Source organism: Staphylococcus sp. URHA0057 (assembly GCF_000620265.1).
In the GTDB taxonomy this organism is placed as follows: domain Bacteria; phylum Bacillota; class Bacilli; order Staphylococcales; family Staphylococcaceae; genus Staphylococcus; species Staphylococcus pasteuri.
In genome coordinates this window covers 119,310-176,980 of record NZ_KK211096.1, presented here as the reverse complement: position 1 = coordinate 176,980, position 57,671 = coordinate 119,310, and the positions used below count along the sequence as shown (strand labels likewise).

General features: G+C 30.5%; 58 protein-coding genes and 1 pseudogene. 14 read left to right on the top strand and 45 right to left on the bottom strand.

What is annotated here, in order from left to right:
- Positions 1-4: 4 nt before the first annotated feature.
- A complete protein-coding gene (locus N524_RS0110320; RefSeq protein WP_029056436.1) occupies positions 5-445 on the bottom strand; it encodes a GNAT family N-acetyltransferase in 441 nt (146 codons plus the stop codon).
- A gap of 128 nt (positions 446-573) precedes the next feature.
- On the opposite strand from N524_RS0110320, the gene N524_RS0110315 reads away from it, so the two are divergent.
- A complete protein-coding gene (locus N524_RS0110315; protein WP_017638411.1) occupies positions 574-1,263 on the top strand; it encodes a DUF1129 family protein in 690 nt (229 codons plus the stop codon).
- Between the two features lie 113 nt (positions 1,264-1,376).
- Here the strand turns inward: N524_RS0110315 and N524_RS0110310 are convergent, their stop codons facing one another.
- The 9 genes from N524_RS0110310 to N524_RS0110270 all read right to left on the bottom strand — a co-directional run bounded on the left by N524_RS0110310 (position 1,377) and on the right by N524_RS0110270 (position 9,937).
- A complete protein-coding gene (locus N524_RS0110310; RefSeq protein ID WP_029056435.1) occupies positions 1,377-1,865 on the bottom strand; it encodes a DUF456 domain-containing protein in 489 nt (162 codons plus the stop codon).
- Positions 1,866-1,871: 6 nt separating this feature from the next.
- Positions 1,872-3,080 carry a sugar efflux transporter gene (locus N524_RS0110305; RefSeq protein WP_017638413.1) on the bottom strand — a complete coding sequence of 403 codons (1,209 nt, stop codon included), beginning with the start codon at positions 3,078-3,080 and terminating at the stop codon, positions 1,872-1,874.
- 41 nt (positions 3,081-3,121) lie between these two features.
- On the bottom strand, positions 3,122-3,976 hold the full coding sequence (locus N524_RS0110300) for a LysR family transcriptional regulator (RefSeq protein ID WP_017638414.1): 855 nt from the start codon (positions 3,974-3,976) through the stop codon (positions 3,122-3,124).
- Between the two features lie 84 nt (positions 3,977-4,060).
- Entirely contained in the window at positions 4,061-4,666 is a 606-nt protein-coding gene (locus N524_RS0110295) for a DUF402 domain-containing protein (protein ID WP_017638415.1), read from the bottom strand.
- Positions 4,667-4,968: 302 nt separating this feature from the next.
- Positions 4,969-5,448, bottom strand: coding sequence for a cupin domain-containing protein (locus N524_RS0110290; protein WP_017638416.1), 480 nt, complete (start codon positions 5,446-5,448; stop codon positions 4,969-4,971).
- Positions 5,448-6,164 carry a YebC/PmpR family DNA-binding transcriptional regulator gene (locus N524_RS0110285; protein ID WP_026083539.1) on the bottom strand — a complete coding sequence of 239 codons (717 nt, stop codon included), beginning with the start codon at positions 6,162-6,164 and terminating at the stop codon, positions 5,448-5,450. The genes N524_RS0110290 and N524_RS0110285 overlap by 1 nt, the downstream gene beginning before the upstream one ends.
- Positions 6,165-6,355: 191 nt before the next feature.
- Positions 6,356-6,715, bottom strand: a complete 360-nt coding sequence (locus N524_RS0110280; RefSeq protein ID WP_029056434.1) for a transcriptional regulator, SarA/Rot family — start codon at positions 6,713-6,715, stop codon at positions 6,356-6,358.
- A 112-nt stretch (positions 6,716-6,827) separates the two neighbouring features.
- The gene (locus N524_RS0110275) at positions 6,828-9,011 is read right to left on the bottom strand and encodes a helix-turn-helix domain-containing protein (protein WP_029056433.1); all 2,184 of its coding nucleotides are present in this window, start codon (positions 9,009-9,011) and stop codon (positions 6,828-6,830) included.
- A 281-nt stretch (positions 9,012-9,292) separates the two neighbouring features.
- Positions 9,293-9,937: a Bax inhibitor-1/YccA family protein gene (locus tag N524_RS0110270; RefSeq protein ID WP_017637229.1), complete on the bottom strand. Its 645-nt coding sequence runs from the start codon at positions 9,935-9,937 to the stop codon at positions 9,293-9,295.
- Positions 9,938-10,314: 377 nt separating this feature from the next.
- Between N524_RS0110270 and N524_RS0110265 the strand changes: the two genes are divergently transcribed.
- Positions 10,315-11,139 carry a LysM peptidoglycan-binding domain-containing protein gene (locus N524_RS0110265; protein ID WP_029056432.1) on the top strand — a complete coding sequence of 275 codons (825 nt, stop codon included), beginning with the start codon at positions 10,315-10,317 and terminating at the stop codon, positions 11,137-11,139.
- 505 nt (positions 11,140-11,644) lie between these two features.
- Here N524_RS0110265 and N524_RS0110260 read toward each other — a convergent pair.
- Both N524_RS0110260 and N524_RS0110255 read right to left on the bottom strand, forming a co-directional pair.
- Positions 11,645-12,655 carry an inorganic phosphate transporter gene (locus tag N524_RS0110260; protein WP_017637227.1) on the bottom strand — a complete coding sequence of 337 codons (1,011 nt, stop codon included), beginning with the start codon at positions 12,653-12,655 and terminating at the stop codon, positions 11,645-11,647.
- 14 nt (positions 12,656-12,669) lie between these two features.
- On the bottom strand, positions 12,670-13,287 hold the full coding sequence (locus N524_RS0110255) for a DUF47 domain-containing protein (protein ID WP_017637226.1): 618 nt from the start codon (positions 13,285-13,287) through the stop codon (positions 12,670-12,672).
- A 430-nt stretch (positions 13,288-13,717) separates the two neighbouring features.
- Here N524_RS0110255 and N524_RS0110250 point away from each other — a divergent pair, with 430 nt between their 5' ends.
- Positions 13,718-14,107, top strand: a complete 390-nt coding sequence (locus N524_RS0110250; RefSeq protein WP_029056431.1) for a DUF1398 domain-containing protein — start codon at positions 13,718-13,720, stop codon at positions 14,105-14,107.
- 75 nt (positions 14,108-14,182) lie between these two features.
- On the opposite strand, the gene N524_RS0110245 is transcribed toward N524_RS0110250, so the two are convergent.
- From N524_RS0110245 to N524_RS0110225, 5 genes are all read right to left on the bottom strand, one after another.
- On the bottom strand, positions 14,183-16,072 hold the full coding sequence (locus N524_RS0110245; protein WP_029056430.1) for an FtsX-like permease family protein: 1,890 nt from the start codon (positions 16,070-16,072) through the stop codon (positions 14,183-14,185).
- Positions 16,062-16,823 (bottom strand): ABC transporter ATP-binding protein, encoded by a 762-nt coding sequence (locus N524_RS0110240; protein WP_017637223.1) that lies wholly within the window; start codon positions 16,821-16,823, stop codon positions 16,062-16,064. Before N524_RS0110240 ends, N524_RS0110245 begins: the two co-directional genes overlap by 11 nt.
- Positions 16,824-17,014: 191 nt before the next feature.
- Entirely contained in the window at positions 17,015-18,055 is a 1,041-nt protein-coding gene (locus N524_RS0110235; RefSeq protein WP_029056429.1) for a sensor histidine kinase, read from the bottom strand.
- Entirely contained in the window at positions 18,048-18,722 is a 675-nt protein-coding gene (gene graR, locus N524_RS0110230) for a response regulator transcription factor GraR/ApsR (RefSeq protein ID WP_017637221.1), read from the bottom strand. Before graR ends, N524_RS0110235 begins: the two co-directional genes overlap by 8 nt.
- 13 nt (positions 18,723-18,735) lie before the next feature.
- Entirely contained in the window at positions 18,736-19,659 is a 924-nt protein-coding gene (locus N524_RS0110225; RefSeq protein WP_017637220.1) for an NAD-dependent epimerase/dehydratase family protein, read from the bottom strand.
- A 124-nt stretch (positions 19,660-19,783) separates the two neighbouring features.
- Here N524_RS0110225 and N524_RS0110220 point away from each other — a divergent pair, with 124 nt between their 5' ends.
- Positions 19,784-20,290, top strand: coding sequence for a GNAT family N-acetyltransferase (locus N524_RS0110220; protein ID WP_017637219.1), 507 nt, complete (start codon positions 19,784-19,786; stop codon positions 20,288-20,290).
- A 130-nt stretch (positions 20,291-20,420) separates the two neighbouring features.
- On the opposite strand, the gene N524_RS0110215 is transcribed toward N524_RS0110220, so the two are convergent.
- From N524_RS0110215 to N524_RS0110160, 13 genes and pseudogenes are all read right to left on the bottom strand, one after another.
- On the bottom strand, positions 20,421-21,470 hold the full coding sequence (locus N524_RS0110215; RefSeq protein ID WP_029056428.1) for an alpha/beta hydrolase: 1,050 nt from the start codon (positions 21,468-21,470) through the stop codon (positions 20,421-20,423).
- Between the two features lie 154 nt (positions 21,471-21,624).
- Entirely contained in the window at positions 21,625-22,692 is a 1,068-nt protein-coding gene (locus tag N524_RS0110210) for a YkvI family membrane protein (protein ID WP_017637217.1), read from the bottom strand.
- A gap of 253 nt (positions 22,693-22,945) precedes the next feature.
- A complete protein-coding gene (locus N524_RS0110205) occupies positions 22,946-23,446 on the bottom strand; it encodes a hypothetical protein (protein ID WP_017637216.1) in 501 nt (166 codons plus the stop codon).
- 115 nt (positions 23,447-23,561) lie between these two features.
- Complete coding sequence (gene dhaM, locus N524_RS0110200; RefSeq protein ID WP_029056427.1) at positions 23,562-23,924, bottom strand: dihydroxyacetone kinase phosphoryl donor subunit DhaM; 363 nt, start codon at positions 23,922-23,924, stop codon at positions 23,562-23,564.
- Complete coding sequence (gene dhaL, locus N524_RS0110195; protein ID WP_029056426.1) at positions 23,924-24,502, bottom strand: dihydroxyacetone kinase subunit DhaL; 579 nt, start codon at positions 24,500-24,502, stop codon at positions 23,924-23,926. The genes dhaM and dhaL overlap by 1 nt, the downstream gene beginning before the upstream one ends.
- A gap of 29 nt (positions 24,503-24,531) precedes the next feature.
- Positions 24,532-25,500, bottom strand: a complete 969-nt coding sequence (gene dhaK / locus N524_RS0110190) for a dihydroxyacetone kinase subunit DhaK (protein ID WP_029056425.1) — start codon at positions 25,498-25,500, stop codon at positions 24,532-24,534.
- 116 nt (positions 25,501-25,616) lie between these two features.
- Positions 25,617-26,633: a FecCD family ABC transporter permease gene (locus N524_RS0110185; protein ID WP_029056424.1), complete on the bottom strand. Its 1,017-nt coding sequence runs from the start codon at positions 26,631-26,633 to the stop codon at positions 25,617-25,619.
- Positions 26,630-27,634, bottom strand: coding sequence for a FecCD family ABC transporter permease (locus tag N524_RS0110180; RefSeq protein ID WP_029056423.1), 1,005 nt, complete (start codon positions 27,632-27,634; stop codon positions 26,630-26,632). The genes N524_RS0110185 and N524_RS0110180 overlap by 4 nt, the downstream gene beginning before the upstream one ends.
- 45 nt (positions 27,635-27,679) lie before the next feature.
- Complete coding sequence (locus N524_RS0110175; RefSeq protein ID WP_029056422.1) at positions 27,680-28,480, bottom strand: ABC transporter ATP-binding protein; 801 nt, start codon at positions 28,478-28,480, stop codon at positions 27,680-27,682.
- 218 nt (positions 28,481-28,698) lie between these two features.
- Entirely contained in the window at positions 28,699-29,532 is an 834-nt protein-coding gene (locus N524_RS0110170) for a YitT family protein (protein WP_029056421.1), read from the bottom strand.
- 493 nt (positions 29,533-30,025) lie between these two features.
- Positions 30,026-31,255: a NupC/NupG family nucleoside CNT transporter gene (locus N524_RS0110165; RefSeq protein WP_029056420.1), complete on the bottom strand. Its 1,230-nt coding sequence runs from the start codon at positions 31,253-31,255 to the stop codon at positions 30,026-30,028.
- A 310-nt stretch (positions 31,256-31,565) separates the two neighbouring features.
- Positions 31,566-31,760: pseudogene (locus N524_RS13825) on the bottom strand (hypothetical protein).
- 44 nt (positions 31,761-31,804) lie between these two features.
- Positions 31,805-33,532 carry an ABC transporter ATP-binding protein gene (locus N524_RS0110160; RefSeq protein WP_017637207.1) on the bottom strand — a complete coding sequence of 576 codons (1,728 nt, stop codon included), beginning with the start codon at positions 33,530-33,532 and terminating at the stop codon, positions 31,805-31,807.
- A gap of 191 nt (positions 33,533-33,723) precedes the next feature.
- Here N524_RS0110160 and pbp4 point away from each other — a divergent pair, with 191 nt between their 5' ends.
- Positions 33,724-35,010: a penicillin-binding protein PBP4 gene (gene pbp4 / locus N524_RS0110155; RefSeq protein WP_017637206.1), complete on the top strand. Its 1,287-nt coding sequence runs from the start codon at positions 33,724-33,726 to the stop codon at positions 35,008-35,010.
- 60 nt (positions 35,011-35,070) lie between these two features.
- Here pbp4 and tagD read toward each other — a convergent pair whose 3' ends face one another.
- The 4 genes from tagD to N524_RS0110135 all read right to left on the bottom strand — a co-directional run bounded on the left by tagD (position 35,071) and on the right by N524_RS0110135 (position 38,722).
- Positions 35,071-35,469 carry a glycerol-3-phosphate cytidylyltransferase gene (gene tagD / locus N524_RS0110150; protein WP_002451030.1) on the bottom strand — a complete coding sequence of 133 codons (399 nt, stop codon included), beginning with the start codon at positions 35,467-35,469 and terminating at the stop codon, positions 35,071-35,073.
- Positions 35,470-35,595: 126 nt separating this feature from the next.
- Entirely contained in the window at positions 35,596-36,663 is a 1,068-nt protein-coding gene (locus N524_RS0110145) for a glycosyltransferase family 2 protein (protein WP_029056419.1), read from the bottom strand.
- Entirely contained in the window at positions 36,660-37,754 is a 1,095-nt protein-coding gene (gene tarB / locus N524_RS0110140; RefSeq protein ID WP_029056418.1) for a teichoic acid glycerol-phosphate primase TarB, read from the bottom strand. Before tarB ends, N524_RS0110145 begins: the two co-directional genes overlap by 4 nt.
- Positions 37,755-37,909: 155 nt before the next feature.
- On the bottom strand, positions 37,910-38,722 hold the full coding sequence (locus tag N524_RS0110135) for an ABC transporter permease (protein WP_029056417.1): 813 nt from the start codon (positions 38,720-38,722) through the stop codon (positions 37,910-37,912).
- Between the two features lie 482 nt (positions 38,723-39,204).
- Between N524_RS0110135 and tagH the strand changes: the two genes are divergently transcribed.
- The gene (gene tagH / locus N524_RS0110130; RefSeq protein ID WP_017637202.1) at positions 39,205-39,999 is read left to right on the top strand and encodes a teichoic acids export ABC transporter ATP-binding subunit TagH; all 795 of its coding nucleotides are present in this window, start codon (positions 39,205-39,207) and stop codon (positions 39,997-39,999) included.
- A 100-nt stretch (positions 40,000-40,099) separates the two neighbouring features.
- On the opposite strand, the gene tarA is transcribed toward tagH, so the two are convergent.
- Positions 40,100-40,852 (bottom strand): N-acetylglucosaminyldiphosphoundecaprenol N-acetyl-beta-D-mannosaminyltransferase TarA, encoded by a 753-nt coding sequence (tarA, locus tag N524_RS0110125; protein WP_017637201.1) that lies wholly within the window; start codon positions 40,850-40,852, stop codon positions 40,100-40,102.
- 277 nt (positions 40,853-41,129) lie between these two features.
- On the opposite strand from tarA, the gene N524_RS0110120 reads away from it, so the two are divergent.
- The gene (locus N524_RS0110120) at positions 41,130-41,876 is read left to right on the top strand and encodes a M50 family metallopeptidase (RefSeq protein WP_029056416.1); all 747 of its coding nucleotides are present in this window, start codon (positions 41,130-41,132) and stop codon (positions 41,874-41,876) included.
- A gap of 114 nt (positions 41,877-41,990) precedes the next feature.
- Here the strand turns inward: N524_RS0110120 and N524_RS0110115 are convergent, their stop codons facing one another.
- The gene (locus tag N524_RS0110115) at positions 41,991-42,635 is read right to left on the bottom strand and encodes a metal-dependent transcriptional regulator (RefSeq protein WP_029056415.1); all 645 of its coding nucleotides are present in this window, start codon (positions 42,633-42,635) and stop codon (positions 41,991-41,993) included.
- 121 nt (positions 42,636-42,756) lie between these two features.
- Here N524_RS0110115 and N524_RS0110110 point away from each other — a divergent pair, with 121 nt between their 5' ends.
- From N524_RS0110110 to mntC, 3 genes are read left to right on the top strand one after another with little or no spacing between them, the layout of a single operon-like run.
- Positions 42,757-43,503 carry a metal ABC transporter ATP-binding protein gene (locus N524_RS0110110; RefSeq protein WP_029056414.1) on the top strand — a complete coding sequence of 249 codons (747 nt, stop codon included), beginning with the start codon at positions 42,757-42,759 and terminating at the stop codon, positions 43,501-43,503.
- A complete protein-coding gene (locus N524_RS0110105) occupies positions 43,500-44,333 on the top strand; it encodes a metal ABC transporter permease (protein ID WP_029056413.1) in 834 nt (277 codons plus the stop codon). Before N524_RS0110110 ends, N524_RS0110105 begins: the two co-directional genes overlap by 4 nt.
- Entirely contained in the window at positions 44,334-45,263 is a 930-nt protein-coding gene (gene mntC, locus N524_RS0110100; protein ID WP_029056412.1) for a manganese ABC transporter substrate-binding lipoprotein MntC, read from the top strand. It abuts the gene before it with no gap.
- A gap of 443 nt (positions 45,264-45,706) precedes the next feature.
- Here mntC and N524_RS0110095 read toward each other — a convergent pair whose 3' ends face one another.
- From N524_RS0110095 to N524_RS0110055, 9 genes are all read right to left on the bottom strand, one after another.
- Positions 45,707-47,749: a cation:proton antiporter gene (locus N524_RS0110095; protein WP_029056411.1), complete on the bottom strand. Its 2,043-nt coding sequence runs from the start codon at positions 47,747-47,749 to the stop codon at positions 45,707-45,709.
- 533 nt (positions 47,750-48,282) lie between these two features.
- Complete coding sequence (gene mnhG2, locus N524_RS0110090; RefSeq protein ID WP_029056410.1) at positions 48,283-48,738, bottom strand: Na+/H+ antiporter Mnh2 subunit G; 456 nt, start codon at positions 48,736-48,738, stop codon at positions 48,283-48,285.
- Positions 48,713-49,015: a Na+/H+ antiporter Mnh2 subunit F gene (gene mnhF2 / locus N524_RS0110085; protein ID WP_029056409.1), complete on the bottom strand. Its 303-nt coding sequence runs from the start codon at positions 49,013-49,015 to the stop codon at positions 48,713-48,715. The genes mnhG2 and mnhF2 overlap by 26 nt, the downstream gene beginning before the upstream one ends.
- On the bottom strand, positions 49,012-49,494 hold the full coding sequence (gene mnhE2 / locus N524_RS0110080; RefSeq protein WP_029056408.1) for a Na+/H+ antiporter Mnh2 subunit E: 483 nt from the start codon (positions 49,492-49,494) through the stop codon (positions 49,012-49,014). Before mnhE2 ends, mnhF2 begins: the two co-directional genes overlap by 4 nt.
- Entirely contained in the window at positions 49,495-50,994 is a 1,500-nt protein-coding gene (gene mnhD2 / locus N524_RS0110075; RefSeq protein WP_119622665.1) for a Na+/H+ antiporter Mnh2 subunit D, read from the bottom strand.
- On the bottom strand, positions 50,984-51,328 hold the full coding sequence (gene mnhC2 / locus N524_RS0110070) for a Na+/H+ antiporter Mnh2 subunit C (protein ID WP_017637190.1): 345 nt from the start codon (positions 51,326-51,328) through the stop codon (positions 50,984-50,986). Before mnhC2 ends, mnhD2 begins: the two co-directional genes overlap by 11 nt.
- Entirely contained in the window at positions 51,325-51,750 is a 426-nt protein-coding gene (gene mnhB2 / locus N524_RS0110065; RefSeq protein WP_017637189.1) for a Na+/H+ antiporter Mnh2 subunit B, read from the bottom strand. Before mnhB2 ends, mnhC2 begins: the two co-directional genes overlap by 4 nt.
- The gene (mnhA2, locus tag N524_RS0110060; RefSeq protein WP_029056406.1) at positions 51,737-54,139 is read right to left on the bottom strand and encodes a Na+/H+ antiporter Mnh2 subunit A; all 2,403 of its coding nucleotides are present in this window, start codon (positions 54,137-54,139) and stop codon (positions 51,737-51,739) included. Before mnhA2 ends, mnhB2 begins: the two co-directional genes overlap by 14 nt.
- A gap of 19 nt (positions 54,140-54,158) precedes the next feature.
- Positions 54,159-54,716 (bottom strand): tyrosine-type recombinase/integrase, encoded by a 558-nt coding sequence (locus N524_RS0110055; protein ID WP_017637187.1) that lies wholly within the window; start codon positions 54,714-54,716, stop codon positions 54,159-54,161.
- A gap of 141 nt (positions 54,717-54,857) precedes the next feature.
- Here N524_RS0110055 and sroA point away from each other — a divergent pair, with 141 nt between their 5' ends.
- The 4 genes from sroA to N524_RS0110035 all read left to right on the top strand — a co-directional run bounded on the left by sroA (position 54,858) and on the right by N524_RS0110035 (position 57,517).
- Positions 54,858-55,064, top strand: coding sequence for a sigS mRNA-stabilizing protein SroA (gene sroA, locus N524_RS0110050; RefSeq protein ID WP_017637186.1), 207 nt, complete (start codon positions 54,858-54,860; stop codon positions 55,062-55,064).
- A 10-nt stretch (positions 55,065-55,074) separates the two neighbouring features.
- Positions 55,075-55,296, top strand: a complete 222-nt coding sequence (locus N524_RS0110045; RefSeq protein ID WP_017637185.1) for a DUF2922 domain-containing protein — start codon at positions 55,075-55,077, stop codon at positions 55,294-55,296.
- A gap of 188 nt (positions 55,297-55,484) precedes the next feature.
- Positions 55,485-56,414, top strand: a complete 930-nt coding sequence (locus tag N524_RS0110040; protein WP_029056405.1) for a DMT family transporter — start codon at positions 55,485-55,487, stop codon at positions 56,412-56,414.
- A gap of 149 nt (positions 56,415-56,563) precedes the next feature.
- Positions 56,564-57,517 carry an HlyD family efflux transporter periplasmic adaptor subunit gene (locus N524_RS0110035; RefSeq protein WP_029056404.1) on the top strand — a complete coding sequence of 318 codons (954 nt, stop codon included), beginning with the start codon at positions 56,564-56,566 and terminating at the stop codon, positions 57,515-57,517.
- The last annotated feature ends 154 nt before the right edge of the window (positions 57,518-57,671 follow it).

Genomic DNA, 57,671 nt, shown 5'->3' with positions numbered 1-57,671 from the left:
TCTACTATAAATCTTTCTTCATTTTAATATGTGTATCTTCATAGCCTATTTGGTGATTCAAGTTTAACATAGCTTGATTTTTCGTATTTATTGTACTTTGAATTGTTTGGGCCCCTTCTTTCATGGCCCAATCTTCTAGTGCTAACTTTAATTGTCGTGCAAAACCTTGACGCCGATATTTAGGATATACAAACAATAATTCAATTGTCACAACCTTAGTTTGTTTTTCAAAATGCCCCCAAATTAATGCTTGTAGTTCTTGATTATCTTCAATTATTAATATCATATCTTGGCAATGCCGTAATCTAGCATTAATCATTTCAATTCTTAATGCAATCGATGTACTTGTTGCTTTATAATTTGCTTCTTGAGATTCTAATAATTTTTCGTGTATCGTTGCTACCTCGTTAATTAACTTTTGATTACTCAAATTCAACTGTCTCATCATTTACTCCTGTATTTCATATTATAATCATTGTATTTCTATGGTATGATTAAGCATAATAAAATTATCAATTTAATGTATTGGTAAGTCTTACTTAAAATTATTTTTAAAGGAGCGCTTATGCACTCATGAAGTCTACAGCTCAATTAGCTAAAGAGAATAATGTGAAGTCTTTACGTTTAAATAATACGGATAGAGAAATTTTTGAAAACTACATGATATATATTCGTTCTGATTTAAGTGTAAACCCACATGATTCAGAAGTGATGTTGAATCGCATATTAAAACACTTAATCAGTGCAGAAGGTAAAGGTATGTTAGCTATGGAATTCTTTAACCATAATCCTAAAATGCATGCCAAAAAGCAATTAAAAGAACTTCCAAATGAAACAGTAAAGAATATCTTTAAATATATTTATCAACATTTCGTATTACTAATTGGTATTTTCTGTTTCTTAAAAGGGTTTATAGGTTTCTTTATTGGTGGAGATAGTAACTATCTTTATCTATATACATTTCCTATTACAGTGATAGTTGGCTTATTTATCATTTTCTTATTTATATGGATGATATTTAAAACGATTCAGTTACAATGCTTTAATAATTCAAATTGGGTATGGTTATTAACTTATGCCGTAATTGCGCTATTAATTGTCGCATTGTTTTATGTATTTTTTATACCTCAATCCTTTTTAGCATTTGGTCCTTATATCAATGTTAGTAATTGGTCATTTATTATTATTTCCGCCATTATCACACCTATTTCATTTTATATTGATCATCACTATTTTAATAAAAATTCAAATACGATTATGTAATGTTCACGAATTGATGGCCACATTTTCTAATTGAATTTAACATCTTTGAAATAAATAAGAAGGCAATTTCTACTAATAATTATAGAAATTGCCTTCTTATTTATTTATTCTCACTAATTTAATATAAAAACATCTACAATAAACCATATCACCATAATAAACATCACAATAGCTTGAGCAATTGTACTGGCTAAAAACGCAATAATCGATCCACAGCTTACTTTAATCGCTTTTTTCAAATCATACCCTTGTATTAACTCGATAATAAGTACAAGTACAAACGGTACAATGATAATACCAAATGGCGGAACTACAAAGCATCCAATGATCACGCCAATAATAGCCCCATATTCACCAAATTTAGATCCACCATATTTTCCAACAAAGTATTTATTCATTAGAAAATCAGCTAAGAATATCAAAATGGTAAAAATAACCATTGCGATATAGAACACCCAAGATAACCTTCCGTTGTGAAATCCAAATTGATAAATAAGAAAACCTACCCATAAGACTAAAACTGAAGGAATGACCGGTTTAACTAAACCGACAAAAGCTAAAATAAATGCAATTGTAATTAAACTCCATAATAATACCGTCATTATTAACTACTCCATATCTGATATAGTAATTTTTTGATCTTTCGTTAAAAAGATTAATATAATCCCTAAGAACAATGATCCTGCTGACACATAGAAAACATTTTCCAAGCCAACCCATCCACTCATCATACCACCTAATAAGTTACCACATAACTGCCCAATAACCATTGCGTTGGCAAATAATGTTGAAGCATAACCTGGGAAATCCGGTAAAATATCTTGGAAGTAGCTTATGCCAATTCCTAATAATATAGCTAAGAAAAAGGCTAAAAATAATTGACCAATCAACATCATATAGAAATTTTTAAATAAACTAATACTAAAATAGAAAGCCCCGCCGAATATACCACCATAAATAAGTAACGTACGTGTCGGGAGTTTTGTAGATAATACGCCTAAAACGACCATAAAAGGTACTTCTAAACCTGCACATAAACTTGCTAAATAACCGACGTAGCCTTCCTTTTCGTGAAGATAATCAGTTACGAATAAAGGCATGTTCATTGTATACATCCATTGTCCAATATGTAATAAAATAAAAGCTAAAAACGGGATCAATAGTGTCTTATCTTTGAACATATTAGGCGCTACCTTCTCAACGTGTTGTTGTTGAGTAATAGGTTGTTTGATGTTTAAATTTTTATAGAAGAACACTTGTAAAATTAATGTAAATAAAATAATAGAAACTGTTCCGCCAAATAAACCTGAGTAACCATTCAATTCAATTAGTTGCGCGCCAATAAATGGACCAAATAAGAAGCCTAGTGAGAACATTGAACGTAATACTGTATTAGCAAATTTAGCATTTTTACGCGAACTTGAAACGTTAATAGATTCTCTCGCAGATGCATAAAGTTGTGGCATTGCCGGAGCGAATAAACCTTGGAATAAAGCATAAAGGATTATAAATAATAAGATATCTTTTACAAAGAAATAAATGGAAAAGCTAATTGCTCCCATCATTAATGCTGTAATTATAAGATATTTTCTATTTATGTTATGAGTATCTGAAAATCTTGCAATAATCGAATTAACTGTAAATTGGCTTATAGCTGCTAATGCTAGTAACACACCATACTGTTTGGTGGTCATACCTAAATCCTTTGTCGCAAACAAAACAAGGTAGGGTACTGTTACAGCGATACCCATACCTAATAACAACATGTTCAAAACAAACAACTTATAATTCTTTATATATAGTAATTCTTTAAACATATGACTAACCTCTATTCATTATATGAATCAACTCATCTTATTTAACGTATAAAGTTCAACATTAAATTGACAAATGAATCTACTTGTGGTAACTGTAACATGCTTTGATCATAACTCATATAAGTCGAACGAATAAGTGGATCATTATCAATCGTCACTTTTTCAAATCCAAACATATTTTTATCAATATTTTTCATCATTATTTCAGGTAATATAGTTACACCCACACCACTAATTAGCATTTCTTTACAAGTGGCAACTTGGTCAACGGTAATGGTCGCATGATAGTCTTGTTCTAAATTATCGTTATACCATTGTTTAATTTGATTTATATAAATTGGGTCAGCTTGAAATTCTATAAAAGGCAACTTTCCAACCTCTTCACGTCTATCTTTAGGATAGATAAAATAATGATCGTCATTAAATAAGTGTGTGTTGGATAAATTCATGACTTTGTTTCCTCTAGTAATCATGACGTGATAGTCTCTATGATTTGCCTTAATTTGTTCAGTAGACCCAACTTGTACCTGAATTTCAACATTAGGAAATTGAGTATTATATAAGCTTAATACTTCTGGTAATAGTGTTTGACCTATTAAAGAAGAACAACCAATAGAGATCGTTCCGTTAACTTCCCCAATATGCGCCTGCATTTTATCAAAGAATAAACGCTCTCTCTTTAACATATCGCGTGCATGTTCAATAATCATTGCACCTTCAGTTGTTGTTATGAGTTGCTTTTTCGTTCTAATAAAAACGTCTACACCAAATGAACTTTCAATTGCTTTTAACCGTTGTGTGACAGCTGGCTGTGAAATATATAATATTTCTGCTGCTTTACGTAATGTTTTTGTTTCGTCTAATGTTATTAATAAACGATAATCATCAATTTTCATAGTGTCCCCCTAAAATATACCGTTTCCGTAAAATCCTATAATCAATGATGTTTGTTATATTTATTTTGTTTGAGAAAATCATTCTTATTTTTTATCGTGTTGTTTAACTCGCTGTGGCTTTTTATTTTTAAATGGATGATTGTGTTTATTTTTCTTATATTTTTGATTTATTTTGTGATAACATTTCATAACTTTACTTTGAACATCATCAAAGTTTTCAACTATTTCAATCATTAATTGATGTGCAATAATATATGCTTCATGATATTGTTTTTGGCTAATTTGCCCATTTTGTAATGCAAATAATAAATCATCTTCATCAACTAACTCGTATGAACCATCAGGTAATACCAATACATCTAAGCATAAATCTAGAGTACGTGCATTTCCTTTTTGAGTAATATTTTTAATATTGATATCAAAATAGTATTCTAATGGATTCCCCTTATCATCAAACATAACGGTTAAACTATATCTCTTTTTTTCCGGTAATATTTGTAACCATTTATAATTATCATCTGCGACTATTATATTTTGACCAACTACCGTCACCTCTAAAGGTTCACGTACTTTCTTCATCGTGACCAAGCCTATAATACCTTTAAATCTATTATTATTAACTTTAACCTCTGTATATTCTCTCTCGATCAGGCGACGCCAGTGACGTTTGTCTATATATTTTACTTTCACAGTCACCAACTCCTTGTTTTCATTATATAAAAATGGTTCTATTATGTCATCATATGCTAAATTAGGTCATATTTTCGTGAATTCATTTAACTATATTCTACTACATATCGAGAAAATTTACTTTAAAACGACTAAATTACTATGATTTAATTTAATATGAATCCTAATATATATAATGATTACACATAAATATCAATTTTACATTATTCATATTTACAATATTTTGTTAATTAAAAGTATAAAAAAAGATACCTATGTGAACTAATCTATTTCACATAGGTATGCTGAATGCAATTATTTAATTATTTATGTTTTAATGCATATTTATCTATTACAGTTTGATGTTCAGGATACATTTGATTTAATTCATTTCTTTCAAACAACTCAAATTGTTCATATTCAAATGCCGGCTGACACATACAACCTACTAAACAAAATCCTTCATCATGTTCAAGTGAAGATGCGAATATTGTTCTTTTTGGAACTGTATATTGCATTACCTCACCATCTTCTATATTAGGTCCTAACTGCACAGATTCATATTTACCATCAGGTGTAATCATATGAATCGTTAATGATTGACCATCATGATAATACCAAACCTCATCTGCATCTATACGATGGAAATGTGAAATATCATTGGGTGTTAACAAAAAGTATATACTGCTAAATGCAGCTCTATTTGTCTCTGTTGATGGTTGACGTATACTTTCTTTGAAATAACCACCTTCTGGATGAGGGGTTAAATTCAACGAATCAATCCAATACTGTGCGTTTTTCATTATTTTAAATCCACATTATGGAATACATTTTGAACATCTTCCAAGTCTTCCAATGCATCTACAAGTTTTTCAAAAGTTTCTTGGTCTTCTGGTGATAATTCAATATCTGTTTGAGGTAACATTTCAAACTCAGCAACTTTGAAATCTTCAACACCAGATTGACGTAATGCATCTTGAACTTGAGCAAATTGATCTGGTTCCGCATAAACAATTGTTAAACCATCATCATCAATGACATCTCTAACATCAACATCTTGTTCCATTAATTCTTCTAATACTTCGTCTGCTGATTTACCTTCAATACCGAAAGTAGCAGTATGGTCAAACATATATGCTACTGATCCAGATACACCCATATTACCGCCATTTTTACCAAAAGCAGCTCGTACGTCTGAAGCAGTTCTATTCACATTATTTGTAAGCGCATCAACAATAATCATTGAACCACTAGGACCAAAACCTTCATATCTTAACTGATCATAGTTTTCTTCTCCAGCACCTTTAGCTTTATCTATTGCTTTATCAATGATGTGATTAGGTACTGAATATGTTTTAGCACGTTCTAATACTAAACGTAAGGCTTGGTTAGATTCAGGATTGGGTTCACCTGATTTAGCTGCCACATATATTTCTTTACCGAATTTGGCATATATTCTACTTGTATTTTTATCTTTTTGAGCCTTTTTTTCTTTAATATTATTCCACTTACGTCCCATTATGGTCATCTCGCTTTCATTCTCTATAATTAACATTCTATATTATACATGATTTTTAGTCGTTAATATACCTCTTACATTGTATCAATATATCATTAAGAATAAACCTCACCGTTCATAAAGTACAAAGTAAAATAAAGCATAAAAAAAATTAGCTCCTATCAATTAGGAACTAACTTATATGTAGAATTCTAAATATTTAAATATTCTTCAACATCATCGAATAAAGCATTAAATTCTTTCATGTTGTCTTGGTTCATATATAAATATATTTTTCTTTCATCTTCTGTCGATCTGACTTTATTTAACTTACCTTTTTCAATCAGTTTACGAATTGATACTAATAATTTAGTTCTACTCAATTCTAATTCTGAAATAGCAATTTTTAAAAATGTTTGCATTAACATTTGATCTGTTTGACAATTTTTTTCTGCCAAGTCTAGTACTGCTAAATCATTAAGAGTCAATTTATATTTTTGATCTATATATTCAGACAATGCTTTATATTGTTTATAAAATTCAAATAACTTTTCTAACTTTTCTTTATTCAAAAGACTTGCACCCCCAAATATAAACAGACAACATATAACAACATTATCCTAAATATCTAAAAATCTGTCTTTCCTATTTGTTTTTAATCTGTTGTCAAAATTACCGATAAATTTAAATTGAGTTGTGCAATGTCTTTTTCACTTTATATTCTTCCTTGAAAATTGTAATCATATAAAATGAATTATAGCCTAAGTTAATTTCTAGTGAACATTGGGTAAAATCATGTTCAATAATTTCAATTTTAGCTTTAAAGTAGTAATCAACTGTATCTAAAAATTGACTCGTCCATTCATACTTATTTCTTAAATCTTTTGAAATTAAATGATTAAGATTGCAGCTATAACTATTTATCTTTCCTATGAAAATTAAATGGTTTTTATATGTTGGCATTTCATTGAAACTGATATATACATTGCTATCTCCGTACTCTTCGTCAGCAGATTCATTTTCGATGACTCTCCAATCGTATAAATACAATACATATCGATCTTCTAACTCTACTTTCTTATAGTAGCTCGCATCTACAAAATCTCGATTAAACAAAATAGATATTTCATTAAATATTAATCCAAATGTCGTCTTAAAACCTTTTGCATCAAATAAATGCAATGCATTAAAATGATTGGGATTATGAAATAGATTGAAACCTAAACCTGTAAAAGATTCTGTTAAGGACGATATTGTTTCAATGATTAAAGGAGCACTATTACTTAAATCATTATGCTTATCATTAATTAACTGATGATTTTCTACATTTAATAAAAACATCTTCTCTTTCACAAAATCAACTTCATTTATTATTGCCTTTAGATTTTTTATTTGAATTTCATTTTTTAATAATAATCTTTCATTTCCCTCTGTTAAGTAAGAGGTAGTTAGTTTCGCATTATCAATAAATAGATATTCAAATTTTAGTCTTTTAATTTGAGATTCTATTGCTTTAAGCATCACTGGATCATCTATTAAACATGATATATCTAAACCGATGACATGATTAATATTTAAATTCTGTAACTTAATAATATCTTTATAGATTTCACGAATTTCTTTATCATTCAAATTAAAGACTGAAATAACTTCGTATGGGTAAGGTACGTCTTGCTTACTATTCTTAAGTTTGAGTTGCGCATCACTAAAACAAACACCTATACTATCGATAACTTTATAACTATCAATATTAAAAGCAACTCTCAGTCCTTTTTTGATAATAATTTCTACAATATTTCGTTTGTCTTCATATGTCATTTCATTATAAATCTCTGTAAGAGTAGGCACGATATAAAAAATAACTTCTGTTCTTGAAAATTCAAATTTATCTAACTTGTTATAAAGGAATGTATATTTTAATTCTTCTATCGTTTGAATTTGAATCACGCTTTGAAACGATTTAGCTTTCTTTATCTTTCCTTCATCTAATTGTATATCTTCATATTTTTCGATCTTATGTTGTTCTACTAATTTTTCAATATAAGGTTTTAAAGATTCTGAATCTTCATCAGTATCTATATTTATCTTAAACATAATATTCTTATCATATTTTGAAAGTTTTCGATAATCGTTAGGTGTCACACCTAAGTACCCTTTGAACATTTTTGAAAATGTTGACATACTACTAAATCCTAAAATGTCACTAATATGACTAATCGTTTTATTAGTTGTTAGTAATAACTCAATTGATTTGTTAATTTTCAGAGTATCAACATATCTTTTGAAGCCCATACCTATTAATTGATGAAACTGGGAAGAAATATTTGATTTTGATGTGAAAAGTTCAGTAGAAATATCTTTTAATGTCAGTCTTTGTTCAATATGGTTATCTATATATTCTAATTCTTCTTTCAAATCATTATAATACGTATAATTATATTGATCGATTGCTATACTCTTATCAACTTTTGCTTCTGTACCTATAATCTGAACTATTTTAGTCGTTAATTCGTCAAGTACCTCTCGATAGTCTTCATTAATATTTCTAAGTACTAACTGTAAAACTAAGTCTTTAAGTTTATTAGAAGATTTAATCAAATTGGCTGTATATTGAAAATCAAAAAATGAAAAATTTTGTTCAGCGAACCAATCACTGGTTAAATAAAGCATAATCACTTTGCCATTAGTATTTAAACTAAATACATCAGCATTGTTAATAATATAGATCTCGTTATTAATCGTCTTTTGTTTACGAAATTTTTGAATATGCATATCACCTTCTATTGGCCAAAATAAAATAATACCATCCTGGCACCTTGTCGTTGGATATTCGACATTAGAAAGTATACGCAAGTAAGAATTTGGCATAACTCTCCCTCTCTTTTCTAGTAAAACCAATACATCTTCTAAACTTAATTATTATTCTAAATTCTTAATCTAAACAATTTAACGCAATTATAACATGCAGACAAAAAATATACTTGTTTATATATCTATAAATGATTAAGTAATAAAGCAATATAAATATATTTAATAAAAAAAGATGTGACGTTTATTTCCTTATAACTCTTATTAAAGAATAAAAAGGAATAATTTTGAATCAAAACAATGAATATCACGTCAACATCTTTGTCTTAAATGGTATTTTTTTATCGAAATCGATTTGCCAATCTTAATATATCTTTAATGATATTTAATAAGTTAATAAACAAATTGAAACCCATTTCCCTTGGAGAGAATTGTCCTCGTTTCATTCTATTAAAATCATAAAGTGTATATAGTAGAAATAATAATAAGCTTACTACTGTAATAACTGTGTGAAAAATTGGATTATGAATGAATATTCCGATAATACTTGCAATAATAAGCGCTAATAATGTGACAAATAAATAACGTCCCATACTAGAAGCATCATTAATTAGAAAGAAACCAACAATACCAAAGGCAATAAATGCACCAATTGCTAATATAATATTCTTATAAAATACGTCTGGACCAAGGTTTTGTAAATAACTTGTGAACATGGCATATGATAAAAGACCTAATATAACAGCATATATATGAGAAATGACAATGCCATACTTACGTGCACGTTGGAATACTAAAGTGATTAACACTAAGACCATTAAGGCTAAAGATAAAGGTCTTCTCCATTCCATTGGTAAGTATTGTCCGAAATAACATCCTATTCCGAAGATAATCCAATAATACATAAAGAATAGCCATACTTTTGCATATGCATGTGACCGTTGTTTATCTTTTGTTTTACTTGTGTGCTGTGTAGTTTGTGACATATGGTTTTGCTCCTTCATGTAATGTTTACATTAATGCGTTGATTTTACATTTATAAATTATCTTTAAAACGCGACAATAACTAAATCGATAGAATTAGTCAACATTCTATACTAATTATACACTTTGTTACAATTTATCAAACTTCTATATTAAAATTTTCATTTAAAAATCGTCTTCAAAACTGTCGTATCAGCATTTATTGTTTAAAAATAATTCAATTTCTAATTGTTAATAATATTACAAGATAATAACAAACCACACAAAGCCCTATATTTTTGTTAGTATGGGTAGCGTAGTGAAAAACGAAAAAGCAATTATACATAGTAATCATTCATTTCTATGCTAATAATTAAAGCAAATTTAAGGAGGAGTCACTTTGAAAAAGTTAGCCTTTGCAGTAACAGCCGCTTCAGGCGCAGCAGCAGCACTTTCTCATCACGATGCCGAAGCTTCTACTCAACATAAAGTTCAGTCAGGAGAATCATTATGGACTATTGCTCAGAAATATAATACTTCTGTTGATAGCATAAAACAAAATAACAATTTAGATAATAATATGGTATTCCCTGGACAAGTCATATCAGTAGGTGGAAGTGCTTCTCAAAGCTCTAATTCAAACACTTCTTCACAATCTGGTTCACCTTCAACATATACAGTAAAATCTGGCGAATCATTAAACATTATTGCTAATAAATATGGCGTATCAGTAAATGAATTAATGTCAGCGAATAACTTAAATGGTTATTTAATTACACCAAACCAAACGTTAAAAATTCCTAATGGTGGTTCAGGTGCAGGTGGCGCTGGTGCTGGATCTGGTGGTGCTACTGCTACTACAGGCAATACAAGCACACAATCACCTTCTTTCAATCACCAAAACTTATATACTGAAGGACAATGTACTTGGTACGTCTTCGATCGTCGTTCTCAAGCCGGTAAACCTATCAGCACATACTGGTCAGATGCTAAAAACTGGGCTACTAATGCAGCTAATGATGGTTATCAGGTAGACCATTCACCTGAAGTAGGCGCTATTATGCAAAGTGTTCCTGGCGTTTATGGTCATGTTGCGTATGTTGAACGTGTTAATGGTGACGGTAGTATCTTAATTTCAGAAATGAATTATACTAATGGACCATACAATACAGATTACCGTACAATTCCAGCTTCAGAAGTATCAAGCTATTCATTTATTCATTAATTAAATACTTAAATATTGATATATATTTATAAAACTACCAACAAAGTTTAATTTTTGCTGGTAGTTTTTTTGTCTTATCTTAATAGATATACAATTATTATGAAGTTGATACATAAAGTTCTAATGCTTTGGAAATCAAATTAACGTTTTCCAAAAGCAGTAGTTTCCTTAGAAGAGACCTAACATAGAGTATTCTAAAGAGAAATGCTGCAAGCAACGCAAGTTGAGCATACTTCTCAATTCGACAATATTTAAGAAACATCACAAATATCCACGTTGAATAAATCATTTTGTAAGAACTACTACCCCATAGTATAAATATTAGTTCTTAATCATCATTCATTTCTTCTCTAAATCTAATACCATTTGTCCTAACCTCTTAAAAATTATAAGTATCTATTCAACTATTTTAATTCAATAGGTAGTTTTCAAGTATACAAAAAAGAAGGTTGGAAATATTTTAATGATTATCCCAACCTTCTGATTAATATCGCTATGTTATATATTATTTTAAGAAGAAATGCATAATAAAGTATACAATCGCAGCTAATATAGCTGAAATTGGTAATGTTATTACCCAAGTAATTATCATACGTTGCGCTGTGCTCCATCTAACACCTTTTGCACGGTTTGAAGCACCAACACCTAAGATTGATGAAGAAACAACGTGTGTTGTTGAAAGTGGGAAATGTAATGATGATGCTACGAAAATAGTTAAGGCAGATGATAAGTCAGCTGCTGCACCATTAGCTGGTCTAATTTTCATAATGTTACCACCAACAGTTTTGATGATTTTCCAACCACCTATTGCAGTACCAAGACCCATTGCTGTAGCACATGCCATTTTAACCCATAATGCTGGTTCAACATTAGAACCATTTTGGATATTAGCAACGATTAAAGCTAACGTAATAATACCCATTGATTTCTGAGCGTCATTTGTACCATGTGAAAATGATTGTAACGCTGCTGTAAATATTTGAAGAAATCTAAAGTTACGATTAGTACGTGTTAAGTTAGCGTTTTTAAATACTACTTTAACAATTGAGTACATAATAAAACCAACACAAAATGCAATAACTGGAGACACAATTAATACAATAATAATTTTAGTAAATCCTTGATAATGTAATACTCCAAATGATCCTTCAGATGCAATCGCTGCACCTGCAATTGAACCGATTAATGCGTGTGATGATGAACTTGGAATACCATATAACCAAGTAATTAAGTTCCATGCAATTGCTGCGATAATAGCTGCTAAAACAACGACTAACCCATGTTGTAATTTAAATGGGTCAACGATATCTTTAGTGATTGTACCAGCAACCCCAGTAAATGTTAACGCACCAATAAAGTTCATGACTGCCGCTAATAAAATGGCTGTTCTTGGAGTTAATGCTCTGGTAGATACGGCAGTAGCTACAGCATTGGCTGTATCATGGAAACCATTGATAAAGTCAAATATTAATGAAAATATAACTATAGCTATCGTGACGATTAAAATATATTCCATAAGTGAGGACTCCCTTAGCTATTTTTCATGATTATAGTTTCAAAATTATTCGCGACTGTTTGGCATTTATCTGCAATTTCTTCCATGCTTTGATAAATATCTTTTATTTTAATTAATGTGATTGGATCTGTCTCACTATTGAAGATATGTTTTATAGACTGTCTTAAGATACCGTCACAGTTCGTTTCAAACTCTTTAATATTAATTGAGTGAATACGCATGTGAGATAATTTTTTATCTACTAATAAACCTACAGCAAGTTTCATTTCTGCTACTGCTTTTTGAATATTATCAACAAATTCAGCCATGAATTCATCTGTATATTCAATTGAATACATTTCAAACATTCCTGAAGTTTCTTCCATAGCATCTAATACATCATCAATTGCGTTACATAAAGATAAAATATCTTCACGTTCAATTGGCGTGATAAAAGTCTGGTTTAAATCAGTAATCACTTGATGCATTAATTCGTCACCATGAGATTCGTAAGTTTTGATATTGTCAGAATATGCTTTTAAATCTAAGTGTGTGTTGAAATCCATTTTTCCAAACTCGATTGCAGCACGGTCAAGATTGAAAACCATTTCTTCTAACTGAACCATGAACTTATCTTTTTTCTTACTAAACATTCAAAATCCTCCATTTGAGCGATTGTTACCAATCACATTCATAAATTTTTACTCCATAAGATATGTGGAACACATTTACAATTTTCAGAAAAAAGGAGATTCACTTTTTCATTATGTAAATATTTTGTAAATCATAGTTATAAGCAATGATGTTTGCGTTCAAATAAATTGCGTTTTGTTCCTACTTGAAAAATATCACAAAATTTACATAACTACAATTCAATTTACAAATTCTTAACAAATACGCAATTAAAATTTTACATACCTTCTTCATTATGCCCAAAACGGGTATAATGACAATTCCACTTTATAATTTAACGTTTTATATAATGACTTTCAATTATTTTCCATGAACTAATTATGGATCATAAATTTTGCTATTATATCCCTACCATTTTATAATAACAATACTTAACCAAAGGAGACTACAATGGAATTTATATTAAAAGCGATTCAAGATGCACATAGTAAATATACTGGACCAGATTTTCCAAAGCTATTTAAAGCTTTTAAAGATATGGGGATGACAACAAACATCGTTAACATTCAACAAGGTACATCAACATATGTTAATACCGAGAAACAAACGATTACTACAAATGGTGTTAAAGCGACACATGATGTGGCAACGTCTTCTCATTCTAGTAGCGTCAAAGATATACTTAAACGTCATCAAAATGGGGATACAGATTTCCCTACTTTTTGTGAAGAAATGGCACAAGCTGGTATATATAAATGGGATATTGATATTAATGCAGGTACTTGTTCATACATTGATTTAAATGAACAAACGATTGTAAGTGAACAAATACCTCAATAGCAATATTAATTATTATATAAAAAGGATTTCATACAGCGTCTTATAAACGGTGTTAATGAAATCCTTTTTTATATTCTATATTGAATGCCTGATTGTTCTTTTTGAATGGTTATATGCTGCCAATGCAAATATAGCATAAATAGCTGTATATACTGCCATGACAATAAAAATTGGTGTTTGGTTTGTAGAACCTAATAATGTCATAAATGCTAGAGAAGCAAAGTAAGCATGTAATAATGCAATCACTAAAGGTAAAGCAAAGTTGAAGAATACTTTAAGTTTTAAACCTTTTGCCATATCTTGATAAGTAAAACCTAATTTCCGTAATATCGAATAATTTTCTATTTCATCTTCAGTTTCATCTATTTGTTTAATATAGATAATACATCCGGCAGCAATTAAAAAAGTAACCCCTAAAAATGATGTAACAAATAATAATACTCCTGTTAAGCTTGAAATTTCACTTGCAGCTTCACTTCTAGTTTCAATATTCTTATCCACATTTTTAACAGCATTTTGTAATTCCGGCATATCTTTTTTATGCTTAATATCAAAACCGTATTGGGATACAATATCTTTTGCTTCAGTATGATTTCTTAAATACTGGTAGTCTTTATCATTCAAAACTAAAGTTGGTCCACCTAAGTCTACATCACTCATGAAATATATTTGATTAATTTCTTTGTATAATTTAACTTTTATCGAGTGTTGTTTTGTACCTAACTTGGTTACACCATGTTTTTTGTATTTCATCATATCGCTGACTTTACCTTCAGGTGCAATAATATCAGTATATCCTTTAGATACTTCAACATTAGGTATATATTTATCACTCGTTACTGCTACTTCATAAGGTTTAGCAATCCCTTTTTCGAACAATTTGTCTTTAAATAATTTGCTGTATACAACTTCCTTATAGTTGTAAAAATGTTTAATATTTTTATTATTTAACTCATAAGCTAACTCATTAGCCTTATCTTTATCTTTTAACGTAACATCATGTGGAGAATTTAGTAATACTTCATTCGTTAACGTACCTCTACTGATAGCTGCAAAACACAATACAGATACTGTTATTGCAGAAATAATAGTCATAACTGTAAGAGAAAATGCATTTTTCTTAATACGATACATAATTGGAGCAGTAAACATAACATCATGAATACTTACAGTATCTTGTCTTATCTTTTTAATTGCTTTAAAAATTAACGAAACTGTACTTCTATAGAAGAAATATGCACCAATGACGGTACAAATTAGAATAACAAATGGTTGAATTAAGCCATTAAAATGTTCTACAACTCTGGTAGATAGATAATAACCAAACAGAATCATAATGATACCTAGTATCCCTAAAATCAAATCACCAATAGTAAACTGATTGTGATTAATTTCTCGCTTTGTCATATTTGAAGCTAATTCAGTAATGGAACGTCTTCTTATATAAAGATAACTTTGACTAACAGTCAATATGTACGCAACTAAAATTAATAGAAGTGCTTGTATTATAGCCGATACACTAAAGATAATTGAAACGGTGATATTAATTCCAAGTAATCTTAATACAATCATTAACAATATTTTTGATCCAAAGATTCCTATAATAATACCTAAAATAGAAGTAGTTATAAATATAAGCAACTGTTCTATCATAATCATTTGCATAATATTAAATCTAGAAAGACCAATCGTTTGAAACAACGCAAATTCACGTCCACGTCGCTTTAAAAACAATAGATTCGCATATAAAATAAATACGATAATCAGTACAAAAAGAAAATAACTACCTATTTGCGATCCTTCTTTAATAATTGGATAATTTTGTTTTCCATATAAATGATGTGCATATTTTAAAGTGATAAAACTAAAATAAAGGACTACGCTAATTACTAATGAAAATAAATAAATCGCATAATGTGAAAATTTTTGTTGGAAATTTTTAAAAACAATTTCTTTAAAGGTCATAATTCACTCCACCAAGCACACTTTGTGTTCTAATAATCTCATTATAAAATGTCTGTTTATTATCTTCACCTTGGAATATTTCTGTGAATATCCTTCCATCTTTTAACATCACTACACGATTCGAATAACTTGCGGCTACAGGATCATGTGTAACCATAATAATTGTTGTATTAAATAATTCATTCATCTTAGTTAATCTTTTTAATAAGTCTTGCGTACTTTTTGAATCTAACGCTCCTGTTGGCTCATCAGCAAATATAATGGAAGGATTTGTAATAAACGCTCTTGCTGCAGAAGTTCTTTGGATTTGACCGCCTGAAAGTTCAGAAGGATATTTATCACTAACATCCTTTATATTTAAAGCTTCTACAACTTTTTCATAACGTTCCTTCATTTCTTGTTTGGGTATTTTCTTAACAGATAGCGGTAACATAATATTCTCTTTTACTGTTAATGTATGTAAGATATTATAATCTTGGAAAATAAAACCTATTTCCTTTTTACGTATATTAGATAAATCTTTATTAGATAATTTATCCAACGCTTGACCATTTAATTTTATTGATCCTTGCGTAGCATAATCTATAGAGCTAAGTACATTCAATAGCGTTGTCTTACCAGAGCCTGAAGGACCCATAATCGATATAAATTCGCCCTTATCAACTGACAAATTAATATCATGTAGTATTTCTTGAGAAGAATGTTGATTTCCATATATTTTAGTTAATTGATTTACTTCTAATATTGTCACGTTAACACTCCTAATAATCACTGATCAATCACATTGCAATGAGGTAGAAACATAAAGTTCTAATGCTCTGGGAAACTGATTAACGACGACCCAAAAGCAGGATTTTGCCCTGACCTCTTTTATATTTTCACTTTTATATTATAACGATTCCTTATTACAAATGTACTAATAATGAATAACAAAACGCATGCTTAAAATGACAATGTTGTCACTTCAGACATGCGTTCAATGACTTCATTTTGTTGTGGGAATATGAGACTAAATGTAGTTCCTTTACCTACAACAGAATCTACTTTAATTTCTATACCTAATTGTGATTTAACACTATCCACTAAATATAGCCCCATGCCTGATGACGTCGTCTCATTTCTATTAGCCGTGGACGTATAACCTCTATCAAAGATACGAGGCAAATCTTTTTGGCTAATGCCACGTCCATGATCTTTAATTTCTAGTGTAATATGGTTATCAGTTAATTTTCCGCTTATTTCAATCATATTATTTTCACTATATTTCAGTGAATTAGATAAGATTTGTCTTATCATGATTCGGCACCATTTCAAATCTGTATAAACGTTAAAATCATCAGTAAAATTCAATTCAAAACCTATACCTTTTATCTGGCTAATATGTCGTGTTAGTTGAATTTCGTCAATAACCATTCTTTTTAAAGAAACGTAGTCAAAATACATATCTTTATTTTGTGTTTCTAAACGTGTTAAATATAATTGTTTATCTAACATTTCATTGATACGCGACCATTCATATAATAATGCTTGTTTACGTTGAGCATCTTGTTCTTGGTCGATGATTAATTTCAATGCTGTAACAGGTGTTTTAATATCATGAACAAATTCAGTTATACTTTGTTCGTGATTATTGATTTGTACTTGTTGTTCTAAAACCTTATCCTTTTGAGTAGTAATATTACGATATAAATAATCTACTATTTGTTGTTGGAATGGTGTTTCAGCCAAGTCTTTATGTTTAATTTCTTCAATTTCTTTGTTCTTTTCAAAATGCTTCGTCAATCTCGATTCTTTAAAGAAAGTAATGATAATAAATATGATACTCATACCTAAATTAAGCACCACAATATACCATACACTATCAGCAGAAATATCATAATCGATATATGAAATGCCTAGCATAACAAGATTGATAAATACAATCCATATAATCCAATTTATACGTGATTTAAAAAACAACCAAAACCATTTAAAGTTATTCATGAGCCATATACCCTTTACCTACTTTGGTTTCAATAGCACTATCCATCCCTATTTCTGATAGCTTCTTTCTTAATCTATTTACATTAACAGTTAATGTGTTATCACTAACAAAGGCTTCATCGTCCCATAAAGCAGTAATCAATGTATCTCGTGAGACAATTTGATTTCTTTTGTTAACTAACATTTCTAAGATAATCATTTCAGTTTTAGATAAGAAAATGACTTTATCCCCTTTTTGAATACTATCCTTCGATAAATCAACGGTAGCATCTTGCCAGTTTAAAGTACGTTTTTCTTCAACCCCAAATTCATACACTCTGCGATAAACAGCTTGTAATTTAGCAATCAGCACATTAGTATAAAATGGTTTTTGGATATAATCATCTGCACCTAATTCCATACTCATGACTTGATCCATTGGATTATCACGAGATGATAAAAATAAAATGGGTACATTAGATACTTGTCTCATTTTTCTACACCAATAAAAACCATCATATTTCGGTAATTGTACGTCTAATATTACTATCTCAGGATTAAATGCTTCAAAAGTATCCATAACATTGCTGAAATCATCTATCCCTACAACATTAAAATCCCATTGTTCTAATTCTTTTTTCAATTCTTGAAACAGTGTGTTATCATCTTCAACTAATAAAATTTGCATACGAATCACCTAATTATTTTGTATATTTGATTTTTTCTCCTGATTGAATACGTCCTTGGAAATGTTTGATACGACAATCTACTTCAAATCCACGCATCATCATTCCTTGTAATGGTGCTTGTACAAAATAATACACAGGCCAAAACATTTTCGGAATGTAATCAAATAGATGTACTAAAACAATTGCATTGCCTTTTAATAGACGGAACTCTAATTTCCCTTGTTTCTTCGCATTCGATTTAACTAATCTTCCACCAACTAATTGCAATGTAATTAAATCTTTTTCAGTAATCATTCTTTTTAATATAGCTAAAGGCTTATTTTTATTTTTAACATAAATATAATAATAATCATTACTTTTATAAGTCTTTACAATTGTACCTCTCGTTTTATCAAGCCAATTAAAAAAGTATTCTACAACTTGATTGAGCGTCCATTTTTTAGGAAGCACTATTTTCGTCGCAGTTCTGACATCATCATACTTTGAAACTTGTAACTCAACATTAATATGTGGACGTTTTATTTCTAATTGTGTACGTTCAACAGGCACACCATATGCACCCAAACGTTCAATCGTTTGATTATCATTACGACTTCCTGGTATATATACTAGCTTTTTAACTTGATTTACTGCAGCTGCCCTTCCAAAATTGTCAGCAGCAATTAAATTCAAATCTCGCGCCGTCGCTTGTGTCAATTTTGCAGAGTTTTTAGTTGGATCTAAATAAAAAATAGCTATATCAATATTTTTCATAGATTCAACCACATCTTGATAATTAAAAATATCACTTTGTAGCCAAGTCATATTTGTCGTAGCTTCATGTTCTGGTTTAGGATACTTGGACAATACATATAATTCAGCATCTTCTTCAATAACTGAACTTAAATGTTTCCCAATATATCCTGTTCCGCCTGCTAAAAGTACTTTTGGTTTCATATTTTAACTCCCTTGTGTATAATCTACACTCCAACTGTATTATTGCACGATTTAAAGCAATCTTAACTTATTTATATTATAATATAGAAGTAATCGAAACTTAAATGAATATAGGAGTGTTTTCATGCCTCACGCTATTCGTGAAATTAGTATAAAAGACGTAGACAATTTTATTGAATTACTTACCAAAATTTATGATGAATCTGAATTTACTTTCTACAACCCTGGTGAATACGCACCTACTACTTCTGAAGTTATTAAAAGATTAGAAGATTATATTACTTCTTCATCTAAAGCCATTTATGTTGCTGAGAGTGATGAACAACTTGTTGGCTATGCATTTGTAGGAACAGAAACATATGAAAGAACACGCCATGAAGCTATCATCTATTTAGGTGTTAAAAACCTTTATCAACAACATGGTGTTGGACAAGCTTTAATTAATGCAATTGAAGCTTGGTCACTCAACCACAATATCCGCCGTATCGAAGCTACTGTTGTGACAGAAAACGATAGTGCAGTCAATTTGTTTAAAAGTACTGGGTTCCAAATTGAAGGCGAATTAAAGGATAAGTTATTTATTAATAATAAATATTACAATGAATATGTGATGGCCAAAATTTTAAATTAATGCTAATCTCTGTATATTAAATATTATCATAAAATGTATTTAAACAACGTAAAGTAAAATTCCATCATGTATAGAAAATACCGTTAAAACACATATTTCAAGTGTTTTAACGGTATTTTCATTATAATAACTATTCACTAAATGGATCTAATTGAACATCTTGGTTTATATTATTGTTTCCATTTGTGTTTGATTCATTGTTAAGTTCAACACCTGAAGAAGAAGTATTTCTACTTAAAAATAATAAGACGCGCTTAATATTTTCTTTTGACTCAGGTTTTTCTAAATGAAATTGGTATTGATGATGTAAATGGTGAGACCCATTATAAAATAATGTATCTACTGGTACATCTTTTTCTTTAAGTTTTTTATAAAAATCAATATTTTGACTATAAAAAGGATCTGCATCTCCTACAGATAAGAAAGTTGGTGGATATTTATTAGTCACTTGATTTATTGTGGACATTTGAGATAAATTTTTAAAATTACTTTCCCAATTTGTCATACCAGTATAACTTCTCATAAATAATTGTATTCTCGGAAATTCTGTCGCTTTTACAGTTTTCATATCATAGAAACCACCAAAGAATATCGCTGCTTTAATTTGTGAAGGTTTGAATTCTGGTTCAAATTTCATTTCATCTCTTAATGATTTGTTTGTTTGCATTGCAACATATTGACTAGTTAATTGTGCACCAGCTGAATCACCGCCAATAATCACTTGATCAAAATCAATTGGTAAATCATGTTCATTAGTTTTGATAAATTTAACAGCCTTATTCATTTGTTCAATTGGTGTTGGATATTTATATTGTGGTGCTAAAGCGTAATTGACGTTGACAACAATATAACCTTGTTCAGCAATTTTAGATAATAAAGGATTTTTATATTGTTTATCTCCTGCAATAAAGCCACCACCGTGCATCCAAAAAATAACAGGTAATTTACTATCTTTACTCATGTCTGATGGCATAATAATATCCAATTTACTATTTGGAACACCTTGGCCGTATGAAATATTTTGCAATAATTTAACATTTTTATTATTTATTTGGACTTTTTCTTTATTTTGGTGATTATGTTCTTGATCATAATGTTTTTTTAATAGTAGTCCTATACAAACACTAACGATTAAAATAACACATATCGTAATAAACAACCATTTATGTTTTGCCTTCATGATTGATTGTCCCCTCATAAAACTTTACTTATATTATAAATTAAAATCTTAACTTTATTTAAAAAAAGCAATTCATCTTTAATTGAATAAGATGAATTGCTTTTAAGGTTAAATCAATCATATTCAATTGTAAAGTGCATTTACTTTTTTATAATTAAGCAATATGATCTTTATCATCACTTTTACGTTTATAATATTTTACAAGCACTGCAACAACTATAAATAAACCAACAATTCCCATGATGTTGTATAAATAATTAATTAAGTCTGCAAATCCTACGAAACTTAAAATATAAGCAGCAATCATCATGATAATAATAAATAGATGATATTTCTTACTATATGGTTCTGTGAATCGTGCAGCAAATGAATAACATAAACCTAAGATTGTATTGTACATTACAGCTAGCATAATAATAGTTAATACTAAACCAATCCAAGGATTAATTGCATTCGCTAAGTTTAATGTAGGTATCGCAGCATCTTTAATTTTTGGATATTCTGCTTGTAATGCAAAATTAATCAATGCAAGTAAGATTGTGTATACAATACCACCGAATAATGCTCCAGCACCTGATACTTTTCGTTTAGATGCATCACCGCCAATAGCAACAACTGTACTAAATCCTACCGCGAAGGCGAGTCCTCCATATTGGATACCTTTTAAAATACCAAATATAACACTTGGTTTATCTACTGTTTGATTAACATCACTTAATGGCACTGAACCATTAAATAAATAATACACTGCTACTAATACTACTATTATAATTAAAAATGGAGTAACAATTCCTAGAGCTCTTACAATTTTATCGAAATCAAGTAATAGTGTGCCGTAAATGACAACTGTCATTATCAAAGCACCTAGCCAAACAGGAATATGAAAGCTTTCCTGAAATGTTGAACCTGAACCAGCAATCATTGTAACGGCAATTCCAAATAAAAAGAACACAAGAATGTAATCAAATATTTTACTGAATTTTTCACCGAATACATATTGTAGCGTTGATTCATGGTTTGTAGCTTCAAAAGCCGTACCTATTTTAGCTACTTGTCTACCTATAAAACCTAAAATTAAACCTGATAATAATACACCAATATATGACCATAAGCCATACGGTGTGAAGAATTGCATTACTTCTTGACCGGTTGAAAATCCTGCGCCGACTACTATGCCGACATAGGCGAAACCAATTTTGACAGCTTCTTTATTCAGCCCCATGAAAAAATAACCTCCTTCATTTTACACACGTTGAATTATAACGTACTGCTTTTTAATTGCAACCCAATCCATGTAGCTAAAAATAGCTTAAATTCCCAATTTAGACTTTGATATCAAGCATTTTCGGATATTCCCTAAATTCAAATTTTAAATTTTCTAAACATTCAAACAATTTATTTACTATTAAAAAACCACTGAATTGATTTTACACAATTCAATGGTATTTACAAAAATAAGTCTAAATATTAGATTTTTAACGAGCATCGCGGTGTTGATTTAACTCATTAATATCAACTACTACGTTGTCCATGCGTTTCGCTGTATCTTTTAATACATTACGAGCCACATTATTGTTTGGATCTAATTTAAGAATTCGTTTAGCTATATCAAAAGCCTTTTTATCAGAAATAACAGGCTCTGGAATTGCATGTAGTAACAGCATTTGTAATAAGCTTTTAACTTCATTTCCGTCAGTAAGTTTTATGGATGAATCTGCATGATAATAAGCAGAGTGTAAAGCACCTTCATAGTCACTAAGTGGATAAACAAGAAGTAAAAATGCTAAATCGTGCATTTCAGGTGTTTCTTCCACTTTCATCATATCTAAAATACAAGTATAGAACATCATACTTTCTACTTCATGTGCACTTGAAATATATGCTTCTTCAAATTCCATAAAATCTGTTTCGGACATTAATTGTCTTACTAAATCAAACTCGCCATTCAATACATGTTTTTTTATAAGATGTTGCATGGCAATGTCCTCCTATTAGCCAGATTTTATCGTACATTTAATATTAATCATATCACATATAATCTTAACTTTCATTTCAAAAAATAAAATTCAACTTAATAAATGATAATTTCATTTAAAATGATGCTTGTTTTACTTCATCAAGAGCATCAGACATACTTCCACCTATTGATAATTTAACTGTCGCTGTAAAACTTCCTTCTACTATTGGCGCGTCTACTTTAACAATTTTATATGGCCCATCATACATATCTATAGCCATATCAATATTCATTTCTGATGATCCAATATCATAAAAGCATAATGCATCTTCTTCTAGTCCATTAATTAATTGCTGTACTGTATCAAAAGATGTACCAATATCTCCATTTACACCACCATTAGCTACTACATTAACATCTGATGCCATTTGTTGTAATAATGCTTTAGTGCCATTAGCTATAGCTTCACTATGACTAATGATTACAATTGTCGTCATTATCTTTCATCTCCTATTAATGCATTTAAAACATAAACTATACTTTGTGCGCCCGGATCCATATATCCTTTAGAAGACTCTTTATAATATGAAGCACGTCCCTTTGTTGCAACCATATCAATAGTCTCGTCTGCAAAACTTTGTAGTCGCTCTAAATTAACTTTTTCGTCTGCTTTAACCGCTTCGAATGTTCGTGCTACAACATCATACATTGTCTTTTCGTTTAGTTCAACCTTGCCACGTTTAGCGATAGCTTTGGTAAATGTTTCAAGTAAAGTTACTAAGTTATCGTGGTCAATATCATCACTAACGACTTCTGCCATTTTAACAAAACTAAACCCGTATAAGGGCCCTGAGGCACCGCCAATATTGGACATTAGTGTCATGCCAGTAGATTTAAATAAATTTTTCATTGAACTGTCGTCTACTTTATCTTTTAAATTTTCGAATCCTCTTAACATATTTACACCATGGTCTCCATCACCAATAGCTCTATCAAGTTCTGTTAATGTATCTTCTTGTTCTTTAAACGTATTTTCTAATTCTAATAAGTGTTGTTTCGTTGTATTAATATCCATTATTAGCCCTCCTTGTCATTTTTTATTGATTAAGCGTTAAAATATCGACTAGTCGTTGGTGCAAGTAATGCTTCTAGGAGTTTTTCAGAATAAGGTACGATTGTGATTGAAAATCCTTGCATATCTAATGATGTCATATAATCTCCCACATACCAATGTTTCACATTTACATTTTGAGCATCAAAGTATTTTTTGATATATGACGTTGTAATATTCAGTTCAGACAATGGTGTGCCACCCATACCATTGACCATTACGATAACATTCTCAGTCTCAACTTCTTTTAACAATGCATCACCTAAATGCTTCACAATGTCATCAATAGACTCCATTTTTTGACGATGTAGTCCTTTTTCACCATGAATACCAATACCAATTTCAATATCATTTTCATTTATATCGAATCCATATTTACCAGTTGTTGGTACCATTGGTGGTGTTAATGCCATTCCAATACTTTTAATAGTAGGTAAAATATTTTCAACTTTAGATTTAATATCCGCTAACGACTCGCCATTCTCTGATAAATAACCCGCATACTTATGAATGAAGACTGTACCAGCAACTCCACGACGCTGTTCTACATCAGATACAGCAATATCATCCTTAACAACAACCATATCTACATTAATATCTTCCATTTCGGCCATTTCTTGAGCCATTTCAAAATTCATTACATCTCCAGCATAATTTTTAACAATTAATAATACGCCATCACCAGTATCAACATATTTAATAGCTTCTAAAATTTTATCTGGCGTTGGAGAAGTAAATACCTCACCACATACCGCAGCATCAAGCATACCTTGTGCAACATATCCAGCATGAGCAGGTTCGTGACCACTTCCTCCACCTGAAACGAGTGCTACACCTGATGTCTTTTTATCCTTTTTAACAATGATTGTATCTTCAATAATATCTAGCTCAGGATGTGAAATTAAAAATCCATCAAGCATATCACTTAAAAAGTCTTGTTTATCTTTAATTAGTTTCTTCATTGTTAGCCCTCCTTTGTCATTCATATCTATTATAAATCAACTCTTTTAGAAAACGTTAACAATATACATAACAAAAGAGCGAAGCCTCCTAAAGACTTCACTCTTTTTCACACAATTTATACACTTTTAGTTTTATACATAAGATATAAGAAATAAGGTGCTCCAATAATAGCGACTATAATACCCGCTGGTACGCCAGTTGGTTCTAAAATAACTTTACCAAAAGTATCTGAGAATACTAATAGGAATGCGCCAACTAGTACTGCTATTGGTAAAAATAATTGATGACGTGGACCAACGATTCGTTTAGCTATGTGTGGTCCCATTAATCCAATAAATGATATAGAACCAGCCACTGCAACAGCTACTGAGGAAAGTACGACTGCAACAAAGAATAACACCATACGTTCTTTGCCCACTTTAACGCCTAATCCTTTAGCTACATGTTCGTGTGTATTAATAATATTAAGTTCATTAGATTTATAAAATAAATAAGGTAATATCACAATAATCCATGGTAAAAAGGCAGCGACGAATATCCATTCATCTCCCCATATATTACCTGCAAACCATGTAGCAATAAATTCAGATTGATCTTCATAAAATTTTGACATTAAAGTGATTGAACCACCATATAATGCGGTTTGCATACCTACACCAATTAATACCATACTTGAAGGTGTGACACCATTTCGCTGATTAATACTAAACATAAATATAACTAACGCAGTTGCTACACCACCTATGACACTAATAAGGGGTAATACATAGACAAAATTGTCAGGTTTTATTTGTCCTATCGTAATAAATAAGGCAATAGCAAAACCACCACCAGCATTAATACCTAAGATACCTGGTTCAGCTATTGGATTTTTCGTGACACTTTGAACAATTGCGCCACTCATACTTAAAGCAGCTCCTGCTAAAATAGTAATCAACATTCGGGGCAGTCTAAAATCTACCAAAATGAGTGTATCTGTATAGTCGCCCTGACCAGCCAATATTTTAAAGAATTTACTTACTGGTATATTATATTCACCGGAGGCTACGCTCCACGTACAAGCTAAAAAAACTAATATTACAAACGTAATAAACGTGATGATTTGTTTGCGTCTTAACTTACTGTCTATCATATAGAACGTCCCCCTCTTTTAACTAAATATAAGAAGTAAGGAACGCCAATAAATGAAATAATTGCACCTACAGGCGCGCCACCTAAATATCTTGCTAACATATCAGCTACTAACATTAAAATACCACCTAATAAAGCAGTCAGAGGTAACACTTTAGCATAATCAGTTCCAATTAAAAATCTAACAATATGTGGCACCATTAAACCTACAAATGCAATTTGTCCTACCATTGAAACAGCGACACCAGAAAGTATCATTGATAAAACTAATATCACAACACGAATCACTGTTACATTTTGTCCTAAGCCTTTAGCTAAAGATTCTCCCAAGTTTAATATCGTTAATTGTTTACTCATCGTAAGAATAATAAGTAATGCAATTATAATGATAGGCGCAGTCCATATAATTTGAGACCATGTTGTACCTGATACACCACCGGCACTCCAAAATGTAAGAGATTGGTTTAATCTAAATATGAGTGCTACACCTTGACTTAATGCTGTTAACATAGCACTTACAGCTGCACCAGCTAAAATAATACGCATAGGATTAAATCCGTCTTTTCTTGAGCGGCCAATCATTAATACAATTGTTCCACCTAATAATGCACCAAGAAATCCTGCAATCATTAGTAATGTAAAAGGCGCTTCTGGATAAAAGGCATATGTCAGTGCTAATCCGAATGAAGCGCCAGAGTTTAATCCAATTAAACTTGGATCTGCCAAACTATTTTTCGTTACGCCTTGAATAACTGCACCTGCAACGGATAAAGCCATACCTACTAATATAGCACCTAAATCTCTAGGTATTCTAATTTCACTTATTACATTGTGTTGTTGGTTTTTTGGATTATAGTTGAAAATTGCATCTATTATAGTTGGAATATTAATTTTGGCATCACCATATAAAATAGATAAAAATAGCGCTATTGCTAGCACTATTATTCCACCTATTAAATAAGAGATAAATTTAACATTGCCCTTTTTGCTTGGATTTGACATTATATTCATACCTTTTCTATATGATTTATATTTATCTATTACTTTTTATGATGAGTATGATTTATTACATAAGTCATAAGTAACTAATAGTGGTTTACCTGTTCTAGGATCTTCACTTAATACAACATCAATGTTAAACACTTGCTCTAAAATGTCTTTAGTTAGTATTTCATTAGTTTCCCCATTAGCTATAATTTCTCCTTTTTTCATAGCAATAAGATGGTCTGAGAAACGGATAGCTTGGTTAATATCATGTAACACCATAATAATGGTACAACCTTGTTCTTCATTTAATTTTTGAACCAATTCTAATATTTCTAATTGATGAGAGATATCTAAATAAGTTGTTGGCTCATCTAAGAAGATAATATCAGTACGTTGTGCTAAAGCCATTGCAATCCACACACGCTGTCTTTGACCACCACTTAAGTCATTGATTGAACGATGTCTAAATTCTGATGTTCCAGTAACATCCAATGCCCAATTAATTTCTTTTTTATCTTCTTCAGATAAACGACCAAAGCCTTTTTGATGTGGAAATCGGCCATATGAAACCAATTCGCCTACTGTTAAACCATCAGCAACTTCTGGTGATTGTGGTAAAATCGCTATTTTTTTAGCGATTTCTTTCGTAGATTGGGAATGAATACTTTCTCCATCTAAATTAATTGATCCATCTTTTACGGATAGTAAACGAGAGAGTGCTTTTAATAAAGTAGACTTTCCACAACCATTTGGTCCTATAATTGATGTCACTTTACCATCAGGAATCTCAACATCTAGATTATTTATAATAGACGTGTCGCCATAACCAATTGTTACTTGTTCACCATTTAAACGACTCATAATTCCCCTACTTTCTAAAAAATTACTTTATATTCAGAAAAGATAACTGTACTTTTATATTTTTAATACCAATGTAATTGATAATCATTATCATAATGGTTATTATAACATTTCCACTATTTTTTGACTAATAAATTCATGATTTATTATAAATTGTCAATTAAAAAAACCACTTTAAGTTAACTAGAATGACTTAAAGCGGTCTTATAAATACTTTTTTATTCGTCTATCAAGAATCCATTTCCATACACATCTCTCACATCATGAATAACAAGGAATGCTTGATGATCAATATTTCTAATGATTTTTTTAGCACGTGATACTTGTGTCTTAGTAATAACTACATAAAGTACATCTTTCTCTTCTCGAGTATAATATCCATGTCCATTTAAAATAGTTAATCCACGACCAACTTGTTCGTCAATCGCTTTAGCCACTTCTTCTGGTTTACTTGAAATAATCGTCATCGCTTTCTTAGTATTTAAACCTTCTATTACATATTCCATGACCTTAGTACCTATATAAAGTGAAATAACTGTAACTAGTGCACGATCTATTGAAATAACAGTTAAAGAAATCACTACTACAATTAAATCGAAAAATAATAAAGCATAAGGTGTACTCACATCTAAATATTTATGTGCAATTCTAGCTAAAATTGTTGTTCCAGCCGTAGTTCCTCCAGCTAAAACAATTACTCCAATACCTAAACCAACACATGAGCCACCAAAAACTGCATTGACAATGACATTGCCTGTTTCAATATGCCAAGAATCAGTTAAACTTAGGAATACAGAAATTAGGACAGTTGCTACAATGGTCAAATACATACTACGTTTACTTAAAAACTTATATCCTACAACAATTAAAACTGCATTAACTACAAAGTTAACTATGGCTGGAGATAAATGGAAAGCATAATATAAAACAATAGCTAAACCAGTAACGCCACCTTCACCTAAATTACCAGAAATGATAAATGCATTGACGCCTGCTGAAAAAATAAATGATCCAATTATAACTAAGATTAAATCTCTTACTAATCTCTTCAAGCAACCACATCCCTATTATTATTTTTTTATATGATTAACAAAATGTTAGCACACACACATATCCTCCTACAACACCGCTTCTTTAAATAATTCGTATTTTGAGTATTTTATGTTTAAAACCATAATTTTTAAAAGTAAGAAACTTCATTTTAATTACTGAGATGAGTGTGTTAACTAAATTTTAAATTTTCAGAATTTTTAATTTACTTTTCACTATTTCTTTGTTATACTTACATTAACTTCTTTAGTAAAGAAGTTATCTCCTTTGTGTTGTTTATAGTAACAAAACAAATTTTGCTCGAAGTACTGTAACAGTACCTAGTCCTTACCGTTACAAGTACATTAATATTCATTTCCCATAAAAGCCAAGTATAAGAAGTGTGTCCTCACTTACTATACTTGGCTTTTATCATGATTCCTTATTTTATTTGATATAAAATACACCTCCCATTTTGGAAAGTCATCCCAAAATAGGAGGTGTTATCAATTTATCTTACCAAGCAAATAAACCTACGAATGCAGCTGTTAATAATGAAACTAAAATACCTGCTAATAGCATCATAGGAACATATTTTGATACAAAATCTGATGTTTTCTTGTCTACGATACCTTTTAACGTACCGATAATCATACCAATTGTGGAGAAGTTAGCAAATGAAACTAAAAATGTTGAAATGACTGCTTTATGATGTGGTGAAAGTGTGTTAATCGTTTTAGACACTTCACCCATAACTACAAATTCGTTTGTAACGATTTTTTTCGCCATTTGTTGTGCAACTAACCAAGCTTCATCAAAAGGAAGTCCAAGTAATAATGCAAATGGATACATAAATACGCCTAGAATTTGGTTTAAACCAAAGCTACCTTTTAATCCCATTAAATGACCGATGCCACCAGTAATTAAATTAATAAGACGATCGGCTAAATCAGCTAATGCTACGAAACTAATGACAAAAGCAATGATAATTAATACTAACTTTCCTGCTGCTAATACAGAATCACCTAGGAAAGAAAAGAATGGTTGTTTTTCAATTTCATCATTTTTAATACTGTAAATAATATCTTCTTTTTCATCCACAGTAACTGGATTAAGAATTGATGCAACGATAATTGCATTCACAATGTTTAAAGGAATAGCAGTCAATACTAATTCACCAGGAATCATTTGAACATATGCACCAACAATCGCACCTGAGACTGAACTCATTGACATCATAGCTACAGTTAAGACACGCACTTCATTCATACGTTTCAATTGTTCATTAGACACAGCTAATGCTTCAGTATTACCTAAAAACATCATCTCAATTCCAAAGAATGATTCGAATTTAGGTTGACGTGTAATTTTAGCGAGTAACCAACCAATTGCACCGATTAATTTTGGAAGGATATTAAAATACATTAATATGTCGAACAGCGGTACAATTAAAAGAATCGGGAATAAAGCACTTACTGCCATATCCATTTGTTTATTAGAAACAAAACTATTAAATGCAAATCCTGTGCCTTCATTTGCTGATTGTATAACCCAGGAAATTCCATTTGCTGCTGCTTTAATTCCAGTTTTCCCCCATGGGAAGTATATAAAGAACCAAGCTAGGAATAAGTTCAATACGACTAAAATAATAATTGATTTCCATTGTATATTTTTTCGTGATCTTGAAAATAATACTGCTATACCAAGGAAAACAATTAACCCAATGATATTAATCAATAAAAACATCTGACACCCACCTATTTATTTAATTTTCCAAAAAACGTTTTTTGCTAAAGTAACAACTTATTAAATATGTATAACTCTATGACAAAGTGAATTGTCACTCCCAAAACAGAGTATAGATTATTGAATTTATTATACCATTTGTAAAATTGACTTAAAATAAGTATTTTCATTATCAACTTGAATTTTATTAACACATCGTGACATATTATTTGTAGGAATAAGAACTGAAGTTTCCAATAGTAGTGTAAGTTGAGTCATATAAAAATTTTTATACATACGGAATTTCTTTAATTTAGTTTAATGATGTTTATTAAATTACACGAAAGGTCCTTATTTTTTCAAGGTGTTTTCCAATGTATAAATACGTAGTATATATGGCGAGACTCTTGAGGGAACAGGACAAGCTGAAGACTACAGGCTGAAGCTGTCCCCTATGAAAGCGAGCCGATAATACGAAGTATTATAAATAAAGAAGCCAGTAAATGAGTTTTTTGGATAAACTCATTTACTGGCTATTTTTCTAGGATTTATGTCCCAGCCTCATTAATCTTAATCAGCAAGCTTCTGAGATGTGACAAAGTGTTTATATTTTTCATGTGATGTCATTAATTCACTATGTGTACCTTTACCTGTCACTTGACCTTTATCAATAAAGATAATTTGGCCCGCTTTTTTAATTGTAGAAAGTCTATGTGCAATAACAATTGTTGTACGACCTTCCATCAATGTTTCTAAAGCTTCTTGAATTTTCAACTCGCTCTCACTATCTAAATTAGCTGTAGCCTCATCAAGCAAGAGAATATCTGGATTTTTAACAAAACTACGTGCAATATCAATACGTTGTCTTTGACCACCAGATAGCTTAAGTCCTCGTTCACCAACCAACGTATCATATCCTTCATCAAACTGCATAATAAATTCATGACAGTTCGCTAATTTGGCGTATTTTGTAAGTTCCTCATCAGTTACAGTGCGATTCACACCATATAAAATATTGTCTCTTATAGTACCACTCATCATAGAATTAGATTGCATAACATAACCAATTTTTGTACGCCATTTAGATAATGGAATATCAAAAATACTAGTTCCATTATAAGTAATGTCACCACTTTCTATGTCATACATGCGTTCAATTAAATTAAAAATGGTACTCTTACCAGAACCTGAAGGCCCTACAAATGCACTTACCTGCCCTTGAGGAATATTAAATGAAACGTTGTCTAAGATAGGTTTTACATCATATTTGAAATTGACATTATCAAACGAAATTTCGCCATCATGGATTTCAATATCTTTTGATTCTTCTAGAGCTTCAGTTGGTTCGATAGGTTCTTGCATAATTTCATAAATACGATGACTTGCTCCGACAGCTTTTTTATAATCTGTAATTAATGTTGATAGATTGATTAGAGGCATAGATAATTGTATTACGTAAAAAATCATCGCAATTAAAGTTCCGGCAGTAATAGCGCCTGTCGCGATTTCTAATGCACCAAAGCCAAGAATAATAGCGATTGTTAACAACATCACTACACCAGAAATAGGTTGTACAACAGCAGAAATTTTAGCTTGTTTTAAACCTAATCGATAAATTTCATTTAAATTAGTATGAGCGTTGTCTAATTCGAGCCTTTCCGTATTAGACACTTTAACTAATCTCATTTCAGTTAATACACGACCAAGTAAACCACTAAAGTTAGCAATTTCAGTTTGTGTATTAGTTGAAATTCTCTGCATTACTTTACCTAAAGGAATCATAATAAGTACAAAAATCGGAATTGTAATAAATGTTAATAACGTCATTTTCCAATCCATGATAAATAACATAACTAATGATCCTAATAAAGTTAATACAGAAGGTAATAAATTAGGTAGCTTTTGAGATATAAATTCATTTATCACCTTTGTGTCGTCTGTTAAACGACTCATCAGTTGACCACTTTCGTTCTTATCAAAAAATGGCATTTTTAATTGAATGATATGTTCCCATAATAATGAACGGATATCATAAATCATCTTTTCACCAATTTTACTTAGTAAATATAATCCTACACCACTTAAAATAGCGTTAAGTAAGAAAATACCACCAAAAATGGCTACGAGATTCCAGTTCATAGTGCTTACTGAGAATTTATCTACTAATCTCCCAGTAAATAGAGGAACTAATAATCCGCTCAAACTTCCTAATGAAGTAATAATAACTGCCGCTATGATTAACCCAATTGGCCAAGTGAGCCGTTTAAATAAAAAGAATAAAGGGTTAGTTTGTTTCATAATAATACCTCTTCTATTAAAATTCATATTTCAAATTTTGCTCAATCTTACTAAAACATTCTGACATCCCAAATAATCAGTCTTTATCAATTATAATCAAATATCAAAAATTTTAAATCATACATATACCTCTTAAATAATGTGTATGATAAAATATGTTAGTCGAAAATAACAGATAAAGGAAAGAAATCATGAAAAAAATCTTTATACTCATTATAACTATGTTCTTCGCAATACACATTATAACACCTTTTGCTAATGCAGAGAATAATGATATTACTCCAGTTCAAGCTGCAAACGAAGGTGGATACAATGTAACCGAAGTATATCAACCTGAAAGTGCTATTAATGTTAGTCAAAATGGACAAATTTTATATGAATATAATAAAGACAAAAAATGGTATCCCGCTTCTATGACTAAATTGATGACGATGTATCTCACTTTAGAAGCGGTAAAAGATAAAAAACTATCACTAAATGATGAAGTAAAAATGACTAATCGCGAATATCAAATGTCTACACTTCCAGAATTAAGTAATACCAAACTTTATCCAGGTCAGAAATGGACTATTGCAGATTTACTTCAAATTACTGTATCCAATTCAAGTAATGCGGCTGCTTTAATTTTAGGTGAACAAGTATCAGGAAATGTAAATGATTTTACTGATTTAATGAATAAAAAAGCCAAAGAACTTGGAATGAATGACACCCATTATGTTAATCCAACAGGAGCTGAGAATTCACGTTTAAAAAGTTTTGCACCTTCCAAATATAAAGATACTGAGAATAATACAACAACTGCTCGTGATTATGCTATTTTAGATCAACATGTTATTAAAGATACACCTAAAATATTACATTTCACAAAACAACTATCACCAACGACACACGGTGTGACGTACTATACATTTAATCATTCATTAGATGGTGCTGATATGAGCTTACCAGGAACAGATGGTTTAAAAACGGGTTCAAGTGATACAGCAGATTACAACCATACAATTACTACCAATCGCCATGGTTTTAGAATTAATCAAGTCATTTTAGGTGCTGGGGACTATAAACATGTAGGCGGAGAAAAACAACGAAATATGATGGGTAACGCACTTATGGAGCGTTCATATAATCAATACAAATATGAAAAAATATTATCAAAAGGAAAACAAAAAATTAACGGTAAAACATATTATGTAGAAAAAGATCTTTATGATGTATTACCAAAAGACTTTTCTAAAAAAGATTATAAATTAGTAATCAAAAATGGAAAAGTACATGCTGACTATGACCGTCAATTCATAACAAAACAAGATGGTCCACCTTCAGTATCAGTGCATAAACCGATTGTACACGAAGCGACAACAGTTGCTAAAAGTACATGGAAGACACACCCTATCATTGCAATACTTTTTGGTTTAGGTATAGTTATTGTCCTAGCCATCGTAATTCACCTTATTCTTCAAGCTATTCGTAAAAAATAAAAAGAAGGACGACGTCTTGGCTAAATGCCATGACAATCGTCCTTTTTATTATATAGGAAATTATTTAGCGTCTTTTCCATATAATTCTTGTTTGATTTTTGTTGTAGAAATACCTTCTGTACGGTTAAGATAAATCACTTCACATTTATCTTTTAAGAAATCAAATTCACCTTCCCAGTCGTGTCCCATAACGAAAACATCGACATCGAAACGTTCAACATCAATTTCTTTTTGACCCCAACCATCTTCTGGTATAACTAGGTCTACATAACGGATTGATTCTAACATCATTTTACGTTGGTTATAGTCATAATATGATTTTTTATTTTTCACTTGGTTGAATTCATCAGTAGATAAAGCCACGATAAGATAATCTCCCATTTCACGTGCTCTTCTTAATAATTCAATGTGTCCATAATGTAATAAATCATATGTACCATAAGTAATTACTCGTTTCATGATACGTGATTCTCCTTAACTAAATATTTAATGAAAATTTATATTCTTAATGTAGCATAAATTATTAACGCTTACCATTAATTAAACAAAAAGTAATTCTTTATTTAAAAATTAAATAATCTTTTCTTATGATTTATTTAGTATTTGTTTTAATTTTTGTTTACTTGAAAATGCTGATTTTTTTGGAAATATTTGAGCCAAAAATCGAATATATCCGGGTCTACCAATTCCCACCTCTAATAGAGCACGTCTCCATTGATGATATAGAGGCTTAGTCCAATGTGTCGCACCTTGTTCTACCGCTTCTACTATTCTAAACATGGCATCTCCAGAATAATGTGTCTCTTGCATCAATTTAATATACTGCGTCACACTTTCGATAAATGATGATGTAATAGCGCTATTTTTTAATAAATGCGCTTGAATTAAATAACTTACGATTAAATTATCCATTCGATAACTATAGTATGTTTTCTCATTCATTAGTAATAACAATTCCATTACACGTTGACGTACTTTCATTGCATCTTCCATATAAGGTAAAAATGTATCTGCACGACGATCTGTAACTGAACCTTCTCGCTCATTATAACCATATGCAATAATAGACATGAGATTAATATCACGTGCTTTTGAATATGCTCTCACCATAAAAGTATGTTCTTCGCAAAATACAACATCTTCATCAAATCTTAGTGAAGCAAAGCGAGCACTGAATAGTTTCCCGCCTGGTCCAATCGATTGTAGAATTTCAGGATTACGTTCTAATGTAACCACTTCATCTCTTTTAATTTCCTCATGTGTTGGAAATACTTTCCACTCACCATGAACATCTCGTCCAATTTGACCAATTACAATATCCGTTTCACTGTGATTCTCAAATGTTTTTATCATGGCATCAATACGACTCGGTAAATACTCATCATCCGCATCTAAAAACATAAATGCCTCTGTATCATCGTCCATCGCTGCTAAGCCTACGTTACGACTTCTAGCAGCGCCTTGATTATCTTGATGTATTACCTTAATATTTGGATATTCCTTTTGCAATTCAGTTAATACTTGTTTTGTGTTATCTGTAGAGCCATCATTGACACAAATAATTTCAAATTCAGCTTCTGTATCAATAGAGGTAATAGCCCTTCTAATTGTATCCTGTCCATTATATACAGGTATAATAATAGCTAATTTCATTCTTTCACCAACTTATCTATATAATTTATAACTTGATTCAATGTTTCTTTAGTATTATATTTATGCCAATTTTTAAATAACGGCTTTAATTGATTATCTTGTTGTTGAATTTTAGTAATTAATTCTTCCTCTGTTGCCACTTTATATTCATTAGGAATATCATAATAAAATTGATTAAGCCCTCTAACACATTCATATTCTGTTTCGTCATAGACGTAAAATAGTGTTGGTTTATTAAGTAAACTTGCTTCTATCGGAATAGAGCTATAATCACTAATAATGATATCAGCCATAATAAGCAATGATGTAGTATCAATGTCTTGTGTTGTTCCATGGTTAGAAATTGATGGATGTAAATGACTTATTAATGTATATTCAGGCAATTGACTATTGAAATGTTCCTTATTAATTTGGCGATTTTCTTGATGATTTTCTCTATAAGTCGGCAAGTATACTGCTAATTTACCTTGAATACCATACTGATCTTTCAATCTTTTTTGAGCTTTGTTTATATCTGTTTTTAAATATTTATATAATCTTGGAAGACCAAAACGTAACATCTGAGAAGGTTGCGCATCAAATGATTCATTAAAACAATGCCCCATTTCATCGGCACCAATCAAATAATAATCTGTTGCATTATACACACGTTTATATTGGTTTACTACACTAGGATTATTTAAATCAACTTGATGATCGGTTAATCCAAAATCTTTTAATGCTCCAGAAGCATGCCAAGTCTGAATCACTGTTTGATTTTGCTTTTTATGGTAGGCGCCCATCATTAAATAATACGTATCAATTAGAATCACTGTTGCTGTACTTAAAGCCTTAATGTGTGCAATAACATTCTTATTACCTGCCTTGATATATGTGACATTAGGTAAATCTTGAATATGGTGACGGTGCTTATCAGTAGTAATCACTGTTAAACGATAACCTTTAGCACATAATCTCTCTATAATCGGCAACATATCATTAGGAAAAGTCATCATTACAACTATGCTTTTCTGTTTAACCTTGAATCCTCTAAACAGCAAATTAAATATAGCAATAACGCACATATATATTTTTTTAATTAAAACTCTCATCTTTTCACCGTCTTTATACTGATTTATTGTTATTTATAAATTATAAACGATTCCTACTTTGATAGAAAATAATTATCCTTTCTTTACATTTAACATAAAAAAACAGACCAACCTTTAAAGTCAGTCTGCTTTACTCTTCAAATTACGATATTCCCTTATAAGAAATCTGCAAAGTGATCTCTATATTTCTTATGAAGGATAGAACCTAAAACAAAGAATACCAAAATAACCACGACGTTATATAGTGCCATTTTCCAATGATCAATGAAGTACCATTGATGGAATAAAATAGCTGCACGATATGATTCAGCGATAAAATACACTGGATTGAACATCATAATTTTATGAACAATACCACTCACACCGTGATCTTTAGGTATCCATAAAATTGGAGACATATAAAATAGTATTCTCATTAATGCTTGCATAGCCATTTGAGTATCTCTAACTAAAATACCTAACGTTGATGTAAATAATGCAACAGAAGCAGTTAATAAAAACGCAAATGGTACATAAAGGAATAACTGAATAATATGAATAGATGGGTAAATACCTCTAAACATACACGCTATAATAATGATTAAAAGCAAGCCAATATGTCCATAGAATCTACTCGTTACTATATAAGTAGGAATGATAGACATAGGAAAATTCATCTTAGCGACTTGATTAAATTTTTGTGATATAGATTTGGTACCCTCGAGTACACCTTGGTTAATAAAGAACCACATACTAATACCTACAAGTAACCAAAATACAAATGGTATACCATGTACAGGTGAATTACTTCTAATTCCCAATCCGAAAACTAACCAATACACCATTATTTGTAAGGCTGGGTTTAAAAGTTCCCAAGCAATCCCTAAATAGTTACTATGGTTAGATATTTTAATTTGGAATTGAGCAAGTCTTTGGATTAAATAAAAGTTTTTGATGTGTTCTTTAAATACAGTTACAACTGCTGACATTGAATTAAACCACACTTTCAAACATTTAATATATTTATATACAATTGATAAATGAGATAAAATGAATCAGACAATTCTTAAAGTGATCTCAAATTAAAAGAATGCTTATACTAATTAACATAAAATATGTAAAGTACGCGCTTAAGAATTAATGATGTTATATCTCAAACTCATTGTTTTTAATATGGAATTTTGTTTTATTCGAATGAAGCATTATAAACAAATTTATTTCAGTGTAAGAAATTAGTTTATTATATCTTCATCTTATTATACAATCATTTAAGTTATAAAACACAATTAAGCATTTTACAAGATTATTGTTTGATGTTTATTAAGCCATTTTATTATAAGACATAACTCCTATAGACATTTACAAAATATTAAACAAAATCTTCTGTTCACTTTACACTAGGTTAATAAATTTAACAACTGATGTGTTGTATATTATAATCTATATAAATGCAATTAAGGAAGGACTAATTATGAGCGTATCGGTAAATATAGAACATGTAACTAAAGAATATCGTATATATAGAAATAATAAAGACCGTATCAAAGATTCCCTAATTCCGAAAAATAAAAATAAAACATTTTTCGCACTAGATGATGTTTCTCTTCAAGCACATGAAGGTGATGTTATCGGCCTTGTTGGTATAAACGGTTCAGGAAAATCCACATTAAGTAACATGATTGGTGGTTCGTTATCTCCTACTTCTGGTAATATTGATCGTAAAGGTGATGTAAGCGTTATAGCTATCAACGCTGGTTTAAATGGTCAATTAACTGGTGTAGAAAATATTGAATTCAAAATGTTATGTATGGGGTTCAGACGTAAAGAAATTAAAGAATTAATGCCACAAGTTATTGATTTTAGTGAATTAGGTGAGTTTATTTATCAACCTGTTAAAAAATATTCTAGTGGTATGCGCGCTAAACTCGGGTTTTCAATCAACATCACTGTAAATCCTGATATTTTAGTAATCGACGAAGCATTATCTGTAGGTGATCAGACTTTCACACAGAAATGTTTAGATAAAATTTATGAATTTAAAGAAGCTAATAAAACTATATTCTTTGTTAGTCACAACATACGCCAAGTTAAAGAATTTTGTACAAAAATCGCGTGGATTGAAGGCGGCAAACTTAAGGAATTTGGTGAATTAGATGATGTTTTACCACAATATGAAAAATTCCTAAAAGAATTCAAGAAAAAATCAAAAGATGATCAAAAAGCATTTAGAAGAGACCTAGACGCTTCTCGCTTTGTCGTAAAATAATTTACCCATTAGATTTATATCGCTATTTTTAAAGGCAACCAATGAGTGTTCGAACTAACACATTGGTTGCCTTTATTGTATTTCATATATCAAGTAATTTTTAATGTTTTCTCTTTTGTTTAGCAATTTTTATCATGAATTTGGGAATACTTTTTAATCTGCCAAGACGTTTCCAATCAATTAATAAACGATATATCCATTCAATATTGAATTTTCTAAAGAATTTAGGCGCACGCTTTTTAGCTCCACTAAATACTTCAAAAGAACCGCCTACTCCCATCATAACAGTGTGTTGGAATTGTTTGCTATGTCGGGCAATCCATTTTTCTTGTTTTGGATACCCCATACCCACAAAAATATAATCAGGATCAAAAGTATCTATCCTTTTAATAACTGTTTCATCTTTTAAATTAATATAACCATGATGATGCGCAAAAGTTACTCTTGGATATTTAGCCTTTAATTGTTGTTCTGCTTTTTCAATAATTTCATTTTTCGAACCTAAGATAAATACTTTTTGTTGATTTGCATTGGCTATTTTTAAACATTCTTCTAATAACTCTATTCCTGGAATTCTGTGCGGTAATGGTTGCTTTAATCGATGAGATGCTTTTACTATACCTGTACCATCAGCTATAACATAGTCCGCACTATTAATAAGCTGTTGATAATCTTGGTGTTCTGATGCATAGTCTACAATTTCAGGATTTGCAGTAACTATAAACAAATTATGAGATGTTGGTGTTGTGAAAAATGTTTTAATATTTTCAACCATTTCTGACATTGTTACATGGTCAAAATATACACCTAAGATATTAACCTTTTTACTATTCTGCTGACCCTTAAATGTCATAAAAGAAATCTCCTATCCTACTTGGTCAATAACCCTATATAATGTTGCCAAGTATTATCCTATATATCAAAATTGTTTTAATTCTAACTAAAATGTACGATTATTTTAACACATCACTCAACATTCTAGAAAATTTTATTTAAACACCTATATATTCTTCTAATTTAAGTCTTAAGTCAAAAAGCCAATTTCTAAACAATAGATTATAATGAATATTAAAGTATCAAATACTTATAGATTTACTCAAACAAGTTTTTTCTATAAATGGAGCGTTAATATGTCAAAAATCGAATCATTTTTAACTACACACATTCAATTAAATATATTTATCATTTTTATTATTAGTATTATCTATATCGTCGTCCACCAAAATCGTTACAAACACTACTATCGTTATTTTGCTATTGTACTTAATTATATTCCTGTACTCACACACGAATTTGGTCATGTACTCTTCAATAAACTCTCTGGTGGTCGTGCTAAAGATTTAGTTATCGTTACGCTTCCTTCTGAAAGAGAAACGACATTACAACAGGGATACGCTATTACGCAATCGAAAGGTTATTTAGGACAATGGATTACCACTTTAGGCGGTTATATTATGCCCCCGTTAATGTTATGGTTAGGCGTTTTAACTGCATATTATAATCATCCTAGCTTTTTTATTATGTTTTATTTAGCTATATTTATTTATTTCCTAATTCTAACTTCTCGTAAGCTGTCACCTATTCTTATTATTATAGTCATGTCACTATTATTATATATACTTTTCCAATACGATGATTTAATGATTACTCACCAAATAGTGGTTTATAGTTATCACTTTATTTTAGGAGTACTGTTAGGTGAAGTACTACAATCATCGTGGACTATTTTTAAATTAACATTCCAAAAACCTAAACCTAGTTGGGATGGTAGTACACTAACACAAATCAGTAAAATCCCAACAGTATTTTATAGTCTAATTTGGATTTTCATTAATTTATATGCTGTTTATTTATTAATCAAATTATCATTTTTCTAAAAACATAATACAAATTTTAGTTACATCAATATATAAAAAAACTTGAGTCTTACTTTTACATCTAATTTTCAGTGTATAACACCAAAATAATGTACTAGACTCAAGTTTTTTATATTATTTTTCAGCAAAAATATTCATTGCATTTTCGTAACTTAAAATAGTTATAACTTCATTTCGTTTAATAATAATCACTTTATTCGTATCATCTTTCGAAACGACTTCAACTTCATTTCCAATAGAAATATCTTTACTTGAAAGGTATACCAACAATTCAGTTTTATCTCTGACACGCTTAATAGTTAACATATCACCTGGCTGAAATTCGAGTATTGTCTTCGTGTATTTCTCTTTATAATGGTGATCTCTAGGTATAACACCACCATGCGGGCAAGTCTCAGGGTAGTCTAAAATTTTGTCTAAACGTTCTACGAATAAATCTGAGATTCTATGTTCAAGAATTTCTGCTTCTTGATGCACTTCTTCCCAATTGTATTTTAAAATCTCTATCAAAAATAACTCGAGTAATCGATGTCTTTTAATAATATCTAAAGTGAGATTTAACCCTTCTTCTGTTAATTTAACACCCTTATATGGTTTCGTTTCTACATAACCAGATTTTTCTAGTCTACTTACCATTTCACTTACTGAAGGTGGCTTTATATTTAAAAATTGAGATAATTTTTTATTTGATACGAAAGATACATCGCCGTCATTCGTCAATATAGCTTTGAGATAATCCTCTTTTTCTTCAGTTAACATCATTTCACCTCACATATATTCACTTTATTGTATCACGAATCTACTTGACATGTTAAAACTTCTCAGTTTATTATAAAATAAATTAGGTTAACCTAAACTTTTAATTAGGAGGTATTAATATTTGCTAGAAGTTAAGAATTTAAATCTATTTCTAGGTAATAAACATGTTTTAAAAGACATCAATTTTAAAATTCCTATCATCGGAGAAATTATAGGAATTATGGGACCTAATGGCGCAGGTAAATCTTCTATGCTCAAATCATTAACAGGAGATTTTCATGCATCTGGTACTCAGTTATTATATGAACGTCCAATACATAACCAATTGAAACGTATGACTTACATACCTCAAAAATCAAATATCGACTTAGATTTCCCCATTAATGTTGAAAAAGTTATCTTATCCGGATGCTATGGAGAGATAGGTTGGTTTAATCGACTGAGACATGATACTAAAGTTCAACTCAAACATTTATTAGAGGATTTAGATTTAACGTCATTAAGACATAAACAAATTTCAGCATTAAGTGGTGGACAACTTCAGCGAGTACTAGTCGCAAGAGCACTTATGTCTAAAAGTATGCTTTATTTATTCGATGAGCCTTTTATTGGAATAGATTTTAAAAGTGAACGCTTAATTATAAATAAAATTAGACAACTTAAAGCTCAAGGTAAATTAATTCTTATCGTACACCATGACTTATCTAAAGCATCACATTATTTTGATCGAATCATGTTACTTAACCAAACTTTAAAATACTTTGGTAGTACTGAGGATGCACTCAATAACGACACCCTTTTAAATGATACATTTTTGTCACAATCACCTCGTCAAAGTTTAGAACGAAAGGAAGTGACCCAGTCGTGAATGACTTTTTAGCTCATATATTAAATTATCAATTTTTAAATAGGGCTTTAATTACATCGATGATTGTTGGCGTAGTATGTGACACTGTTGGGAGCCTTATTGTTTTAAGAGGTTTGTCATTAATGGGTGATGCAATGAGCCATGCAGTATTACCTGGGGTGGCATTATCTTTCCTTTTTGGGATACCTATGTTTATTGGCGCATTAGTGACAGGAATGGTTGCCAGTATTTTAATTGGTTTTATTACTTCTAAAAGTAAGACCAAACCTGATGCAGCAATTGGTATAAGTTTCACCGCATTTCTCGCATTAGGTGTTATATTAATAAGTTTAATTAACAGTACAACAGATTTGTATCATATTTTATTTGGTAATTTACTAGCAATAACACATACAACATTCTGGACAACGATTATCATTGGTCTATTTGTTTTATGTCTTATTGTAATATTTTATCGACCTTTAATGATTTCTACTTTCGATAATACCTTTAGTAGAATGAATGGCTTAAATACGACAGCTATACATTATTTTGTCATGTTGTTACTTGCTCTAGTAACTGTTGCGAGTATACAAACAGTAGGCATTATTTTAGTAGTTGCGTTATTAGTAACACCCGCTTCAACTGCATTCTTAATATGTAAACATTTATATAGCATGATGGCAGTAGCAAGTTTTATAGGTGTTATTAGTTCAATTATTGGACTTTATTTCAGTTACATATACAACGTACCTAGTGGTGCAGCTATCGTTCTTTGTACTTTTGCTATTTATATCATCACCTTAGGTATTACAACACTTAAAAATAAACAGAAAAGAGGCGTTGTTTAAATGAAAAAATTAATACCTTTATTACTAGCATTCTTTATTATCTTAGCTGGATGTGGCCAGTCGCAAGATGACAAACAGGATGCCGATAATCATAAATTAAAAGTAGTTACAACAAATTCAATTTTATATGACATGGTTAAAAATGTTGGCGGAAAACATGTTGACGTCCATAGTATCGTACCTGTAGGACAAGATCCTCATGAATATGAAGTTAAACCTAAAGATATTAAAAAGCTAACTGATGCAGACGTTATATTTTACAATGGATTAAATTTAGAATCTGGAAATGGTTGGTTTAAAAAAGCATTAGATCAAGCTGGAAAATCTATCGATGACAAAAAAGTTATTGCTGTATCTAAAGATGTTAAACCGATTTACCTCAACGGTGAAGAAGGCAATAAAGATAAATTAGATCCACATGCTTGGTTAAGTATTGAAAATGGTATTAAATATGTTAAAACAATTCAAAATAGTTTAATCAAGCATGATAACACTAATCAACAATATTACAAAGATCAAGGTCATCAATATCTTTCTAAACTAGAAAAATTAAACAAAGACAGTAAAGATAAGTTTAATGACATCCCTAAAGAGCGACGTGCCATGATTACTAGTGAAGGTGCTTTCAAATATTTCGCAAAACAATATGATATTAAACCAGGATATATTTGGGAAATTAATACTGAAAAACAAGGTACACCATCACAAATGAAACAAGCTATTCAATTTGTTAAAGATAACCATATTAAACACCTTTTAATAGAAACTAGTGTAGATAAAAAAGCAATGCAAAGCTTGTCTGAAGAAACACATAAAGATATTTATGGCGACGTATTTACTGATTCTATCGGTAAAAAAGGTTCAAAGGGTGATTCATATTACAAAATGATGAAATCAAATATAGATACGATTCATGGTAGTATGAAATAATATTTTAAATTCACTTGTTCAATATATACAACGACTTAATATAGTAGATGGCTGGGATAGAATGATTATGTGATTTAAATACCCAGCCACCCTATTAAGTCATATCTTGATAACTAATAGTCTCATATCGTGCGTGAATTTTATATTATCCTCCTAAAATATAAAATAGTTCTCTCACGCACGATATGGTAGTGTTAGTCTATCTCATCTCATTTATGTAGTGGGCTTAAACATTATTTAATCTCCCATGCGGTAAAGGTAATATTTCATCCCCCTTTACCAGTAGTTTTAATAAGACAGTTTATGTAAAATAGGTTCGTTTTTTCCCGAAAATTTTCAATCCTAGTATACTGACTGTCAATGTTATAAAGTCATCCCTAGTACACATAGGAAAAAAGCTCGTGAGGTTCATCCTCACGAGCTTCCCTATTTTTATAATGATTCTATGACATACTATCAACGATGACCATTTCATCGTAATTAATAGATTCTCTAAGTTTTAATGCAGTGCCTTCAGTAACTTCTTCGTCTTCTATTAATTCTCTAAGTATACGTCTTTGTTCACGCAATGCATTGAGTTTTATACGTGTTAACGTATTTTCGCTTGCAGAATTAAAGAAATTGTTTGGTGTTAAGTTATCTATACGCATTAAATAACCATCACAAATCATACCTACTTCTAATTTGTTATCATTAGTAGCTTCTTGTCCTAATCGTTTAACCACATTATAGTGAACCATCTTGTTAATTTTAACAAGTTCTAATAGGTTATCTGTAACACTTAATGAAGATGCTGAATTGATTGTTGTTTTCACACGACGTTTCAAAAGCATACCTCTAAATAATACAATGAGTCGACGTATTAATGAAGCTTGTCGATATACTTGTGTACGTTCAGCATAACGCATATAGTTTTCTAAAATACTATTAGTGATATCTCCGTCATCAACTAATTGTTCCAATGTTTTCGTTTCTACGTTAAATGCAATTTTTTGAAGTCTTTCAAGTTCTTTAGAGTTTTCATCATCTTTCTCTACTGATTTTAAGAATGTTAATTTATCATGATATTCCTTAATCACGTTACCATATCGATAACTTGTTTCAAAAGTTGATCTTTGATTTAGGTAATCTATAACATGTTCTAAAATGTAAATTCTTGCCTCTTTGAAATTCATACTACCTACTTTTACTTCAGGCGCATTAGCAGTTACAAATGGTAATAATAGTTGAGCAGCAACTAAACTTATAATAATCATTCCTGAAGCAATAAATAACAAATCGTTACGATAAGAAAAATCTTGATGATTAGCTAAATAATACGGTAGTGTCAACGCAATGGCCAGTGAAATTGTTCCGTGAACACCACATAAAGTCATAATCAAAGCATATAAACTTCGCTTAGGTGGCTTTTCTGTTGTGTTATTGCCATCATCGTCTTGACTAATCATTTTTTGGAATGGACTGACTGATAAATAAAAATAAGGATACAATACATAAACCCATAAAAATCTAAACAGATAAACAGCCAATGCTACGAGAACAGTTATGACAATTAAAAAGATCAAATTGTGTGGTTCTGTTTTAATAATATTAATCACAACTTCAGGAACTAAAAATCCTAATATTGAAAATACAAAACCGTTTAAGACATATCCCAAAATATTCCATGTATGGTTATAACTCATTTGTAATCTTGTACGTGTTTGTGCAATTCTATCACGTTCAAAGCCGTGAACTAAGCCTGCTAACACTGCGGCGATAATACCAGAAGCATGGAATAATTCTGCCACTAAATATGTAACGAATGGTGTTAATAATTGAATAAACGTAAACATATTAATGTTTTCTATTCCACGGCGCATTAACGTCAATCTAAAACGAACTAATGCCATTCCAATAAGCAATCCTACAATTGCACCGCCTATAGAAGCAACTAGAAATTGCTCAATAGATTCCATTATTGAGAACGTTCCAGTTACAAGTACTCCAACTGCAATTTTAAATGAAATGATACCGGCAGCATCATTTAATAATGATTCACCTTCTAATATCGTCATTGCACCTTTAGGTAACACTTTCCCATTTGTAATTGCTTGCACGGCAACTGCATCAGTAGGACATAAAATTGCTGCTATAGCAAAAGCTGCACCCGTTGGTAATTCTGGCCATATCCAATGAATGAAAAATCCTACGCCCACTACAGTAGTAATAACAAGACCTAACGCCATCATCATAACTGGTTTTATATATTTTCTTAAATGGACCCTTGAGACATTAACGCCTTCTACAAATAGTAGCGGTGCGATAAGTGCGACCATAAATAATTCCGAATCAAAATTAAACTCAACAGGAATTGGAGTGATAAATAATAGCATACCTAAAGCAATTTGAATGAATGCTAATGGTACTTTCGGCATAAATGTATGAACAAATGAACTAATAATAACAACGCCGACAAATATAAGTAATGTTTCAAATATTTCCAAACTTTCACCTCTTTAATAAATTATTTTTGGGATGAAAATTAAGTAAAAAATAATGGAATTGATGTACTTCAGGGGTTAAATAAAGTAGAAGCGATTATTAAATAAAAAGCAAAACGTATATAACGGCATAATTGAATCCATTTGATAATTAAGCAGTAAGAATTCAATTAAGTTATCACAAATTGGTTTTATCAATACATCAATAATATAAATATTAATTGAAAAGTAAACACATAGAGTCTAAACGAATTTTATGATTTTGGAATGTTAAAGTACTGCACTGGTTAACAATAACGTCCAATATCAAAAGCCCAAACGTCACACTTTAAAGTTCCAAACTCATAAAACATTTTTATCACTTTCCAATAAATAACTACTTAAATTCACAATTTTCCTTGTTCAATATTTTATCATTATTTTACATAATACTTAAATAAATCGCACCTTTATTTCTCATATTTTTCTGACAAATATAAAAGCAATTAAACACTTATTTTTTAAAGTGTCCAATTGCTTTATTTCTTTTCCACAAATTATTTATAGAGCTTCTTCTTATCTTTATAATATAATTTTTCTCTTCTTTCTTCTCTCAATTTTGCTCGTGTTTTTAATTCTTCAGGCGAATTGAATTCATCTTGGCTGAGTAAAATCGAAGACTGTCTTGGCACATCATCTTTTCTATACATATAGGCGCCATTTCGATAAGCAGCACGCGCTACCAAATGCATTCCAACTGGAGATGTTAAATTAATAAAAACAAGTGATAATAATAATCTAACACTGAAGAATCCAGCATTCATAGTAAAGTAGATTAATACACCAATGATAGTCAATAATACAGACAAAGTAGAACTTTTCGTTGATGCATGACTACGTAAGAAGACATCTTGGAATTTCACAATACCTATTGCACTAATCAATGCGATAATACTACCTAGAAAAATTAAAATAGCAGAGATGAGGCTAACGATTTCTTTTATTGTTTCCATTGAAAACGCGACCTCCTCCAATAAATCTAGAAATGGATACTGAACTAACAAATGAAATAATGGCTATTAACATAATTGAATCTAGAAATGATACAGTATCCATAATGACACTAATGACACCAACGATCGACATCACAACTGCACTTGTCGCATCGAATGAAACAACTCTATCAGCAGTGGTTGGTCCTTTAATTAATCTAAGCAGACATATTAATAATGCAATACCAAATATAACCAGAGCTGAAATAATAAAAAATTGAGTCAAAGCCTGTATCATCGTGTCACCTCCAAGATTAAATCTTCATATTGTTTAATATTACGTAATAAATTCTTCTTATCTTTATCTGTCACATCAATACTATGAATTAAAAACTTATTTGTGCCTTTCGATATACGTATCACTGTCGAACCTGGCGTGATAATAATCAATATAGTTAAAAATGTAATTGCCCAGTCGTTTTTCAAATTCGTTTCGTACGTTAATAAACCTGGGTTCATATCTTTAGTTTTAAATAAAATATAATTAATTGTACTAATACTAGCTGTAATCAATTGATATAAATAAACCATTAAAAATTTAAAAGCAACCCATATTTTTCTTAAATAAAATTCTTGTCCGAAAAAACGATGTAAAATATAAATCACGATAATACCAATTAGATAGCCTGAGAAGAAGGTTGTAAACTTGAATTCATCCTCGTCTTGGAATAATACCCACAAAAATGCAATAACAATATTTAGTACGACTTGATTCATCTAGTTACTTCCCTCCTTCAAATGTGTATTAACGTTTTGATGGAATTTATGTTCATCCATATTTAGTGATGTAGCATTTTCAGTCACTTGTAATACAAGCGGTGCCGCAATACCCATTAATAAAACGACTGCAACGAGTATACCTAGAATACCTGTACGATATTTAGGTATCTTCTTGAAGTCTACTTCTTCACCATCTTGATCGCCAAAATACATCACAAATAATATTCTAAACAAGCTATACATAGCGATTAAACTTGTCACGATCATTAAACCTAGTCCAATGTAGTTACCATTTTCAATTGCACCTTTAAAAATAAGTACTTTTCCTGGAAATCCACTAAATGGAGGTACACCGCCAATAGCTAAAATCATAACGACAAATGCTATTCCAAAAAATGGCTCACGTTTGGCAAGTCCGCTCAAGTAATGATATTGACGATAGCCTGAAATGTAAACTAGACTACCTACAATGAAAAATAATAACGTTTTAACGATAATATCATTTGCTAAATAGAAAATAGCACCATTCACACCTGAAAAAGTGTGTGAACCTAAACCAAGAATGACAAATCCAATTGATAAAATAACTTGGTAGGCAGCGATTTTTTTAATATCTTTATAAGCTAATACACCAAAAGCGCCTATTATCATCGTTAAACATGACATAAAAATAAGTAGTGGATGCGTCACATTTTCATGATGATGGAAGATTAATGTAAAGAAACGTATTAATGCATAAGCACCTACTTTAGTCATTAATGCTGCAAATAGCGCTGCTAGTTCTGTATTTAATACTGCATATGCTTTAGGTAACCACATGAATATGACAAGTGCTGCTTTAGAACTGAATGCAACAAGAAATATAAGTGAAATCATTGTCACAGTTTGATTATCTTGCATATGACTCAATCTCAATGCAACATGTGAGAAATTAAGTGTTCCTACCGTCTTATATAACAAACCAATTGCGAAAAGTAAGAACCATGATCCAATAATATTTAATACGACATAAATAATGGCAGCACGTAATTGTTCTACAGATTGACCTAGCGTAACAAGTACAAAAGATGCAAGTAACATAATTTCAAACATCACATATAAATTAAATAAATCAGAAGTTAAGAATGCACCTATGACACCTACAGTTAAAAACAGAATAAATGATGGTAAATGAAATCGATTGACACGTTGTTCACCTCGACCAAATCCATATGCCATGATTAAAGTAACGACAAAAGATGTTATGGTTACCATTAATAAACTTAATGAATCACCTAAAAACTGTATTCCAAATGGCGCTTTCCAACCCCCAAAGTCTAATGTGATGGGATGATGATTCATTACATAAATTAGTAATAATAATGAGATAATCGTATTCACTATCATTGTATTGATACAAAGAAATTTCGATACTTTATTTTTATCTTTGATAAATACTAGTATTAAAGCGCAAAGAAATGGGAGTAACATTGGCAATATTAATAAATTACTCATTATCTTCTTCACCCCTTAATACATTGATTTCATCTTCTTTTGTTACACGATATGTTCTATAAATTAATACAAGTAAAAATGCCGTCATACCAAATCCAATAACAATCGCTGTTAATACAATTGCTTGTAGTAGTGGATCCACAAAATGTTGATGACCGCCCTTAATAAGTGCTTCAGACATTCCAGGACCATATTGACCCATACTCATAATAATCAGATTACCGGCATGCGTATATATGGAAATACCAATAACAATTCTAATTAAATTAACCGATAGAATCATATACGTACCAATAAATACTAAAAATCCTATTACTAATAATAAAATGAGATTCATGATTTACCCCCACTTATTGATAGCATCACCGTTACAATAACACCAACAACGGTTAGTAATATGCCTAGTTCAAATAAAGTCACAGTAGTCGCATGAACGTGACCTATTAGAGGTAAAGCAATATCCGCTTCAGTTTGGTATAAAAATGGCTTCCCGAAAAATGTTGGGACAATAGCAGTCATTACTGAAACTAAAGAACCTATAATCATTAACTTTTTAAAATCAATTGGCAAACTAATCAGTACCTGTTTAACATCAAACGCAAGGAACATAAGAATAAATGCCGAACTGAAAATCAAGCCACCAATAAATCCACCACCTGGATTATTGTGTCCCGCAAAGAACACATAGAATCCAAATGTTAATAAGATAAACACAACAATCTTAGTTACCGTTCGTAGCACTACATCATTCTCTTTCATCTTGTCCCCTCCGATCTTTATAAGTTAATAATGTATAAATCCCAAGTCCTGCGATAATCAATACTAGACCTTCAAATAAAGTATCTAGTGCTCTGAAATCTCCTAGGATAGCGTTAACTATATTTTTACCAACAGTTAATTTATCTGCATTTTCATAGAATTTAGATATTGTTGGCATACCGTCAGTTTGCTGAGTAATGAATATGAGTGAAACAACAGTAACCGCAGTAATCAATGACACAATGATTTTGATTGTTTCTTTTTTAATATTCGCTTTTGCTCTCGGAACGTTAGGTAATCTAGAAAAACTAACGATAAATAGTATAGTCGTTATTGTTTCAACTACTAGTTGTGTCAATGCTAAATCAGGTGCTTTCATCGCAATGAAGAATAATGTCACAGCGAATCCTATAACACCATTTAACACAACCATTGTCAGACGTTGTCTAATAAATATAAGTACAATTCCGATAATCAATGTAACAATTGATAAAATAACTTCTAATGGTCCAAAAGTAGATACATGTAACTCATGTACATGTGGAAAGCCTACACGAATATAGCCATACATAATTATGGCAACAAAGATGAGCAAAGTAATGATAATGTAGTGGTTAAGTTTGTTTTTCATCAACATTCTTATACTATATCCAGAATAAGCTTCAAACTTTCTATAAATAGCCATATAAGTATCTGTTATAGAAGCATGTTTGATTAATTTGTGTGTTAAAGATTTCCACTCTACCATTAAAGCTAAAGCTATACCTACAACGATGACAATAATACTTAAAATAAGTGGTAAATTAACGCCGTGCCATTGTGAAATATGCGGTGCGATGTTATCCACTTGTGTACCTTTAGCTGTAACTGATCTTAAGGCTGGTAAAATGATGTGCTGACCAAAAAGATTAGGAATAACGAATATAATTGGTATTAATATCATTAATACTAATGCGGGCAAACTAAACGCTACAGGTTCATGAATATTCTTCTTAGTAAAATAATCTTTATTAAATTTGCCCCAAAATGTTTCTTTAATCATGTAAAGTGCATAGGTAAAGGTAAAGATACTAGCTATTACACCTATAGCAACAACAATAATCGTTAATGTAATATCAAATTGGTCTAAATGTATAGCCTTTACTAATGAATCAAAAAACATTTCTTTACTTAAAAATCCGTTTAAAAATGGCACTCCTGCCATAGATAATGCTGCTAGTAACATTGTGATATGCATTTTAGGGAACAGTTTACGCATTCCATTTAAATAACGTATGTCTCTCGTTCCAGCTTCATGATCGATTATACCTACACCCATGAATAACGCACATTTAAAAATAGCGTGATTCATTAAATGAAATAATCCGGCAAATAATACTAAAACATAATACTCTGATAATGAATCTGAAGGATGTTGTGCATAACCGCCGCCAATTCCTACCATTGACATCATCATGCCTAATTGACTAATAGTTGAATACGCTAAAATCCCTTTTAAATCGTATTGTCTTAAAGCTGTAATAGAACCAAATAACATAGTTATTAAACCTACAAATGTCACAATATAAATATAGACATCACTTAATCCTAATACTGGAGTAAAACGGAATAATAAGAAAATACCCGCTTTTACCATAGTAGCTGAATGAAGATAGGCACTAACTGGGGTTGGTGCAGCCATTGCTTTAGGTAGCCATACATGAAATGGAAATTGTGCAGATTTGGTAAAGGCACCTAATAATATCATTAACATCATTGGCATAAATAAAGGATGATTAATAATATGATGACGTTGTTCAATAATCTCTGTAATCGTATTTGTTCCGGTCATCAAATACAACATAATAAATCCTGTCAATAATGCTAATCCGCCAAATACAGTTATCATGAAGGATTGTATAGCTCCCAACTGACTATTACCATTATCATACCAATAGGATATAAGTAAAAATGATGAAACACTTGTTAACTCCCAAAAGATATACATCAAAATGGTATTATTTGAAAGCACAATTCCTAACATACTAAACATAAATAATAATAAATAAAAGAAGAATCTAGGTAGGTTATCCGTATGAGGCGATAAATATTGAGTAGCATAGAAAAATACCGCTACACCTATAAGTGAAATAATTAAAGCAAACATTAAACTGAGTCCATCTAGCCTCAAGTCAAAGTTAATATCTAGCGAAGTCATCCATGGAATATGCAACGTAATCATATGTTGCTGAACAATCTGTGGTATCTTCGCAATAAAATAGATTGATGAAATAATAGGGGCACATAGTGCTATATAACCTGCCAACGCATTCATTTTACGATGTAACATGGACAATAGCACTAGACCCATAATGGCTACTAATATCACCATTAGGTTTAACAAGCCCATCAAAAGCCTCCTTTTTAATTTATAAATTCAACGCAATAACAGTATTATTATGAGTTTTATCTTTAATACCAATAAACTTCATCGTTTCATGCGTTGTTTGGTGTCCTAAATATTTTTGAATAATAGAAATAGAAATACCTGATTGATAAGCGTGATAGGCAAATGTCTTTCTAAGTGTAGTTAACCCAACATGCGGTATATTAGATTCTTCAGCTGCCTTATGAATAATGCGATATGCTTGTTGCCTAGATAATCCCTTACCGGTTCTTAATGATTGGAATATAAGTTTATCTTCCTGAATTTGATAATGATTAATATAATCTTGTAACTCATTTCTTAAATCTGGGGGCAATAAAATTTGTATAGAGGGGTCAACATTGTCAATCCAAGTTGATTTGATATTTCCACTTTCAACTGACTTTAGTCTATGGACTTTCATATTTAATAATTCACATAACTTAACACCTGTATGTATCGCAAATTTAAATAATAAATAATCTCTTTGTGAACGAGATCGCAATATAGTGTACATTTTTTGTATGTCTTCTGTATTTCTAATAGGTTCTACTTGATTCATACGTCCTCCTGAAAAAAGTTTCTTATTCAATGATAAATCATATTTATGTAACATTAAAGCAGTTTGCTTAAAAATAAATTAATAAATAGTGTCCCTTTTAAAATTTACTTTCGATATATAAAGTGAAAGGAGGTCATTACAATGAATGAAGTTAACCAACTTGTAGTTGTTTTAACACGTGTCACTTATGATTCAGAAGGTAAAGCAACTCAACACAAACGTCGTTTTTCAAATTTAAAGCCCACTGCTACAGATGAACAAATCAAAACGTTTTCTTCTATTATTGAACGATTAACTGGAGAATCATTCGATAAAGTTGAAGCAATTAGAACTCAAGCATTAGTATAGGAGGACTAACATGAAGACTACATTAGATCTTGTATTCAAAAATCAATTAGACAAACCTGTTAAGTTACAAATACCCGAAAATGACAGCTCTATAACTGAACAAATTGCAAAAGAATGTATGAAACAGTTATTAAAGTTAGATATTTTAAAATCAACTGAAGGCCCAATTAATAAAATCTATGCAGCGTATATCGTAACTAAAAATACTCAAATTCTTTTTGAAAACAAATAGATAGTGCCAATTTGATATTTAAACCGCTTCTCACTGAACAATGATTCAGTAAGAAGCGTTTTTTTATTATCATAGAATATGAATATTATGACCTCATATTTCTCTATATGATTTAACGCCATCTATTTTATATAACCCTTATTTCCGTTATAATTAATTCACTATATAAGAAATGAGTGACACACAATATGGCTTTTCTATACTTTTTAGGTATTTTTGTAGGTATGTTAATCCCAATACAGACTTCAGTGAATTCAAGACTTAGTCAATATACGAAGTCTTCTTTTTATGCTTCAACAATTTCTTTCGGTGTTGGCACAGTATGTTTAATTATTCTTAATTTAATCATTAATCCTCAAATGTTGGCGCCAAGCTTCCTTACTCATCAAGACATCAATTATCATTGGTTTATCGGTGGTTTATTAGGTGTATGTTTCTTAACAGGAAATTTATTATTATTACCTAGACTTGGTGCTGCGCTTACAGTAGTCATTACTGTGGCTGGTCAGATTATCATGGGTGTCACAATTGATACGTTAGGTTTGTTTGGTGCAAATGAACAATCATTCACCCTTTTTAAAGCCGTTGGAATTGTATTATTACTCATCGGTATATTATTAATGAATCAAATACCTAAAGACAAATTAATGGGGAAATCTAATTCTCGTTTATATATATGGTTAATTGTAGGATTTATTTTTGGTTGCGCACCTCCTATACAAACTACAATTAATAGTGCGTTAGCTAAAGAAGTTGATTCTTCTTTCTTTGCTTCCCTCGTCTCGTTCACTATAGGTACTATCGCTTTATTGATTTTAACTCTTATATTCCATAAAAGTTTAAAAGTACATCGTTCACATGAAAAATTAGGTCAAATTAAACCTGTTTATTTTGTCGGTGGTGTATTAGGTATGGCATTTGTCACTTCAAACATCGTATTAATGCCTTTTCTAGGTGCCGCTCTGACAACTATTGTAGGTATGCTAGGTCAAATGTTAATGGGTGTCATTATCGACCACTTTGGTTTACTAGGTACGCCTAAAAATAAGATCACTCTTCGTAAATGCATAGGATTAGTCTGTATCGCAATTGGCATTATACTATTACGTTTATTCTAATCGAGTTCTATTTATGAACTCGATTTTTATTTATTTCATTCATATTAACAATAAATTTATACAAAATTAAAATCTAATTTAATTTCAATATACCTCAATATAATATTGTATTGTATAATATATCCATCTATTTCCACGAGGTGAACTTATTGAATTTAAAAAAACTAACTATTTTTATTTTATCCATTCTATTGTTAATTATTTCTCTCTACTTTGGATTTTACTTCTATCATTCTTCTCAACAACAATCTCAATCCAACCAATTCAAAACTATAAAGGTTAAACATAAGCTTTTATTATCTACAATAGGCACTCAAGAAGCAGTCAAAAGTTTTAACATTTACTATAATGATCAACTTGGTTACATCAACCAATTCTTAGTTAAACATCAATCAAGTATCAAAAAAGATACACCCCTATTCGAATATTTTAACCCCTCTAAACAAAAACAACTTGAGCAACAACAACATTTAACCCTTTCTCAAATCCAAAAAGCATATCCCAAGTTATCGATTCAACAACAACAACAATTACTTGAAAGAACTTTAATGACATCACAATTTGTTAAAGATAAATCTGAAACCCGTACAACTATTTATTCTCCAATTTCTGGAAAAGTACACTTTTTTACTCAATCACCTTCAAAAAGTAACAACAAAATAATGCAAATTAATAGCCAGGAGCGCATCATCCGTGCTAATATATCAGAATCCGAAAAAGATAAATTAAGAATTAATCAAGATATTTCAATCTATTCTAATGATAAAAAAAGTTTTATAGGAAAAATAAAATATATCTCAGATATTCCACAACAAATTAAAAGTAACCAATCCACGTACCAAATTGAAATATCAACTCAACAACATTTCGCTATTGGTACACACTTTAAAATCAAACTTTTCTCAAATGATATTCTCGTCCCTAAAACAGCATTAATTGATAATAAATATGTACTTGTACAATTAGGTCATCGTTTAGTTAAACGACAAGTTACATATCAATTAACAGACCAAAAAAATATGATTAATGTTACTCAAGGGTTAATGTTAAATGAAAAGGTCGTTGAAGCACCTTCAAAGTCACTACAAAGTTCTTATAAATAATTTATTTGTAATAATTATTGCAAAAACTTTACTTTTCAGTTGTTTTTTTATTAAATTACAGAAAATTTGAATTTGTTATGATAAATTTGTAATTGAAAAATGCTATATATATGAAAAAATGTTATACCATAATCAATAATTAGTTTTATAAACA

Excerpts from the sequence above, each read along its gene's own strand:
- N524_RS0110185 (WP_029056424.1), bottom strand. The coding sequence starts at position 26,633 with ATGATAGACAGTAAGTTAAGACGCAAACAAATCATCACGTTTATTACG.
- N524_RS0110285 (WP_026083539.1), bottom strand. The coding sequence starts at position 6,164 with ATGGGACGTAAGTGGAATAATATTAAAGAAAAAAAGGCTCAAAAAGAT.
- dhaK (WP_029056425.1), bottom strand. The coding sequence starts at position 25,500 with ATGAAGAAACTAATTAAAGATAAACAAGACTTTTTAAGTGATATGCTT.
- N524_RS0110120 (WP_029056416.1), top strand. The coding sequence starts at position 41,130 with ATGTCAAAAATCGAATCATTTTTAACTACACACATTCAATTAAATATA.
- N524_RS0110225 (WP_017637220.1), bottom strand. The coding sequence starts at position 19,659 with ATGAAACCAAAAGTACTTTTAGCAGGCGGAACAGGATATATTGGGAAA.
- N524_RS0110305 (WP_017638413.1), bottom strand. The coding sequence starts at position 3,080 with ATGTTTAAAGAATTACTATATATAAAGAATTATAAGTTGTTTGTTTTG.
- N524_RS0110300 (WP_017638414.1), bottom strand. The coding sequence starts at position 3,976 with ATGAAAATTGATGATTATCGTTTATTAATAACATTAGACGAAACAAAA.
- N524_RS0110040 (WP_029056405.1), top strand. The coding sequence starts at position 55,485 with ATGGCTTTTCTATACTTTTTAGGTATTTTTGTAGGTATGTTAATCCCA.
- N524_RS0110320 (WP_029056436.1), bottom strand. The coding sequence starts at position 445 with ATGAGACAGTTGAATTTGAGTAATCAAAAGTTAATTAACGAGGTAGCA.
- N524_RS0110290 (WP_017638416.1), bottom strand. The coding sequence starts at position 5,448 with ATGAAAAACGCACAGTATTGGATTGATTCGTTGAATTTAACCCCTCAT.
- mnhF2 (WP_029056409.1), bottom strand. The coding sequence starts at position 49,015 with ATGATACAGGCTTTGACTCAATTTTTTATTATTTCAGCTCTGGTTATA.
- N524_RS0110245 (WP_029056430.1), bottom strand. The coding sequence starts at position 16,072 with ATGACCTTTAAAGAAATTGTTTTTAAAAATTTCCAACAAAAATTTTCA.
- N524_RS0110275 (WP_029056433.1), bottom strand. The coding sequence starts at position 9,011 with ATGCCAAATTCTTACTTGCGTATACTTTCTAATGTCGAATATCCAACG.
- N524_RS0110310 (WP_029056435.1), bottom strand. The coding sequence starts at position 1,865 with ATGACGGTATTATTATGGAGTTTAATTACAATTGCATTTATTTTAGCT.
- tagH (WP_017637202.1), top strand. The coding sequence starts at position 39,205 with ATGAGCGTATCGGTAAATATAGAACATGTAACTAAAGAATATCGTATA.
- mnhC2 (WP_017637190.1), bottom strand. The coding sequence starts at position 51,328 with ATGAATCTCATTTTATTATTAGTAATAGGATTTTTAGTATTTATTGGT.
- tarB (WP_029056418.1), bottom strand. The coding sequence starts at position 37,754 with ATGAGAGTTTTAATTAAAAAAATATATATGTGCGTTATTGCTATATTT.
- graR (WP_017637221.1), bottom strand. The coding sequence starts at position 18,722 with ATGCAAATTTTATTAGTTGAAGATGATAACACACTGTTTCAAGAATTG.
- N524_RS0110055 (WP_017637187.1), bottom strand. The coding sequence starts at position 54,716 with ATGAATCAAGTAGAACCTATTAGAAATACAGAAGACATACAAAAAATG.
- mnhA2 (WP_029056406.1), bottom strand. The coding sequence starts at position 54,139 with ATGGGCTTGTTAAACCTAATGGTGATATTAGTAGCCATTATGGGTCTA.
- N524_RS0110145 (WP_029056419.1), bottom strand. The coding sequence starts at position 36,663 with ATGAAATTAGCTATTATTATACCTGTATATAATGGACAGGATACAATT.
- sroA (WP_017637186.1), top strand. The coding sequence starts at position 54,858 with ATGAATGAAGTTAACCAACTTGTAGTTGTTTTAACACGTGTCACTTAT.
- mnhG2 (WP_029056410.1), bottom strand. The coding sequence starts at position 48,738 with ATGGAAACAATAAAAGAAATCGTTAGCCTCATCTCTGCTATTTTAATT.
- N524_RS0110220 (WP_017637219.1), top strand. The coding sequence starts at position 19,784 with ATGCCTCACGCTATTCGTGAAATTAGTATAAAAGACGTAGACAATTTT.
- N524_RS0110165 (WP_029056420.1), bottom strand. The coding sequence starts at position 31,255 with ATGTTTTTATTGATTAATATCATTGGGTTAATTGTTTTCCTTGGTATA.
- N524_RS0110175 (WP_029056422.1), bottom strand. The coding sequence starts at position 28,480 with ATGAGTCGTTTAAATGGTGAACAAGTAACAATTGGTTATGGCGACACG.
- mnhB2 (WP_017637189.1), bottom strand. The coding sequence starts at position 51,750 with ATGAAAGAGAATGATGTAGTGCTACGAACGGTAACTAAGATTGTTGTG.
- N524_RS0110250 (WP_029056431.1), top strand. The coding sequence starts at position 13,718 with ATGGAATTTATATTAAAAGCGATTCAAGATGCACATAGTAAATATACT.
- N524_RS0110215 (WP_029056428.1), bottom strand. The coding sequence starts at position 21,470 with ATGAAGGCAAAACATAAATGGTTGTTTATTACGATATGTGTTATTTTA.
- dhaL (WP_029056426.1), bottom strand. The coding sequence starts at position 24,502 with ATGGATATTAATACAACGAAACAACACTTATTAGAATTAGAAAATACG.
- N524_RS0110115 (WP_029056415.1), bottom strand. The coding sequence starts at position 42,635 with ATGTTAACTGAAGAAAAAGAGGATTATCTCAAAGCTATATTGACGAAT.
- N524_RS0110315 (WP_017638411.1), top strand. The coding sequence starts at position 574 with ATGAAGTCTACAGCTCAATTAGCTAAAGAGAATAATGTGAAGTCTTTA.
- tagD (WP_002451030.1), bottom strand. The coding sequence starts at position 35,469 with ATGAAACGAGTAATTACTTATGGTACATATGATTTATTACATTATGGA.
- N524_RS0110160 (WP_017637207.1), bottom strand. The coding sequence starts at position 33,532 with ATGAAACAAACTAACCCTTTATTCTTTTTATTTAAACGGCTCACTTGG.
- N524_RS0110135 (WP_029056417.1), bottom strand. The coding sequence starts at position 38,722 with ATGTCAGCAGTTGTAACTGTATTTAAAGAACACATCAAAAACTTTTAT.
- N524_RS0110205 (WP_017637216.1), bottom strand. The coding sequence starts at position 23,446 with ATGCAACATCTTATAAAAAAACATGTATTGAATGGCGAGTTTGATTTA.
- N524_RS0110180 (WP_029056423.1), bottom strand. The coding sequence starts at position 27,634 with ATGTCAAATCCAAGCAAAAAGGGCAATGTTAAATTTATCTCTTATTTA.
- dhaM (WP_029056427.1), bottom strand. The coding sequence starts at position 23,924 with ATGACGACAATTGTAATCATTAGTCATAGTGAAGCTATAGCTAATGGC.
- tarA (WP_017637201.1), bottom strand. The coding sequence starts at position 40,852 with ATGACATTTAAGGGTCAGCAGAATAGTAAAAAGGTTAATATCTTAGGT.
- pbp4 (WP_017637206.1), top strand. The coding sequence starts at position 33,724 with ATGAAAAAAATCTTTATACTCATTATAACTATGTTCTTCGCAATACAC.
- N524_RS0110255 (WP_017637226.1), bottom strand. The coding sequence starts at position 13,287 with ATGTTTAGTAAGAAAAAAGATAAGTTCATGGTTCAGTTAGAAGAAATG.
- N524_RS0110210 (WP_017637217.1), bottom strand. The coding sequence starts at position 22,692 with ATGGGGCTGAATAAAGAAGCTGTCAAAATTGGTTTCGCCTATGTCGGC.
- mnhE2 (WP_029056408.1), bottom strand. The coding sequence starts at position 49,494 with ATGAATCAAGTCGTACTAAATATTGTTATTGCATTTTTGTGGGTATTA.
- N524_RS0110270 (WP_017637229.1), bottom strand. The coding sequence starts at position 9,937 with ATGTCACAAACTACACAGCACACAAGTAAAACAAAAGATAAACAACGG.
- N524_RS0110235 (WP_029056429.1), bottom strand. The coding sequence starts at position 18,055 with ATGAATAACTTTAAATGGTTTTGGTTGTTTTTTAAATCACGTATAAAT.
- mntC (WP_029056412.1), top strand. The coding sequence starts at position 44,334 with ATGAAAAAATTAATACCTTTATTACTAGCATTCTTTATTATCTTAGCT.
- N524_RS0110260 (WP_017637227.1), bottom strand. The coding sequence starts at position 12,655 with ATGGAATATATTTTAATCGTCACGATAGCTATAGTTATATTTTCATTA.
- N524_RS0110045 (WP_017637185.1), top strand. The coding sequence starts at position 55,075 with ATGAAGACTACATTAGATCTTGTATTCAAAAATCAATTAGACAAACCT.